Source organism: Streptomyces sp. NPDC054794 (assembly GCF_053611585.1).
The window spans coordinates 395,487-441,980 of sequence record NZ_JBSHAQ010000001.1 but is presented as its reverse complement, the minus strand read 5'-3'; the positions used below and the strand labels follow the sequence as shown (position 1 = coordinate 441,980).

Genomic DNA, 46,494 nt, shown 5'->3' with positions numbered 1-46,494 from the left:
CCCGCCGCGGGGCGGGGCGGGGTTTACTTCCGCGTGGGTGTTGAACTGGGGGGGGGTGGGGGGGGTTTACCCCCCCCCCGGGGGGCCCGGGGGGGGGGGGGGGCGGGCGCCCCCCCACGCCACGTGGGCGGGCAGCCTCCGGGCTTCGAGCGGCAGATGCGGCGCGTCCAGGGACTGCCACTCGCCGCGGACGGACACCGTGCGCCCGGCTCTGGCCCGCCGGCCGGTCTCCACGGTGCCCGCCAGGAGCCGGAGCCAGGCGGCCGCGTCGTACCTGGTGTCGGGGAACAGGTCCAGCAGCGCGCCCTGCACGTCCAGGCCCTGGGGGTGGTCGGCGAGCGGTGCGGTGGCCGCCTCCAGCAGGGCGTCGGGCACGGCCTTGCCGCGGGCGGTGCCCAGCAGGCGGCCCAGAACCCGGGCGTCCTCGTCCGTGTCCAGGCCGACCGCGCGCGCCGACGCCCGCACCCGGCGGGCCAGGTCGACGGGCAGCTCGCCCGGTCAGGACGCCCACGCGGTGAGGACGCGTACGTACTCCTCGTGCGCCTCGGCGGGAATGAGTCCTCCCGTCAGCCGGCGCTGGTGCTCGCTCAACTCCTTGACGGGCAGCGCGTGGTCCCGCTCGGCCTTGCGAGCCAGGGTATAGACCATGGCGGCTGTGCGGCCGGGACAGCCGCACAGCCGGTGGGCCACCGTGTCCCAGAACCACGGCAGATGGGCCGGCGGCAGGGTGCGCGAGCGTCGCTCTCCGCCGCCGGGTCATGGGTCTTGACCCAGAGCGCGTACGTCGTGGACCGGTGGGGTTCCGCGGGCAGGAGGACGTGATGGGGCATGCGTCCGATCTTGGCACGCGCCACCGACAGCCCGTCCGGGCCTGTGGAAAACCCCAACGGGCCGGTGCAGGAGGTCTGTTAGCGTCCAGCGGTGTTCTCCCTCTGTGAACCCCCCTTCTTCACCCGGCTGCGCGACGCGCGGCGGGTGCTCGTCGCCGGCGCGGGCGGCGGTTTCGACGTCTACGCCGGTCTGCCGCTGGCGCTCGCCCTGCGGGAGGCGGGCAAGGAGGTGCATCTGGCGAACCTGTCCTTCGCCGACCTGCACGGTCTGGACCTGGAGGTGTGGGTCGAGCCGGACGTCGCGGCCGTGGGCCCGGACACCCCCCTGCGCGGCGACTACTTTCCCGAGCGCACGCTCGCCCGGTGGCTCCGGGAGCACGATCTGCCGTCCACCGTGTACGCGTTCGTCGGCACGGGTGTCGGGCCGCTCCGAGACGCCTACCGCGCGCTCCTCGCGCACCTGGGCGGTGTCGACGCCGTCGTCCTGGTGGACGGCGGGACCGACATCCTGATGCAGGGCGACGAGCACGGCCTGGGCACGCCGGAGGAGGACATGGCCAGTCTGGCCGCCGTGGCCGGGCTCGACGAGGTGCCGCAGCGGCTGGTGGCGTGCCTCGGCTTCGGAGTGGACGCGTATCACGGCGTCAGCCACGCGCTGGTCCTGGAGAACCTGGCCGCCCTGGAGCGCGAGGGCGCCTACCTGGGCGCGTTCTCGCTGCCCCGGGAGAGCCGCGAGGGTGCGCTGTATCTCGACGCGGTGGCCCATGCCCAGCGGCACACCGCGAGCCGCCCCAGCATCGTGCACGGCTCCGTCGCCGCCGCCGTGCGCGGTGACTTCGGCGACGTCCGGTTCACCGAGCGGACCAGGGACGGCGAACTGTTCGTCAATCCGCTCATGACCTTGTACTTCTGCGTGGACCTGCCCGGTCTCGCCCGTCGCCACCTCTACCTCGACCGGCTGGAGAAGACGGCCCTCCTGCGGCAGATCGGCTCGGCCATCGAGGAGTTCCGCGACACCCTCCCACGTCAGCGTCCGCCCCGGGCCTTCCCGCACTGAGGGCGAAGAACGGGACCCGTCCCTAAGCGGATGGCGGGCGGGTCCCGTTCGCCGCCTCATTGTCGTGGTCCGGACAGGTCGGCGGCATGCGTGAACGGCGGGCACGTGACGTGCGGCGCGCGCACCCCGAGCGCGACACGCGCACCTGGTGTGCGCCCCTTACGCGACCGATTCCGTCCGACGCGCGACCCCCCGGCTGACGTGCCACGATCCCCGGCGGCGATACTGGGGACGCCCACCACTGCCTTCCACATATTGGCTCATGTCGAACTCCGCCACCGACCGATCCATGACCCCCAGCACGGTGTGGCCGGCCCGCGGCCGCCACCTCGGCCCCGACACCGAGGGCGTCCTGCGCCGGCACCTGCGCCGCCTCAGAGAGAACGGGGTCCTCGAAGCCTTCACCGAACCCCCGGCACCCGAGGGAACCCCGCAGCGGGTCTTCGAGGCGCGATGGCGGGTCGCCGGTGACGTCATAGTGCGGGCCCGCCTGACGCTCGTACCCCCGCAGGACCGGGAGGACGGGCGGGAGTGGGTGCTCATGGCCGAGGCGGAACGCCCCTGGAACGAACAGTGGCCCTCCCCCGCCACCATGTTCTGGCCGGACGCCGCCGACGGCGGCGGTGTCGGCGACGACGCCGACACCGCCTGGGACCACCACCACAGCGTGCCGGGGCTGCGCTTCCGTGCGGTCAACCCGCTCCCGTCCGATGACAAGGCCATACGGCGTCTGCTGAGGAACGCCGCGCGCGAGGCCTGGTGCATCAACCTCGTCGTGCACGAGGCCATGACCCCGGACGAGCTCGGCCGGCTGCCCCTCGCCCGGCTGCTGCCACCGAGCCTGCGCCACCGCGTGGTGGAGCACCGGGCCGCGCCCCAGCAGCTCCGGGCCGTCAACTGGGCGATCCGGGAACTCGGCGTCTGGGTGCCGCGCGGCGGTGCCGTGCTCCTGCCCCCGGACCCGGCACCGCCCGGCTACGACGGCCCCGAGTACTCGGTACGCGACGTCTTCCTGGACGGATCCGAGCACACCGAGCTCGTCGACGTGGTGCGGCGTTTCGCCGCCCTGCCCAAGCCGCTGCCGCAGGGCGCCGACGAGGCGCTGACCGACCTGCGCGAGCACTGGACCCTGCTGACCCTGGAGGAGGAGCTGGCCCGCGAACGCAGGCTCGTGGCGATATACGCCGAGGCGCTCGACGCGATGACGAAGTCCCGGGACCTCTACCGGGATGCCGCCGAGCAGGCCCATCAGGCGCTATCCGCCTACCGGGACACCCCCGCCCCGGCGGAGCGTCGGCACGAGGGGGCCGGGGTACCCTCGACCTTCCCGTTCCAGCAGCTGACGCGCACGTTCGAGCGGCTGCGGGGCGGCGCCAAGGGGCTCCGCCACACGTCCGCACCGGGCACCGCCCGGGTCGGGGCCGAGCCGGGCACCGCTCGGGACGGAATCCCTCCCGACAACGCCCGGGACGGGGACGACACCGACGCGGCGGAAGAGGCCTCGTAGCCGTCCGACATCGTGGCCGTCGGCCGTCGTGCCGCCCCGAGGGCGATACGACGGCCCGGACCGGGAAGGCGTAGAGGAAGAACCGGACCGGCGCGCCCGAGGGACTGGAGGCCCCATGGACACCACCACGACCGTGCTGCTGATCGCGGGCGTGCTCGCGGCGGCCCTGCTCGCCCTGGCCGTCGTTCTGCTGGTACGGCTGGTCCGCGCCCGGCGGACCCTGCGACGCGCCGGGCTCCCCACGGGGCCGCGCTGGGTGTTCTGGGGCGCCGTCCTCTATCTGGTGCTGCCCACCGACCTGCTGCCCGACCCGGTGTACCTGGACGACATCGGCGTCCTGCTCATCGCCCTGCGCACCCTGCGCCCCGAACGAGCCGTGTCGGCGGCCCCGACCGACATCCCGACCGACCTGACGAAGTCCTGACCTCGGCTTTCGCGCCTGTCCGGCACGGCTGTCGGGCGCTCCCCGGATTCCCCGGTCCGAGCAGGTGCGTTCGATGGGGCTCCTGACGCATTCTTGCTGTGTCACCCACCCGGGCGGCGTACCGACGAGGTAGGACCGATGACTGGGAGCGGGGAGCACTCGGACCGGATACGCGGACGGCTGGCCGCGCTGCTGGTCGACGCCTCCACCCGGGCCCTCACCGCCTCCGGCGGCCGTGCGGGGGGCGTGTACCTGCGCTGCGCCACGCCCGGGATGCTGCGACTCGCGGTGCTCGTGGGGCTGCCCGGCCGGCTGTTCCGGCCGTGGTGGCGGCTGCACGTCGACCGTCCGTTCCCGGCCGCCGACGCCTTCAGGACGGGCACTCCCGTGGTCCTGCCGAACGCCATGGCGATGGTGCGCCACTATCCGCAGTTCGCGGCCGGCCTGCCCTTCCGGTTCGGGGCGAGCTATGTGCCCGTACCGGGGACGCGGGGCACCCTCGGTGTGCTCACGGTGATGCGTCCGGCGGCCCCGGAGGAGGCGGACGAGCTCCCGGAGCGGGACCGCCTCACCCAGCTCGCCGAGGATCTCGGCGAGCGTCTGCTCGACCTGGCCGACGGGGACGAGCTCGCGGTGGTCTGGGACGACGAGCCCCTGTGCGCACGGCCCCCCGCGGCGAGCCCCGTCGTCGGCCGCGTCGGCCGGTTCACCTGGGATCCGGTGACCTCCACGGTGAGGGCCGACGACCGGCTGCACGACCTGCTGGGCGTGCAGCCCGAGGAGTTCCCCGGCACGGCACAGGCGCTCGCGGACGCCGTCGCCCCCGACGACGCCCCCCACCTGCTGTCCGCGCTGAGCGACACGGCCGCCGGGAAGCCGCCGGCCGCACCTCTGCAGGTGCGGGCCCCGGACGGCACCCCGCGCCTGCTGGAACTGTGGCCCCCGCCCCACACCCCCGAGCCGCCCCTGGTCAGCGGTGTCGTCCTCGACCCCGGCCCGGCGCCCTCCGCCGACGGCGCCGCCGACCAGCTCCCGCAAGGGGTGTTCTGCGTCGACCGGCTGGGACTGATCGTCTACGCCAACCCGGCCGCGGCACGGCTGATGGGCCTGGAGCGCCGGCGGCTCCTCGGCCTGCCCGTCGACGAGGCGCTGCCGTGGCTGGGCCGGCCCCCGTACGACGACCACCTGCGCGGCGCCCTGCTGTCCCTGCGACCCGTGAAATTCCACGCCCGGCACCCGGCCGCCGACCGCGACGAGCCCGGCGAGAGCGACTGGCTGGATCTGTCGTTCCACCCGGGCCCGGACATCCTCACCTGCACCGTCGCGCCCGCGAGCCGCATGGACGTACCCCCCGAGCTGCCCGACGTCCGCCTCACGCCGACCGCCGCTCCCGAAGCCGGCCATTCCGTGTCCGCCGCTCCCTCGATGGCGCCGCTGTACCGGCCCATCGCCCTGGCCATCGCGCTCACCGACGCCGTCACCGCCCGCCAGGTGTCGGCGGTCGTCACCCAGGAGCTGCTGCCCGCGTTCGACGGCCGCCGTCTGGCCATCTACCTGCTGCAGGACCGGCACCTGTACCTGGCCTGGGAGACCGGCTTCCCGCAGGGATTCCTCGCCCCCTTCGACGGCGTAGGCCTCGACGCCCATCTGCCCGGCGTGGAGACCCTCACCACCGGCCGGTCCCTGTTCTTCGACTCCATGCGGCAGCTGGCCAGCGCCTATCCGGGCATTCCGCTGGACGCGATCGAGGGCGCCCGCGCCTTCCTGCCGCTGATCGCCTCCGGGCGGCCGGTCGGCTCCTGCATCCTCGGCTTCGACCGCAACCGGGGTTTCAGCACGGAGGAACGCACGCTCCTGACCGCGCTCGCCGGGCTGATCGCGCACGCGATGGAGAAGGCGCAGCGCTACGACTCCGAGGCCGCCCTCGCCCGCGGCCTGCAGCAGGCCCTGCTCCCCCGGCGGCTGTCCGCGCATCCCCAGGTGGAGACCGCCGGCCGCTATCTGCCCGGCACCCAGGGCATGGACGTGGGCGGGGACTGGTACGACGTCGTCGAGGCCGGGGACGGTCTGGCGCTGGTCATCGGCGACGTCCAGGGGCACGGCGTGCAGGCGGCGGCCACCATGGGCCAGCTGCGCAGCGCCGTGCGTGCCTTCGCGCTCGGCGACCACACCCCCGACGAGGTCATGAGCGGCACGAACCGGCTGCTCATCGACCTCGATCCGGGACAGTTCGCCAGCTGCTGCTACCTGCGGCTCGACCCCGCGACCGGCCGGGCCCAGGTCGCCCGCGCCGGGCATCCGCCGCCGCTGTTGAGCGCCCCGGACGGCCGAACCCGCGTCCTGGACATTCCGGGGGGCGTCGTCCTCGGGGTGGACCCGCTCGCCCACTATCCGGTGGCGCAGCTGCGGCTGGAGTCGGGGGCGATCCTCGCCCTGTACACGGACGGGCTGGTCGAGCGGCCCGGCAGCGACATCGACGAGGGGATCAGCGCGCTGCGGCTGGCCCTGGAACAGGCCCGTACGGCCGCCGGGCGGCGGGGCGCCCGTTCCCTCGCGGGCGTCGCCGACCGGCTCACCTCGACGGCCCGGCACACCGTCGACCGACCCGACGACGTGGCTCTCCTGCTCGCCACCCGGCGCACCGGGTACCCCTCCGGGCAATGAGATCACCACGCATCGGCGCGACCACCGCCGGTCACCTCCTGCGACGCCTCTCGCCTCCAAGGGCCGGGCAGTGTAGACATGGGCACATGGTCCGACTGTTGGGCCGGTCCGAGACTCGGCCGCCCCGTCGTCCCGGGGATCCGCACGCACCGCACGAGCGGCGGCAGCAGGACGGAACCGGGCCGCGCCGCACAAGGGCCGGGAGGCTGTGGTCGGCGGTGAGCGGTCGCAGCGTCGCCGGACAGGTGTTCGTGCTGCAAGTGGTCATCGTGCTCTTGCTCGTCGTGTCGGCGGTGGTGGCTCAGGTGCTGCAGGTGCGCCACGACACCAACCAGGAGGCCCGCAACCGCTCCCTCGCCGTCGCCGAGACCTTCGCCCACGCGCCGGGCACGGTGGCGGCGCTGCGCAGCCCGGATCCGACGGCCGTGCTCCAGCCGAAGGCCGAGGCGGCGCGCAAGGCGTCCGGGGTGGACTTCGTCGTCGTGATGAACACCGACGGGATCCGCTACACGCACCCCAAACCGGACCGGATCGGCAAGAAGTTCGTCGGGACCATCGCCCCCGCGCAGGCGGGGCACACCGTCGTCGAGGAGGTCAACGGGACCCTGGGCCCGCTGGTCCAGGTCGTGGTGCCGGTCAAGGACGCCCAGGGGAACGTCGTGGGACTGGTGTCGTCCGGCATCACCACCGAGCACGTGGGCGGCACCGCCCAACAGCAGTTGCCGCTCCTGCTGGCCGCCGCCGCGGCGGCTCTCGCCCTGGCCACCGCGGGCACGGCGCTGGTGAGCAGACGCCTGTTGCGGCAGACGCACGGCCTCGGCCCGCACGAGATGACACGGATGTACGAGCACCACGACGCGGTGCTGCACTCCGTGCGGGAAGGCGTGCTCATCGTCAGCGGCGAGGGCCGGCTGCTGCTCGCCAACGACGAGGCGCAGCGCCTGCTGGACCTGCCCGAGGACGCGGAGCGGCAGGATGTGCGCCGGCTCGGCCTGGACGACGACACCGCCGACCTGCTGGCCTCGGGCCGCGTCGCCACCGACGAGGTGCACCTGGTCAAGGACCGGCTGCTGGCGATCAACCAGCGGCCCACGGACCTGCGCGGCGGCCCGCCGGGCAGCGTCACCACGCTCCGCGACTCCACGGAACTGCGCGCCCTGTCCGGCCGGGCGGAGGTGGCGCGCGAACGCCTGAACATGCTCTACGACGCCGGTGTCGGCATCGGCACCAGCCTCGACGTGACCCGGACCGCCGAGGAACTGGCGCAGCTGGCCGTGCCCCGGTTCGCGGACTTCCTCACCGTGGACCTGTTCGACGCCGTGCTGCACGGGGAGGAGCCCCAGCCCGGGGACTCGCTGCGCCGCACGGCCGTCGGCGGCATCCGCCTGGACGCCCCGCTCTACCCGTTGGGCGAGCGCATCCGCTTCGTGCCGACGTCCCCGCAGTTCCGCAGTCTGCACACCGGTGTGTCCGTGGTCGAGCCGCGGCTGGGCGAGGCGCCGGGCTGGCTCGCCCAGGACCTCGACCGCACCGAACAGGTGGTCGAGTACGGGATCCACTCCCTGATCACCGTGCCGCTGCGCGCCGGCAGCCTGATCCTGGGCGTGGCCAACTTCTATCGCTCGCAGAAGCCCGAGTCGTTCGACGCCGAGGATCTGGCCCTGGCCGAGGAGCTGGTCGCCCGCGCCGCGGTGTCCATCGACAACGCCCGCCGCTACACCCGCGAGCACGGCATGGCGGTGACCCTGCAGCGCAGCCTGCTGCCGCGGAAGCTGCCCGACCAGAGCGCCCTGGAGATCGCCTACCGCTATCTGCCCGCGCAGGCCGGGGTGGGCGGCGACTGGTTCGACGTACTGCCGCTGTCCGGATCCCGGGTGGCCCTCGTCGTGGGCGACGTGGTGGGGCACGGGCTGCACGCCGCCGCCACCATGGGCCGGCTGCGCACGGCGGTGCACAACTTCTCCTCGCTGGACCTGCGGCCCGACGAGCTCCTCGGTCTCCTCGACGAGCTGGTCGGCCGCATCGACCAGGACGAGACCCCCGCCGACGGCGCCACGGCGGTCACCGGCGCGACCTGCCTGTACGCGATCTACGATCCGGTCTCACGGCGCTGTGCCGTCGCCCGGGCCGGCCATCCGCCGCCCGCCGTGGTCCGCCCCGACGGCAGCGTCGAGTTCCCCGAGGTGCCGGCGGGTCCGCCGCTGGGCCTCGGCGGGCTGCCGTACGAGACGGCCGATCTGGAGCTGAAGGAGGGCAGCCGCCTCGTCCTGTACACCGACGGGCTGATCGAGGACCGGGAGCGGGACATCGACGACGGCCTGGAACTGCTGCGCTCCGCGCTGGCGCGGGCCGCCGACTCGCCCGAGGACACCTGCCGTTCCGTCCTGGAACTGCTCCCGGCCCGGCCCAGCGACGACGTCGCCCTGCTCGTCGCCCGCACCCGCTCGCTCGGCGCCGATCGGGTCGCCGAGTGGCCGGTACCGGCCGATCCGGCGGCCGTCTCGCAGCTCCGGTCCGCGGTGAACCGGCAGCTGGCCGAGTGGGATCTGGAGGAGCTCACGTTCACCACCGAACTGATCCTCAGCGAGCTGGTCACCAACGCCATCCGCTACGGCCGCGAGCCCATCCGGGTCCGGCTGCTGCGCGACCGCAGCCTGATCTGCGAGGTGTCCGACGGCAGCACGACCTCGCCGCACCTGCGGTACGCGGCGACCACCGACGAGGGCGGACGCGGCCTGTTCCTCGTCGCGCAGCTCGCCGAACGCTGGGGCACCCGCTACACCCCGGCGGGCAAGGTCATCTGGGCGGAACAGCCGCTGTCCTGAGCCGGCGGACGGCCGGCGGAAGAAAGCTGTTGAGGATCCGTCCGGGAATCGGTGATGATCTCCGGCATGTTCTCGCGCAGGAAACGCCGCCCGAAGTCCCCCGAACTCCTCGAGGCCTGGGAGTGCCTGGACTCCGGGGACATCCCGGGCGCCCTGCGGCGGTTGCGGGCCGCCGGCGAGGACCAGCCCCTGGGCGAGGTCGCCCTCGTGGTCGGCCGGGCCGCGCGGACCGCGGGCTTCGACGACCTCCAGCAGGCCGCCGCCGCGCTGGCCGAGCGCCCCGAACACGCCCAGGCGCTCTTCGACTTCGGATACGCCTGCGTCGAACGCGGCCTGTCCTACCTGGCGGTGCCCGCCCTGCGCGAGGTGCTGCGCGGCAACCCGGGCCGCCTCGGGGTCGTACGGGAGCTGGTGTCGGCCTACGAGCGCGAGGGCCGTCACCGCGAGGCGGTCGAGGAACTGGCCCGGCACGAGGCCGACTTCACCGACTGGCCGGACCGCTACCTGCTGGTGTTCAACGCGATCATGTCGGGCGACCTCGGCCTGGCCCGGCGCCAGCACACCCTGCTGCCGGACCCCGAGGACGAGATGTGGCTGCCCACCCGGGCCCGGCAGAACCGCATGCTGGAGCGCGCGGCCGCCCTCGACGGGGCGAGCGCCCTGGACCCGACCGATCTGCGGGGCTGGCAGTACGTGCTCGGCGGGACGGTGCTCGGCACGCTCTCCCCGTACGGCTTCGACTCGGGCATGACCGGCCGGTACGCCTGGCTGCAGGACACGCCGGGACAGTGCCTGCGTGGCCTGCTGCGGCTGCGGACGCTGCTGGAGGCCGCCGAGTTGCGGCCGCGGTCGGTGTCGCTGCTCCCCGACCGGGACTCGCGGATCCTCGGCCTGGCCGCCGCCGAGCTGCTGGACCTGCCGACGGAGCCCTTCGCGCGCGGCCGCGAGGACACGCTCGTCGTCGCGTACGACCTGAACGAGGTGGCCGGCGCGGCGGACGGCCCCGAGATCCTCGGGCAGCTCTTCGAGCGCGCCCCCGGGCAGGTGCTGCACGAGCACGCGAGTTCCTGGACCGACGCTCCGGTCGTCACCGCCGACAGCGTCACCCTGCTCCACCAGTCCGTGGTGGCGCCCTGGGGCGAGCAGCTGCGCGGCGCCGCCGACGGCGGAGTCGAGCGGGCACCGGCCGACGACCGCCCCGAGCCGGAGCTCGCCGCCGAGATCACCGGGGCGGAGCCGGACACGGACGAGGGCGACGGCACCGGCCCGGACGACTCGGACGAGGCGTTCGCCGCGTTCGCCGCGACCGTGCGCGGCACCTGGCTGCGCGGCGACCGCGCCCGCCTGACCTCGTCCGGACCGGTGCCCAGCTCCCGCTTCGCCTGACGGCCGCGCGGCGCGCGACGATGTGCGGGGCTAACCGAGGGCGCGGTCCAGGTTGAAGGCGGCGCTGATGAGCGCCAGGTGGGTGAACGCCTGTGGGAAGTTGCCCTGTTGCTCGCCGGTGCGGCCGATCTCCTCGGCGTACAGGCCGAGATGGTTGGCGTAGGTGAGCATCTTCTCGAAGGCCAGCCGGGCCTCCTCCAGCCGTCCGGCGCGCACCAGCGCCTCGACGTACCAGAAGGAGCAGATGGAGAACGTGCCCTCGTCGCCGCGCAGTCCGTCGGGGCTGGCCTGCGGGTCGTACCGGTAGACGAGGGAGTCGGAGACCAGGTCCTCGGTCAGGGCGTCCAGGGTGGACAGCCACTTGGGGTCGGTCGGGGCGACGAACTTCGCCATCGGCATCATCAGCACGGAGGCGTCGAGCACCTCGCTGCCGTCGTGCTGCACGAAGGCGTGGCGCACCGGCGACCAGCCGCGCTCCATGATCCACCGGTAGATGGTGTCGCGGCACTGCCGCCAGCGGCGGTGGTCGGCCGGCAGGCCCCGCCGGGTGGCCACGCGGATGGCCCGCTCGATCGCCACCCAGCACATCAGGCGCGAGTACAGGAAGTCCTTGCGGCCGCCGCGGGTCTCCCACACGCCCTCGTCCGGCTGGTCCCAGTGGTCGACGACCCAGTCCACCAGCTGGCACACGTCGTCCCACTGGTCGCTGGAGATGGGTTCGGCCCACTTGTCGTAGAGGTAGATCGAGTCGATCAGGGCGCCGTAGATGTCGAGCTGGAGCTGGTCGGCGGCGGCGTTGCCGATCCGGACCGGGGCGGATCCCTGGTGGCCCTCCAGGTGGGGGAGCTCGCGTTCGGGCAGGTCGGTGCGGCCGTCGATGCCGTACATGATCTGCAGCGGGCCGGAGGGCGAGCCGTCGCCGGGGCTGATGTGGGTGGCCAGGAACTGCATGAAGGCCCGGGCTTCCCCGGTGAAGCCGAGCCGCAGAAGCGCGTACACGCAGAACGCGGCGTCGCGGATCCACACGTAGCGGTAGTCCCAGTTGCGTTCGCCGCCGAGTTGTTCGGGCAGGCTCGTGGTCGGCGCGGCGACGATGGCGCCGGTCGGGGCGTAGGTGAGCAGCTTCAGGGTGAGGGCGGAGCGGTGCACCATCTCCCGCCACCGGCCGACGTAGCGGGACTGGTGCAGCCAGCGGCGCCAGTAGGCGACCGTGGCCTGGAACTCGTGCTCGGCCTCGGCGTGGGCGCAGCCGCGCGGAATCAGGGCGTCGGCGGCCCGGTCGAGGGCGAACACCGCGGACTCGCCCTCGGTGAGTTTGAAGTCGGCGCGGGCGTCGGTGCCGTCGCACTCCATGGCCACGGTGGAGGTGAGCGAGAGGGAGTACTGCCGGGACTCGAACACGATCATGTCGCCCTGCGTGTTCAGCGAGTGGGGGTCGGCGCCGTAGTTGAAGCGCGGTGCCACCAGGACCCGGAAGGGGACGGTGCCGCGGACGCACAGGACGCGGCGGATCAGCCGGTGCCGGTCGGCCTCGGCGGATTCCGCGGGCCGCAGGGGGTTCCCGGCCACCGGCATGAAGTCCTGGACCTCGCCGACGCCTTCCTCGGTGAAGAACCTGGTGATCAGTACGTTCGTGTCCGGGAAGTAGAACTGCTTGGTCCGGGCCGGTACGGAGGCGGCGAGCTCGAAGCGTCCGCCGCGGTCGGCGTCCAGGATCGCCCCGAAGACGCTGGGGGCGTCGAAGGACGGGCAGCAGTACCAGTCGATGGTGCCGTTGCTTCCGACCAGGGCCACGGTGCGCAGGTCGCCGATCAGTCCGTGCTCGGCGATCGGCAGGTAGCGGGAGTGGCCGGGGGGCTCGGGGGCCTCCTGGTTCCGGGGCATCTCGGTGGTGGTCATCGCGGCAGCCTCCCGGGGCGGGCATGCGGGCTCCTTACAGCTTAGGAGCGAAGCTTTCGCCGCGGCACGGTGAAGTGATCGTCTCCGGGGCCGGCGGCCCCTCCGGATGCAGGGCGGGCTCAGGCGGGGAATGGTGAGAGTGGGCCCGGACTCGCGGCACCCGTTCCGGTGCGGGCACCTGGGCCCGAGGAGGAGGCATCATGTCGACGTCACAACCCGAAGCGTCCCGGCCGTCCGACGACCGCGCCACCCCGGACTCCCTGCTCCACTCCGCCCCCGGCATCGTCGCCCCGGAGGACCTGGTGCTCGCCGCGGGCAGGGACATCACACCGGCCAACCTGGAATGGGCCCGCCGCAAGCTGGACACCGAGGGCCCGCTCGCCGTGGAGAAACTCCTGCCGTAGGCAGCGCGGAACCCGCCCCTGAGCTGCAAGACCGCCCGGGGCGGACGGAAGATCGTGGTCTGCCGGTGCCCGCCCGGGACGGCGGGGGCGGCACCGGCACGGGGGCGCAGGCACGGCGGGGGCGGCACCGGCACGGTCGTACGGCGCTGGCGCGGTCCGGGGGCTCTTCGGTCGGCATGGGTGCTCGGTCGCTCACCGTAATCAAGTGGAACGCTCTCGCCGCCTCCGGTGCCCGTTTCCCCGTCGGCCTTACGGAGGGAGGCGTCGGCTGTCAGACTCCCGAGGGTGCCCGACTTCGATTTCGACATGCTCGTCATAGGATCCGGCCCCGGTGGACAGAAGGCCGCCATCGCCGCCGCCAAACTCGGCCGTCGCGCCGCCGTCGTCGATCGCCCCGACATGGTCGGCGGCGTCTCCATTCACACCGGCACCATCCCGTCCAAGACCCTGCGCGAGGCGGTGCTGTACCTCAGCGGTCTCACCCAGCGCGATCTGTACGGGCAGAGCTACCGCCTGAAGGAGGACATCACCGTCTCCGACCTGACCTCCCGCACCCAGCACGTGGTCGGCCGGGAGGTCGACGTCATCCGCAGCCAGCTGTCCCGCAACCACGTGGCCCTCTACGCCGGCACGGGCCGCTTCGTCGACCCGAACACCGTCGCCCTGCGCGAAGTGAGCGGCCAGGAGCGGCTGCTGACCGCACGCCACATCGTCATCGCCACCGGCACCCGCCCGGCCCGCCCGGACACCGTCGAGTTCGACGGCCGGACGATCATGGACTCGGACAACGTACTCACACTGGAGAAGGTCCCCCGGTCGATGGTGATCGTCGGCGCCGGCGTCATCGGCATGGAGTACGCCAGCATGTTCGCCGCCCTGGGCAGCAAGGTGACGGTCGTCGAGCGGCGCCCGGGCATGCTGGACCTGTGCGACGTCGAGGTCGTCGAGTCGCTCAAGTACCAACTGCGGGACCTCGCCGTCACCTTCCGCTTCGGCGAGACCGTGGCCGCCGTCGAGCGCCATCCCCGCGGCACCCTGACCATCCTGGAGAGTGGCAAGAAGATCCCCGCCGACACCGTCATGTACTCGGCGGGCCGCCAGGGCCTCACCGACGAACTCGACCTGGACAAGGCCGGGCTGACCGCGGACCCGCGCGGCCGGATCAAGGTGGACGAGCACTACCGCACCGAGGTCCCGCACATCTACGCCGTGGGCGATGTGATCGGCTTCCCGGCGCTGGCAGCGACCTCGATGGAGCAGGGCCGCGCGGCCGCGTTCCACGCCTGCGGCGAGCCGGTCGGGCAGATGCACAACCTCCAGCCGATCGGGATCTACACCATCCCGGAGATCAGCTTCGTGGGCCGGACCGAGGACCAGCTCACCGAGGACTGCGTGCCGTTCGAGGTCGGCATCGCCCGTTACCGGGAACTGGCCCGGGGACAGATCATCGGCGACTCCCACGGCATGCTCAAGCTGCTGGTCTCCCCCGAGGACCGCACGCTGCTCGGCGTGCACTGCTTCGGTACGGGCGCCACCGAGCTCATCCACATCGGCCAGTCCGTGATGGGCTGCGGCGGTACGGTCGACTACCTCGTCGACGCCGTCTTCAACTACCCGACGCTCGCCGAGTCGTACAAGGTCGCCGCCCTGGACGCCACCAACAAGCTGCGGCAGATCAACCGCCTCGACTGACCCCGTGCGGCGGCCCTCTCCCGGCCGCCCGGCTCCGCAAACGCCGCGACCGACGCGGCAGTTGCCGGTGCCCGGGCGGCCGGGGAGATTACCGGGCGGTCAATCTTGAAAGATCAATGAGTCCCGCTATCATCACACCCACACACGGTGTGACCGACTGCCGACGCAGGGCTGATCGGTGTGCGCCGATCCTTGCCTTCTCCTGACCGGTCCCTGACCCGAGGCCAACCCTCTACGGGTTCGAGGCGGGTCCCGCACCCCCCACCTCGTACGCCGTCGGGCCTGGCCGCCCGTGCGCGTGCACGATCGAAAGCAGCACAACCATGAGCAAGAACAGGGGCAGAGGGCTGCAGGCCAACGCCCTCGGTATGTTCGACACCGTGGTCATGGCCGTCGCGGGCAGCGCACCGGCGTACTCGCTGGCCGCGACCACCGCGGTGCTGGTCGGCGCGGTGGGACTGGCCAGCCCGGCGGCGCTGCTGTACTGCGCGATACCCATGCTGGGCATCGCGCTGGCGTTCAGCTATCTGGGCCGGATCGACGTGAACGCGGGCGCGAGTTACTCGTGGGTGGGGCGCACGCTGCACCCCTTCCTGGGCTTCGTCAGCGGCTGGGCGCTGGTGGTCTCCGCGACCATCTTCATGGTGGCCGGTTCGTTGCCCGCGGGTTCCATGACGCTCGCGCTCTTCGACGACGAACTCGCCGACGACACCGCCCTGTCGACGGCGGTGGGCGCGGCCTGGTTCCTCATCATGCTGGCCGTGGTCCTCGGCGGCGCCCGGCTCACCGTACGCGCGCAACTGCTGATGTCCGGCGTGGAGCTGGCGATCCTGCTGCTGTTCGCGGTGCTGGCCCTCTTCCACACGGGCGACGCCCGCGCCTTCGACTGGTCCTGGCTGGGCTTGGGGCACTTCGACGGGATGGCCGGCTTCGCCTCGGGCGCGCTCATCGCCGCCTTCTACTACTGGGGTTGGGACGTCACCAGCAACCTCAGCGAGGAGACCCGCAACAGCCGCCGGACGACCGGTCTCGCGGGACTGATCGGCGTGGGCATCGTCTTCCTGCTGTTCGAGGTGTTCACCATCGCGGTGAACGTCATCCTGTCCTCGAAGCAGATCGAGGAGAACGACGCCAACGTGATGGCCGTGCTCGGTGAGGAGGTCTGGCCCGGCTGGGGTGGCAAGCTCTTGATCGTCGCCGTGATGCTGTCCACCATCGCCACCCTGGAGACCACGCTCATCCAGGTCACGCGTTCGCTGTTCGCGATGGGCCGCGACCGTACGATGCCGTCCGCGCTGGGCCGGGTGCACCGCACCTGGAACACGCCCTGGGTCGCCATCGCCGTGGTCGGCGGGGTGGCGCTGGTGATGTTCATCGCCTCCAACGCCCTGGGCACGGTGGGCGACATCCTCTCCGACGCCATCTCGGCGATCGGCCTGCAGATCGCCGTCTACTACGGCCTCGCGGGTCTGGCGGTGGTCGTCGCCTACCGCAAGATGCTGCTGAAGTCGGCCGCCGACTTCGTCCTCGGCGGACTGTGGCCGCTGTTCGGCTCGGTGTTCATGTTCTGGATCTTCGTCGAGTCGCTGGGTGAGCTGAGCGACGCCGCGATCGCGATCGGCATCGGCGGCCTGGCGCTCGGACTGATCCCGATGCTCTGGTACTGGCGGCGGGGCAGCGACTACTACCGGCCCGCCAAGCTCGACGCCACCCGCGCCATCACGGCCGACTACGTCCCCGACGGCCACGTGGCCGAGCGGGCCCGTGCCCACGAGGGTCTCCCCACCGACTTCTGAGGGAGATCCCGATGGCGCGAGACCGCTTCACGCCCGACTTCGACCCCGACTGCGGGGACGGGCCCCTGACCTCGGCCCGCCAGGACATCGTGATCGGCCGCTGGCAGGGTCTGCGGGACCTGCTGCGGGCCACCGGTGCCGACTGGGTCTCCCGGGGGCACCGGATGCGGCTGCTGGCGCAGGCGTGCGCGACGAGTACGACCTCGGAGACCTGGCTGGCCGCCGAGCCCCGCAGCGCCGACGCGCTGGTGCTGCGGGCCGCGACGGAGACGGCCCGGGCCTTCACCCTGGCCATCGCGGCGGGCCGGGGCATACCGATCGACCGGGACCGCATCGACGCGGCGGTGCTGGCCTGTCTGCGGGCCGCCGAGGCCTGGCCGGAGGACCCCACGCCCTGGATCTCCCTGATCTCGGTCGCGCGCCTGTACCCCTCCGGCGTGCGCCGGCAGGAACTGGCGCGCTGGTGGGACGAGTTGCACCGGCGCGACCCCTACAGCGTGGAGGGCCACCTCCAGGTGCTGCACTACTACTCCTCCCGCTGGCACGGCACGCACGGCCTCATGTACGACTTCGCGCGCGACGCGGCGGGCGTGGCCCCGCCGGGCTGCGCACTGCCGGTCCTGGTGCAGTACGCCCGGGTCGAGGAGTTCCGGTACGTCCTCGACGGTGCCCAGGGGCAGCACGCGGCGGTGAGCGTGAGCCAGCACTGGAGCCACGACGGTGCCGTCAGCGACGTACGCCGCACCTGGCAGCGCTGGATCGCCGGCCGCGGCGACGCCCCGCTCGCCCCGGGCGAGCTGCGGGACCTCAACCACCTCACCCACGCGGCCTGCCAGGCGGGCGCCACGGACATCGCCGCGGCGCTGCTGCGGCTGCAGGGCCGCCGGGCGACACGGACCCCGTGGTCGTACACCGGCGATCCGGAGAAGCAGATCACGAAGTGGCGCAAGGACCTGCGGCTGCGCGAGTGAGCGTCCTTACCTTCGACGACCATCATGACCACAGCGGCGTAGTCGGCCGACCGAGAGGCGACCACGACAGGACACGAGCCGGGAACGATCGACACCCTCCGACCGTCTACACTTCAGTGGACCGTCTACATGCATGTAGTCGAACGGAGGGCGCACCGCCATGACCCGCAAGCGGCTCGCGGAACTCGCGGGCAGCGTCGGCCTCGGCGCCTGGACGGCGTTCGGGGTGCTGGCCATGATCGTGGCCGGCGCCCAGGGCTCGGCGGGATTCGTGGACGACGGCCCGCTGAGCTGGTCCCTCGGCCACCGCCCGGAGGTCGCCGTGGCCCTGGCCCGCGGGATCACCGCCACCGGGACGGGCGTCGTCCCGTACGCGCTGGTGCTGCTGGCCGCGCTCCTCGCGGGGCGCACCCGGGCCCAGCGGCTGGTCGCCGTGCTGTGCGGCGTGGCCTGCCTGGCCGCCGGACAGGCCGTGCGGTACGGCGTGATGACGCTGATCGCCCGGCCCCGCCCGCCGGAGTCCCACTGGCGGACGCACGCCTCCGGCTGGGCGTATCCCTCCGGCCACACCACCACGTCGGCCATCACCGCCGGGCTGGTGATCCTCGCGATATGTCTGCGCGCCCCGCGCGGCAAGGCGGGCCTGTGCTGGACCGTCGGCTGCTGGGGGGCGCTGGTCGGGCTGACCCGTGTCTATCTGGGCGTGCACTGGTTCACCGACGTGATCGGCGGCTGGCTGTTCGCCGTCGGCTGGCTCGGCGCCTGGCTGTGCGCGGCGGCCTGGTGGATGCCGAGCCGGTTCGTCCCCTCGGCCACGGGAACACCCGATCCCGACGCGCCGGTCGAGGGGAGCGCGTCCCGGGAGCCCGGTCGGTCGCGTCCCGGGTGACGGACCGGACGTTGCGCGCGTCGCCTCACGGTGCCGCGTGCGGTCCGTCCGGGCGGTTGCGGCGCTGCTCGACCATCTCGCAGCTGAGGTCCTCGACCTCCGCCTGGGGCAGTCGTTCGAAGCCGGCGTCGGTGATGACCGAGATCAGCGGGAAGATCCGGCGGTTGATGTCGGGGCCGCCGGTGGCCGAGTCGTCGTCGGCGGCGTCGTACAGCGCCTGGAGCGCGGCCAGTGCGGCCTCGCGCCGGGACATCCCGGGCCGGTACAGCTTCTTCAGCGCGCCGCGGGCGTACGGGGAACCGGAGCCCTCGGCGTGGAAGTCCGCCTTCTCGTACAGACCGCCGGCGACGTCGAAGCCGAAGATGCGGCCCCGCTCGCCGTCGGCCTCGCGGGCGCGGGTGTCGTAGCCGACGAGCAACGGGACCACGGCCAGGCCCTGCATGGCCTGGCCGAGGTTCTGCCGGATCAGCGCGGCGAGGCGGGTCGCCTTGGCGTCGAGGGTCATGGGAATGCCCTCGATCTTCTCGAAGTGCGTCAGCTCGACCTGGTAGAGCTTGACCATGTCCAGGGCGAGACCGACGGTGCCGGCGAAGGCCACCGCGGTGTGGTCGTCGGCGGGGTACACCTTCTCCAGATCGCGCTGGGCGATGAGGTTGCCCATGGTGGCCCGGCGGTCGCCGGCGATCAGTACGCCGTCGCGGTGGGCGAGGGCGAGGACCGTGGTGCCGTGCGGGAAGCGGTCGGGGGCGGCACGGGTCCCGTCCGGCAACGGGCTTGCGGTGGGCAGCAGTCGCGGCCGGTGCGCGGCCAGGAACTCGGTGAAGGACGAGGTCCCCGGTGTGAAGAACTCCTCCCCCAGTCGGCCGTCGCCGTCGGTTCCCGCCATGGCACTCCCCCTGGTACGTCGTCGGCCGGACAAGCAACTCCTACCTGGCGCGGGCGGCCGGGAAACGCGGCCCGGTCATAGCGCCTTGCGGCGGACCAGCACCCCGAGCACCACCAGGCCCGGCACCAGCGGCAGCCACACGGTCAGCAGGCGGTAGCCGAGCACGGCGGAGGCGGCCGCCGCGGCGGGCGCTCCGGCGGCGGTGAACGCGAGGACGAGCGCCGCGTCGAGGGAGCCGATGCCACCCGGGGTGGGCAGCAGGGCCGCGGCGCTGCTGGCGGCAAGGTACAGGAGCGCCACCCGGGCCGGGGACAGGGGCAGTTCGACCGCCTGGGCGACGGTGATCAGCACCAGGGAGTGCAGCACGGTGAAGGCCGCCGAACCGCCCCACAGCGCCGCCGCGCGCGGCGGACTCGCGTGCACGGCACGGATGTCGGCCAGCACGGTCGCGAGGGCCCGTCGGCACCGCGGCCACAGCCGGCTCCTGACCAGGACGACCACGAGGACGGCCGGCACGAGGACGGCGACCGGCGCGCCGGCGGACAGGTTCGGGATCCGCAGCAGCCCGGGGCAGGCCGGTGCGAGCACCGCGATCAGCACCCCGCGGACGACGCCCCCGGCGGTGGCCTTGACCGCGAGCGCGCTGGCCGAGCGGGCGGCCGGCAGCCCGCAGCGCATCAGGAACCGCAGGTTCACCGCTCCCGCGCCGAGCCCCGCGGGCAGGACGTGGTTGGCGGCGCCGGCCGCGAACTGCGCGGCGACCAGCCGCCCGCCGGGCAGCCGCCGGACGACCGCGCCCTGCTGGGCCACCGCCGAGGCCGCCCAGGTCCCGACCGCCGCCGCGGCGCCCGCCAGCAGCCAGCCCTGGTCGGCGACGGCCAGCCGGACGGCCCCGGTGTGCAGCGCCGGCCAGTGCCGCCGGGCCAGATAGGCCAGGCACACGAGGACGACGAGGCAGACGCCCGCGTGCCAGTAGGCCCGCCTGCGGCCGAGGGCGGCCGCGAGGCCGGGCGGGGTCGTCATGAGCGCGCCAATGGAAGGCAGTCGAGGGAGACGTTCGCGCCGCCGGTCATCATCCACCCTCCTCCACTACAGCCCGTAGGGTCCGCCACCCTACAGCTTGTAGTACCGAGCGCCGGAGTCGGCGAGCGATCCAGGGCCGGAAAAACATGCACAAAATAGCCTGAATTGGATGCTTGCACAGCGCAGGCACACCCATGCGGTCGGCGGCCCTACGCGCTGTAAGGTTGGGCCATGGCTGGCACAGAGTCCCGCGGCAGGGCGGAGCGGCGCAGCGCCGGGGAGTTGGAGAGCGAAGTGCTGGCCACACTCTGGGCGACCGAACACCCGCTGACACCGGCCGAGATCCAGACGGAGATCGCCGGCGGGCTCGCGTACAACACGGTGCACACCATCCTCAAGCGGCTGTACGACAAAGGGCTCGTCCTGCGTGACGCCGCCGGGCGGCGCGGCGCCTACCGGCCCGCGAAGAACGCGGCCGAGCTGACCGCCGCGGCGATGCACGAAGCCCTGGACCGCGGCCCGGACCCGATCGCCGCCCTGCAGCAGTTCGTGTCCGGCCTGAGCCCCGACGAGGAGCGGGCCCTGCGCGACCTGCTCGGCAGAGGCCGTCCATGAGGTTCGACGTCTACAGCCCACTGCTGCTGTCGCTGCTGCTGCCCGCCGTCAGCCCGTTGATCGGCAGGCGGGTGGCCCCGGCCCTCGCCGCCCGCGTCCTGACCTGTGCCGCCGCCCTGACCGCGGCGGCCACCACCTGGTCGCTCGTGCTGCTGACCACCGCGCTGGTCGGGGAGGCCCCGCCGGTGGTGGCGGAGGCCCGGCAGGACGGCCGGCAACCAGTCGATCCGGTGCCCGAGTTCATCGGGATCGCGGCCTGTCTGGCGCTCGTGGTCGTCGCCTGCCGCGTGCACCGGGCCGTGCGTGCCGAACGCGCCACACGGCGCGCGCTGCGCAGGCTGGCCGAGGGGCAGCCGGCGGACACCGAGCTGATCGTCGCCGCGTCCGACGTGGCCCGGGCGTTCGCCATCCCCGGCCGGCCGGGCCGGATCCTGGTCACCTCCGCCATGCTGGGCGCGCTGCGACCGGCGGAACGCCGCATCCTGCTCGCCCATGAACGCGCCCATCTGGCGCACCGGCACGGCCTGCTGGTGACCGCGGCCGCCCTCGCCGCCGCGGCCAACCCGCTGCTCGTACCGGTCCGCCGCACGGTCGCCTTCCTCGTCGAGCGCTGGGCGGACGAGCAGGCCGCGACCGCCGTGGGCGACCGCGCGGCCACCGCCCGCACCCTGGCCCGGGCCGCCCTCACCGCCGGCCGGGCCCGGACCGCGTGCGCGCTGAACTTCACGGACCGCGCCGTCACCCGCCGGATCGCGGCCCTGCAGACGGCCCCGCCCCCGCGTCTGTGGTCCGCCGCCGCGGCCGTCCTCGCCCTCGGCGCGCTGGCGGCCCTGAGCGCCGCGGACGCGACGGACGACCTGGTCGGACTGCTGACCGGCCTGCTGTCCTGACCGGGCGTGCCCTCCTGACCGACCGTGCTGTCACGACCGTCCGGCAGGTCAGCCGGGTCAGCGGCCCTGCGGGCCACGGTGCGGCGGCTGTGCGGGCACCGGACGCGGCACGGGCGGCGGTACCGCCCGGATGGTCGGGCCGTCGGTGCGGACCGTCAGTGGTTCGCCGTGGTGATGGATCGTCAGCGGCGGACCGTCCAGGAGCGTGTACGTGGCCTTGTCGGCGTGGATCTCCACCCGCAGGCAGCGCCCGCGCAGCCGGAGGCTGAAGGCCAGCCGGCTGAGTCGCTCCGGCAGCCGGGGCGCGAACCGCAGCCCGCCGCCGTTCGCGCGCAGTCCGCCGAAGCCCGCCACCAGCGCCATCCAGGTACCCGCCAGCGACGCGATGTGCAGCCCGTCGCGGGTGTTGTGCTCCAGGTCCTCCAGGTCCATCAGCGCGGCCTCGGCCGCGTAGGCGTGGGCGAGCCGCAGATGGCCCGCCTGCGCGGCGACGACGGCCTGGCAGCAGGCCGACAGGGAGGAGTCGCGCACGGTCAACGGCTCGTAGTAGGCGAAGTTGCGGGCGATGTGCTCCTCGTCGAAGAAGGCGCCGCAGGTGTACATGGCGAGCACCAGGTCGGCCTGCTTGACGACCTGCTTGCGGTAGAGGTCGAAGTAGGGGAAGTGCAGCAGCAGCGGGTACTGGTCGGCGCGGGTGCCGGCGAAGTCCCAGCGCTGGTAGCGGGTGAAGCCGGTGTGCTGTTCGTGCACGCCGAGCTCCCGGTTGTACGGGATGTGCATGGCCTCGGCGGCGTCCCGCCAGGCGGCGCTCTCCTCCTCGTCGACGCCGAGCCGCTCCGCCTGCCGGGGATGGCGTTCGACGGCGTCGGCGGCGGCCAGCAGGTTCGCGCGGGCCATCAGGTTCGTGTAGGTGTTGTCGTCGGCGACGGCGCTGTACTCGTCGGGGCCCGTGACACCGTCGATGTGGAAGGCACCGTGGTGGTCGTGGTGCCCGAGGGAACGCCACAGACGGGCCGTCTCCACCAGGAGCTCGACGCCGGTCTCACGCTCGAAGAGTTCGTCCCCCGTGGCGTCCACGTAGCGCACCACGGCGTCGGCTATGTCGGCGTTCACATGGAAGGCGGCGGTGCCGGCCGGCCAGTACGCCGACCCTTCCGAGCCCTCGATGGTGCGCCAGGGGAACGCGGCGCCGCCCAGGCCGAGCTGGGCCGCGCGCTCACGGGCCTCGTCCAGGGTGTTGAAGCGCCAGCGCAGCGCCTCGGCGACGGCCTCGGGCGCGGTGTAGGTGAGGACGGGGAGCACGAACATCTCGGTGTCCCAGAAGGCGTGCCCGTCGTACCCGGAGCCGGTCAGGCCCTTGGCCGGAATCGCCCGCTGCTCGGCGCGGGCGCCCGCCTGCAGCACATGGAAGAGGGCGAAGCGGACGGCCTGCTGGATCTCCTCGTCGCCGTCCACCTCGACGTCCGCGCGCGCCCAGAACTCGTCCAGGTAGGCCCGCTGTTCGGCGAGGAGCCCCTGCCAGCCGTCGTGCGCCGCGGCGGCGAGGGCGGCGTCGACCTGGTCGGCCATCGCGGGCAGCGAGCGGGTGCCGGACCAGCCGTGGGCGACCAGCTTCTCCACCCGCAGCCGCTGCCCCGGCTCCAGGACCGAGGTGACGGTCAGCCGGGCCACGTCCGTGTCGCTCTCGCCGCGCTCCGTGGTCCGTTCCGGGCCGCTGATCACGTGGTCGGCGGCGACGGCCACGCGCAGGCCGCTGCGCCGGGTGCGGTGCACGAGCCGCAGCCGGTGTCCGGCGGCGAAGTGGTCCTCCGGCTCCAGCGGGGACTGGAGCGCCAGCGCCGCCCGCGGGTCGCCGTCGGACTCGGGGAGTTGCTCGTTGGCGACCAGTTCGGACTGGATCACCACCCGGGCCCGGCCGCCGACGGCCTCCACCTCGTAGGCCACGGCGGCCACGGCCCGCTGGGTGAGCGAGACGAGCCGCGTCGAACGCACCCGTACCGTCGAACCGGCCGGCGAGGTCCACTCGCAGGTCCGCTCCAGGACACCGCGCCGCAGGTCCAGGACGCGCTCGTGTGCGACGAGCCGGCCGTAGCGCAGGTCGAAGGGTTCGTCGTCGACCAGGAGCCGCAGGATCTTGCCGTTGGTGACGTTGATGACGGTCTGGCCCGACTCCGGATAGCCGTAGCCGGCCTCGGCGTACGGCAGCGGGTGCCGTTCGTGCACGCCGTTGAGGTAGCTGCCGGGCAGCCCGTGCGGTTCGCCCTCGTCGAGGTTGCCGCGCCAGCCGACATGGCCGTTGGACAGGGCGAACACGGACTCGCTCTGCGCCAGCACGTCGAGGCCGAGTTCCGTCTCGCGCACGGTCCACGGTTCGACGGCGTACGACCGGTGGGTGATCACTGCTTGCCTCCCAGTTCGGCGAGGTCCGCGACGACCACGTCCGCGCCGTGCGCGTACAGCGCGTCGGCCTGTCCGACGCGGTCGATCCCGACGACGTACCCGAAGCGGCCCGCGCGGCCCGCGTCCATGCCGGCCAGCGCGTCCTCGAACACGGCGGCCCGCCCCGCCTCGACGCCCAGGTCGCGGGCGGCGGCCAGGAAGGTGTCGGGGTGCGGCTTGCCCGGCAGCCCGCGTTCGGCGGCGATCAGGCCGTCGACGCGGACGTCGAAGAAGTGCTCGGCGCCCACGGCGCGCAGGACGTCGCGGCAGTTGGCGCTGGAGGAGACGATCGCCGTGCGCAGACCGTGCGCGCGGACGGCCTCCAGGTAGCGCAGGGTGCCCTCGTAGGCCTCGACGCCGCCGGTGCGGATCTTGGCGAGGAGCAGGTCGTTCTTGCGGTTGCCGAGGCCGTGGACGGTGCGGGCGTCGGGCGGGTCGTCGGGGGCGCCCTCGGGCAGGTGGATGCCGCGGGAGGCGAGGAAGGTGCGCACCCCGTCGGCGCGCGGGCGTCCGTCGACGTACTCGTCGTAGTCGGCGACCGCGTCGAACGGGCGGGCGCCTTCGCCCTCGTGCGCGCGCAGGAAGGCGTCGAACGTCTCCTTCCAGGCGGCCGCGTGCACGGCGGCGGTCTTGGTGACGACCCCGTCGAGGTCGAACAGACAGGCCAGGATGGTGTCGGGCAGGCCGAGCTCACTCATACCCTGCACACTTCCCCTCCGGGCGGCATCCAGTGGGTGGCGAACGCCACAACCGCGCCGGGCAACCGGTGACACACTCTGCTGTGTGCCCCTGACATTCGACGATCTGCTCGCGCGCGCCCGCTCCCTCGCCGGGGGCGGCCGGCGCGCGATCCTCGGCATCGCCGGCGGCCCCGGCTCGGGCAAGACGACCCTCGCCGAGCAGCTGGCGCGCGAACTGAACGGCACCGGCACGCCCTGGGTGGCGCACGTCCCGATGGACGGCTTCCACCTCGCCGACGTCGAACTGGACCGGCTGGGCGCGCGGGACCGCAAGGGCGCCCCCGACACCTTCGACGCCGCCGGGTACGCGGCGCTGCTGCGGCGGCTGCGCGAGGAGACCGGCGAGGTGGTGTACGCGCCGGGATTCGAGCGGGTGCTGGAGCAGCCGATCGCGGGGGCGATCCCGGTGCCGCCCACGGCCCGGCTGGTGCTCACGGAGGGCAACTACCTGCTGCTGGAGTCGGGTTCCTGGGCGCGGGTGCGGCCGTGCCTGGACGAGGTGTGGTTCTGCGAGATCGACGAGGAGGAGCGGATCCGGCGGCTCGTCGCCCGGCACGAGGAGTTCGGCAAGGAGCACGAGGCGGCGGTGGCCTGGGTGCTGGGCACGGACCAGCGCAACGCCGACCTGGTCGCGAGGACCCGGCGGCGGGCGGACCTGGTGGTACCCGCCTCGGCGCTGCCCGCCCCGTACGGGACGGAAAATCCCGGGCGGCGCCTTCGCGCGACCGGTTAGCCTGCGCTGGGTGGAACCCGCGTCGGCCGAGGTGCCCTGGTGCGCCCGGTACGAGTTCCGGAGCACCACCTGCTCCCACAAACCGCACTTGTGGGCCGGGGAATCCTGGGACGACGTGCCGGAGTTCGCGGACCCCGCGCTGCGCGCGGCGCTCGACGGCTTCCTCGTCCGCCTCGTGTGGGACGGTGGGGGCGCCGATGAGGTGGTCGTGGTCCCGGAGTCGGGCCTGTTCCCCGCGGATGACGCACCGTGGCGGCCGGACCTGCTGCTCGCCTGCCCGCCGGAAACAGGGCGAGCGCTCGCGAGCGCGTCGACTCGCCCTGTTCCCGCGGCAGATGACGGGCGAGCAGCAGACCGCCGACGACACAGCCGATCGCCTGGTTGCCCGCCCGCTGCGGGTTGAAGAAGGTCGCCTCGGTCAGCCAGCGCCAGTATCCGCGCGCCAGTGCGAGCAGTTCCGTGCGCTGTTCGTCGTCGAGCAGGCCGTCGGCCGCGTCCAGCAGGTCGACCGCCTGGAGCAGCGCCCACACCGTGCTGGGCCAGTCGCCGATGGGGTGGGCCCCGGCCTTGAGGACGTAACGGGCGTACGGGAGGCCCCAGTCGCGGACCCTGAGGTTGGGGTAGCCGGGGTTGTCCTCGGTGTGGACGCGCTCGCGCAGGTGGAAGGCGAGGCCGCGGCGCACGGCGTCCGGCAGCCGCGGATCCCTGCCGCGCCGCCAGGCCAGGGCCGGCAGGGAGGTGACGCCGAGAGAGGTGTCGCCGATGTCGAGGTGGGCGCCGGGGTGTTCGAGGTTGCCCCGCGGCGTCATGCGGGCCAGGGCCTGCCCGGTGACGTCGGCGAGGACGGCGTCGTACGCCCGAGAGGTGTCCGGCAGGTCGTGCAACGGTCCGCGCCGGTACGGGAGGTACACGGGGACACTCACGTGCTCTCAGCCCTTCGCTTCGGTGGTCGCCAGGCCTGCCACCAGTCTCGTCGACGGGGGCTCCCCGAGGGGACGTGACGGTCACGCCGGACGCGGTCGGCGGGTCGCGGGACGCCGCGCGGCCGGTTCGACCGGGTCGAGGTGAACTCCGGCACCCCGCGGGCCGTACCGGTGTGTACGGCGGAGGGTCTGTCGGTACGACTCGTGAAGCGATGACGCGCCTGGTGGCGGGAGCGATGCGACAGTGAAGCCATGACGTGGCTCCTGATCGCTCCCGGCACCGCACGGCGGCCGTCGGCGCAGGGCGGATGATGGCGCGGGAACAACAGCCGGTCCTCGAACCCGAGGTCCGGGACACGGGCGGACGGCCGACGCGGCGGGCGAGCGGGTCCGCGCGCCTGTACGGCGAACTGCGGCGCCACCGGCGGTGGCTGGCGCCGCTGCTCGTGGTGCTGCTGCTCACCCAGATGGCGGTCGCCATGGTGACCACCGCCGTCCAGCAGACGCCCACCGTCGACGAACCCGTGTACGTCGCCACGGCCACCGACTACCTGCGCGAGCACCGCCTGCGCTACAACCCCGAGCACCCGCCGCTGGGCAAGCTCGTGATCATGGCCGGGCTGGCGGTGGCCGATCCGCACTACGACCCCTCGTTCCACGGCAGCCAGGGGCAGGTCGGGCGGCATCTGCTGTACGAGTCCGGCAACGACCCGTGGCGGCTGATGCTGTGGGCCCGCCTGCCGATGATCGCGCTGACGCTGCTGTTCGGGCTGGTCGTCCTGGCGTTCGCGCGCGAGATCGCCGGCACCCTGGCGGGGCTCGTGGCGCTGGCGCTGTACGCCTTCTCGCCCGACGTGATCGCCCAGGGCTCGCTCGCCACACTGGACGTACCGGCGGCCGGGTTCGTGCTGACCTCGGCCTGGCTCGTCCGGCGGGCCCGCCTTGGGCCCCGGCTGTACCTGCCGCTCGCCGGGGTGGCGCTCGGGGCGGCCGTGGCGACCAAGATGAGCGCGCTGCCCGCGATTCCGGTGCTGATGGCGCTGGCCCTGCTCTCGGTGTGGCACGCCCGTCGGCCGGACGGGCGGACCGAGCGCCGCAGGACGCTGCTGCTCGGGCTCGCCGGCGCGGGCGTCGTGGCACTGGCCGCGATCGCCGTCGTATGGGCCACGTATCTCGCGGTCGACCCGCTGCTGCGGTTCACGCCCGCCGAGCCGGTGCCGACCGTGCACGGGCTGCGCGACCGCCTGGCCGGACTGCTGCCGTTCCCGCGGGCCTTCCAGGACGGCATGCGGGTCCAGTTCGGCTTCGAGGACTACCCGTGGCAGGGCTATCTGTTCGGCCGGCTCTACACCGGCTCGCTCTGGTACTACCTCCCGGCCGCCCTGCTGGTGAAGACGCCGCTCGGCATGCTCGCGCTGTGGGTGGCGGGCGCCGTCGCGGTCGTGGCGCTGCGGCGGCTGCGGCCCGCGGCGCCGTACGTGCTGGTGCCGCCGGCCGTGCTGCTGGCCGCGGCGATGACCGGGTCGCGGGACTTCGGTACGCGGTACGCGGTGTTCGTGCCGATGTTCCTCGCGGTCGGCGGCGCCTGCGTGCTCGCCGTGCGGTGGCGGTGGGGCCCGTTGGTCACGGGAGGGCTTCTGTTGTTCGTCGCCATCAGTTCCCTGCGCACGTTCCCGTACTATCTGCCGTACTCCAATGAGGCGTTCGGCGGACCGGAGAAGACCCATCTGCGGCTGCACGACTCCAACGTGGACTGGGGCCAGGACCTGGGCCGGCTGGCCGACCGGCTCCGGCAGCGGTATCCGGGCGAGCGGATCTGGCTCGTCTACAAGGGCAGTGGCGTGCCGTCGTACTACGGCATCCGTGCGCGCGATCCGCGCAAGGTGCCGACGGACACGGTGCACGGGCTGCTGGTCGTGTCGGACTCCTGGGTCGCCAAGGCGCGCGGCGGGCTTGCCGAATTGATCCACACGAGTCGTCCGATCGATGAGGTCGGTCATTCGATCACGATCTATCAGCGGTGACCCGACGCGTTCCCGGTCGGTCACCGTGCGCCCCGCGCTCGGTCCCGCGAGGACCGTGCCTGGTCGCACAGCCCCTGGTCACCACGGTCCGTGAGCTATGTTGAGTCATCGTGGGAGACAAAGGAGGCGCTTCGGTGCCATCGCCGCAGCAGGCACGCGCACAGGCGTCCGCGATCACCTCGGGCAAGGCCGTGCCGGCGTCGGAAGCCGCCCCGACCTCCCAGCTCAGAGAGCTCTTCGACGGGCCGCGACTGTCTCCTGGGCAGCGGCGCATCGCCCAGTACCTGATCGAGAACATCACCGAGGCCGCCTTCCTGTCGATCACCGATCTCGCGGAACGGGTCGGCGTGAGCCAGCCCTCGGTGACCCGGTTCGCCGCCGCGGTCGGCTTCAGCGGCTACCCCGCGCTGCGCGAGCGGCTCCAGTCGATCGCACTCAAGACGCTCTCCGGCGGTCCGGGCACGGCCGAGGAGAACATCAGCAACGAACTGCAGGCGGCGGTCGACGCCGAGATCGCGAACCTGGAGAACCTGCGGCGGGACTTCACCGACCCCGACCGGGTGATCCACGTCGGCCACGAGCTGTCCCGCTCGACCCCGCTGACCGTGCTCGGCCTGCGCATCTCCGGATCGCTCGCCGAGTATTTCGCCTACGCCGCCCGCCGTATCCACCCCGACGTACGGCTGGTGACCCGGGGCGGCAGCGTCGCCTACGACGCGCTGCTGCAGTCCCGCGAGGCCGGCGGCACCTGGGTGCTGGCGTTCGGGATGCCGCGGCACGCACAGGAGACGCTCACCGCGATCCGCGTGGCGCGCGGCGCGGGTCTGAGGGTCGCCCTGGTGACCGACCTGGCGCTCGGACCACTGGCCGACGAGGCCGACATCACCTTCGCCACCGGCACCGGCTCCCGCCTGGTCTTCGACTCCTACGCCGCACCCGGCGTCCTGTCCGCCGCGTTGCTGCAGGCCATGACCGACGCCGACCCCGAGCGCACCCAGGCCCGCCTGGAGGAGTACGAGCAGGTGGCCGAGCAGCACCAGTTCTTCCTGAAGGACTGACCGGCCGCCGAATCGGCGGTTTCCCCTCTTATGGCCCCTCGGCCTCGTAACGGGATCATTCCACGCAGATCGCGCATGAATGTTTTCATACGTCTTGCAAAGCGGACGGCATATATAAATACTGCTCACGGATCGCACCCGGCCCACTCCGGGCACGTTCCGCACCCAAGGACTCACCGCTCGCACCGCCCCGAGAAAGCCGACGGACCGCCCATGCGCACGCAGCCCCTCCAGCCGCGCCGGCTCCTCCGCCCGGGGCTCACACACGGACACCCCCAGCCGCCGTCTCCTACCCGCGTCGGCGCCAGGGGTGTTCCGTCGGGCGCCGCCCGAGCGGCCCCGCCCGGGGCGGCCCCGGTCATCCCCTAGACCGGGGCCGCCCCCACCCGTCGGACCACCCCTTACGACGCCACAGACCCGGAAGCGAAGATCATGACCCTGACGACCACGCGCATCAGCCAGGACTGGCCCTGCCAGGTCAAGTCCCCCGGCAGCTTCGACTGGGAGCGCTCGGCGGCCAAGTGGCTGCGCGAGCTGGTACCGGCCCGCTACGCCAGCTACCCGGCGCTGATCCGCCACCCCGTGCTGCTCGCCCGGCACGCGCAGATCCAGGTCCAGCAGGAGATCCGGATCGCGCGCACCGCCCTGCAGACCGCGCGGGCCGAACTGCCCCTGCTCGGCCTGCCCGAGTCGGTCATCGAGCACACGATCAAGCTGTACGCGGCCGAGGTCCTGCAGTTGCAGCACATCGCGCGCAGCGTCCGGGTGGTCACCGAGGCGCTCGTCGGCCACAGCACCGGACGCTGAGACCACCGCCCGGGACACCTTCCCGGACAGGACCCCGGACACCGCCCCGACCCGAGTCGCCGAGCCGTCCGTACTCGGTTCCGCAGGGGTCTGATCGGACCGGCCGTGGTGTGCAATGCTCAGCGTGTGACGAGTGAGCCCGCGTCCTCCGCGGAGACCGGCGACGTCGCCGACCTGGCGGCCCTGGCCAAAGTCGTGGCGAGGCAGCGCGCCGAGATGGACCGGCTGCGGGACCTCGCGGCGACCTCGGCCGTGCTGGAGCGGGCCAAGGGCGCGCTGATGGCCCTCACCGGCTGCTCCCCGGACGCCGCCCACGAGGAACTCGTCGCGCGCGCCGAGACCGGGCACCGCACCTTGATCGAGGAGTGCTGGCTGACGCTCGGCGCCCTGATGCCGCCGCTGGAGCCCACCGCCGGCGGCGGGGACCTCGCCGACGCGGCGGCCGAGGCCGGCTCCGGACGGCCCGCGGCGACCGCCCCGCAGGACGCCGGCGCGAGCCGGGCCACGGGGGTCGCACCCTGGGACGCCACGGCCACCGGCACCCACGCCGACGCCGACGCGCTCGCCCGCCTGGGCAAGGACCTGGTCCGGGTCGGCTCGCCGGGGGAACTCGCCGACTGCCTGCTGACCCACATCGGGCCGGAAGTGGGCGCGGACGCCGTGATGTTCTACGAGCGCCGGCCCGACGGCGGACTCGAACTGGTCGGACACTCCGGCATCGACGAGACCCTCGCGGCCCAGTGGCGCCAGGTGCCCCCGCTGAGCGGGGTCACTCCGCTGGAAGTCCTGGAGGCACAGGAGCCGCGCTGGCTTGAGGACTTCACCGCGGACCGCCGGCGTCATCTGCTGATCGGGAACCCGCCCGAGCGGTGGCGGTCGCGGGCCTGGCTGCCGGTGCCCACGGGCGACCGGTCCACCCTGGCCTGCGGCGTCCTGCGGCCCTGCGAGGGCCGCTTCACCCCGCGCGAGCGCATACTGCTGCGCGCCGCAGCCCGGCTCTGCGCCGGCCGCCTGCGCGCCTTCGACGCGGTCCAGGACGTCACGGCCGGAGCCCTCCCCACCGCGGTGCAGGCGGTGTTCGACGCGCTGCCGGGCGCGACGGTCCTGCTGACCCCGCTGCGGGGCGCGTCGGGAGAGGTGGAGGACTACCGCATCGACGCCGCCACCCCGGAGGCCGTCGACGTCCTCGGGCGCAGCGGGCGCGAGCTGGTCGGCCTGCGGATACTCGAATGCTATCCGTCCGTCGCGGGCGAGCCGCTGTGGCAGGGGTATCTGGACGCGCTCACCGGCTCGGAGCCGTACGAGGGCGAGCCGTTCGCGTACCAGGAGGACGAGGACGGGGTGCCGCGGACCGCCACGTACTCGGTGCGGGCGACGCGGATGGGCGAGGGGCTGCTGGTCACCTGGATCCGCCACGACCCCTCGGACCGGCAGGAGCAGCGGCTGGCCGATGTGCAGCGGCTGGGCAACCTGGGCTGGGCGAACTGGAATCTGGTCACCGACGAGGTCACGTGGTCGTCCCAGGCGTACGCGCTGCTGGACCGGGACCCGGCACGCGGCCCGGTCCGCCTCGAACAGCTGCCGGACCTGGCGCTGCCCGGGGACGCGCCCGCGCTGTCCCGGGCGATAGCCGAACTCGTCAGCGAGGGGCGGCCGTTCGACGTGCCCTTCCGGACGGCGTCCGGCCCGGGTGTCCGGCATCTGCGGGCCGTCGCGGAGGCGGTCGCGGACGCCGACGGGACGCCCGTCGAGGTGCACGGCTTCGTCCAGGACCTCACCGCGCAGCGCAGCGCGGAGCTCGCGCTGGTCGAGAGCGAGCGGGCGATCCTGCTGCAGCGCGGGGTCCTGCAGGCCGAGCGGGCGATGGCCACCCGGTTGCAGCACGCGCTGCTGCCGCTGCCCAGCAAACCGATCCGGCTCGCCGGGTTGCGGGTCGAAGTCGCCTACCTGCCCGCCCAGTCGGAGATCAATGTCGGCGGCGACTGGTTCAGCGCCGTCGAACTGCCCGACGCGTCCGCGCTGTTCGTGGTCGGCGACGTCGCCGGTCACGGCATCGACGCCGTCGCCACCATGGCCCAGCTCCGGTTCACCGCGAAGGGCATGGTCAGCACGGGGTCCTCGCTGACCGGCGCGCTCGCCCGGCTCAACTCGCTGCTGCTGCACTCCCGGGACAGCAACACCACCGCCACCTTGATCCTGGCCCGGTACGACCCCCGCGCGCACCGGCTGGAGTGGGCCCAGGCGGGCCACCCCGCCCCGCTGCTCCTGCGCCGCGGCGAGGTCCGCTACCTCGACCGCCCCGACGGCATACTGCTCGGCGCGACCGCGTCCCCGGTCTTCGAGTCGGCCGAGTGCGTGCTGGAACCCGGTGACCGGCTGCTGCTGTACACCGACGGGCTGGTCGAACGGCCCGGCGAAGGCCTCGACGGCGGCTTCGCCCGCCTGGCGCAGGCCGCCGTCGACCACGACGCCGACGGGCCCGGCTCCCTGGAGGCGCTGCTCGCCGCCATGCTGGAGGGCGAACGGCGGGACGACGTGTGCGTGGTGGACATTCGGATGCCCGAGGCGGCGGAGTAGCCGCGGCGGTCGAAGGGGCCGGGCCCCGGGGGTTCAGTCGTCGTCGCGGTGCCGCCAGTACCAGCACAGGCCCACGACGAGGGTCAGCAGGAACACGGCGGGCAGCACGAGGCCGGGGATGCGGGAGCCGCTCATCGGTACGCCTTCGGAACGGGGCGGCGGGGAGCCGTACGGTAGCTGCCCATCGTCACCGGCGTCGAGAGCGCTCCCCGGCTGCTTTCCCCAGACCTTGCCGGGCGTTCGAACCCAGGCGGAATCCATCACTCCACGGGGTGACCAGGATCGATGCGGCGGGCGTCGGCGAGCCGCAGCAGCGGGCCCTCGCCCTGCCCGCCCCACTCCACGGGGTCCAGTACGAAACCGACGTGGTCGCCGCCGTCGGCGCGGGAGGCGACGGTGCCGACGAACCAGGCCGCCGCGTCCTCCAGCACGACCGCGCCGCCGGGCCGCTCGGAGCAGCGCGCCCGCGCGAACTTGTCGACTCCGCGGTCCCCGGTCTCCCCGCCGAACAGGGCGGCCAGTGCGAACTGGTCGCGGGTCAGCAGGTGCACGGCGAGGCGGTCGGCGGCCAGGGCCACCCGGTACGTCCGGTTCACCGTGGACAGCCAGACCACGAACCGCACCGGCCGGATGGAGCACTGTGAGGCGAACCCGACCAGACAGCCGGCCCGCTCGCCGTGCGCCGCGGCCGTCACCACGCACATCTCGGGGTCCAGCCGGTCCGTGAACTCGTCCGTGACCGCCATGCCCGCACCGCTCCCGTCCGCGCCGTCCGTCCCTGCGCACCACCTCACCACACGGCGCCGGTGCCCGCCCCCTCTCGTCAGCCGTCACCGACGCTCGTCCGGGACTCCAGGCTCCGGCGGGTGTCGTCTCCGTAGACGCCGGTCTCGTCACCGCTGATGCCGTACCAGAGCTGGTAGCGGGCCACGGCCTCGGTGAGCGTGGCGTCGTAGCGGCCGTCGGTGGGGCCGTCCCGGTAGACGTCCGGGACGCGCAGCAGGCGTTGCTGGAGTTCGACGACCTCGGGGCCGGTGTCGCCCTCGCGGAGGGTGCCGGCACCGTCCGGATCGGCGGTGCCGGCGCCGGCCGTGGGCGCGGAGGCGCTCGGCGTGGTGGAGGCGGTCGCGGCGGGGTCGGTCGTCGCGGTCGGTCCGGTCGTAGCCGGGTCGGTCGTGTCGGGGGCGGTGGTGGCCGCGCCACCGGAACGGCTGACCGTGGCGGCGTCGCCGCGGCCGGGCAGCAGCAGGGCGCTGCTGAAGCCGACCAGCGCGGCCGCGGTCACGGCAACGGCGACACCGGCGCGGCGCAGCCCCGGGCCGAAGCCGAGGGGACCGTCGGCTGCGGCATCCGAGCCGGCGCGACGGGAACCCGTGGGGCGGGAACCGGCTGGACGCGAGCCGGCTCGGCCGCGCCTGCCCGGCGTCACGCGTGGGGCACCGGGGACGGACGGAAGCTCCTGGGTCTCCTCCTCGGCACCCGCGCGCCGCCGGGCCGGGGGGACGGCTTCATGGCCTTCCGCGTCCTGCTGCATCTCCCGCATCAGCTCCGCGAGGCCGTCGAAGCGGCGGGGGCGCAGGACATGAATGGGTTCGAGGACGGGGCCGTGGTCCGGCTGCTCCGGGTCGGACGGTGTCGACACACTCTTCTCCTTCCGCGATCCCCGGGGAGAGATACGAGCCCGACCGCCCTCCGGTTCAGCCGCCGCGCCCGCGCCCGCGCGACCGTCGCACCGGGCCCGGCACCGTCAGGCCGGGCCGGGCTCCGCGCCCAGGAAGCGGTGCAGGGACTGGGTCATCGCGGTGACGAACTCGTCCCGGGTCTCCTCCGGGAGGGCGTCCAGGGACAGGTAGGGGTTGAGGTCCTCCAGCTCGACCAGGAGCAGGGCGCCGTCGGGGGCGCGGCAGGCGTCGACGCGCTGGATGCCGTGGCCGAGGGCGTTCCAGTCGATGAAGCGGCGGGCGAAGTGCAGGTCCTCTGCGGTGGGTTCGTACGGCTCCATCCGCCAGCGCTGCTCCGGGTCCGGGGCGTACAGGGCGTACTGGAAGGCGTGGTCGACGAAGTAGAACGACACCTCGTACGCGAAGTCGACGCACGGCTGGACCAGGACGCTCCCGTCGATGAGGTCGCCCAGCCCCTCGGCGGGGACGAATCGCAGTCCTATCGAGTCGGCGCCGAGCTTGGGCTTGACCACATAGCGCTCGGCCTCCGGGAGGCGGGGCAGGTCCTGCGGGCGGTCGACGGTGGGGATGACCGGGAAGCCCGCCGCGGTCAGGTCGAGGAGGTACCGCTTGCCCGCCATGTCCGCCCGGCCGGTGAGCGGGTTGTACACCCGCGTGCCCCTGGCCAGCGCGCGGGCGCGGAAGGCGTCGTACTCCTCCTGGTACGCCAGGACCGGCCCGCTGTTGCGCACGACGACGGTGTCGAACCCGTCCATCAGCGCGGCCGCGTCGAGCGGATGGCACAGGGCCAGGTCGAAGTGGGCGCGCAGCCGGGAGGTCAGGAAGATGTCCTCGTCGCAGTAGCGGCGCCCACGGGCCGGGTACGCCAGGTCGGTGACGTAGAGGACGCGCGGGCGGGCGGCGGGCATGCGGTTCTCCTCGGGCGGCGGTGGCCGGTGTCATGGGCGGGGCTGCCGGCGTCTCCACCGGGTGCGGAAAGGTTACGTCGGAGTGCCGCGCCCGTCGTCGGCCGGCCGGAGGGCACTCCGTTCCCTTTCGCGTGTGCACTGAGTGCCACACGGTATGGTCCGGGGTGCTACGTTCGCGTTCATGAGCTCCACCAGCGCGGCCGCGGCCGCGAAGCCGCCCATGCGGGACGCCCTGGTCGCGGCCGCCTTCCGGTTGTTCCTCGAACGCGGCTACGAGCAGACCACCGTCGACGACATCGTGGCGCTCGCGGGGGTCGGGCGGCGCTCCTTCTTCCGGTACTTCCCGTCGAAGGAGGACGTGGTCTTCCCCGACCACGAGCGCTGCCTCGCCGACATGACCGCCTTCCTGGCCGCGAGCGGCGCGGAGCACGAGCCGGTGCGGCGGGTGTGCGACGCGGCCCGGCTGGTGCTGCGGATGTACGCCGAGAACCCCACCTTCTCCGTGCAGCGCTACCGGCTCACCAAGAAGGTGCCCGGCCTGCGCGCGTACGAGCTGTCGGTGGTGTGGCGCTACGAGCGGGCGCTCGCCGAGTATCTGCGCGGGCGCTTCGCCGGCCGGCCCGACGGGACGCTGCGGGCCGACGTGATCGCCGCCGCGGTCGTCGCGGCGCACAACAACGCGCTGCGCTCCTGGCTGCGTTCGGACGGCCAGGGCGACGCCGGCACCGAGGTGGACCACGCGCTCGGCCATGTGCAGTCCGTCTTCGGCCGGCCGTCCGACCCCGCCGGGTCCGGCACCCCCGCATCGGACCGGCCCGAGACCCGCCCGCCGGACCGGTCCGTCACCTCTCCGTCGGACCGACCTGGCATCCCTCCGCTTGCCGGGATGCGGCCCGAGCGTCCCGAGGACGTGGTCGTCCTCGCCTTCCGGCGCGGGGCCCCGCTGTGGCGGCTGGTCCAGGAGATCGAGTCCACGCTCGGCCGCGAATGAAAAATTCCGGGTACGGAGTGCCTTTACGAGTGGCACTGAGTGCCATACTCTGACGGCGTGCACCGGGGCACGACAACCGGGCACATGCGTGCACGGCTCGCGCCGCCACGCGGGAAACCGGCCGAGCCCAGGGAGTTGACCAGCGTGTACCACCACACAGCGAGCGCCGCTCACCCCACGAGCGGTTTCGCCACGGGCGTCCTCGCCCCCGCACCCGACAGCGCCAAGGACGCCATCCTGTACCAGCGCTGCGCCTGGTGCGGCACCGCGATGTACCACCGGCTGCTCTGCCCGGTGTGCCAGGGCAGCGAACTGCGCACGGAGCGCAGCGAGGGGGTGGGTACGGTCCGCCACTCCACGGTGGTGCACCGCAACACGCCCGCCGCGCGCAACGTGTCGCTCGTCGAGATGGCCGAGGGGTTCGTCGTACGGGGCCGGGTCATGGGTCCGCCGGTGGGCATCCACAGCGGGGACCGAGTCCGGCTGTCCACGGCCAAGGACCCCGTCCGGGGCGAGCCGGTCTTCCAGCTGCTCGACGAGCCGTACCGGGCCTGGACCTGACGGAGAATGCCGCCCGTGAGCCGTGATGGCGACGAGGCGATCGCGGGCGAGCTGCGCCTCATGGACCCCGCCGTCCGGGCGTCGCGGAAGGAAGGCCCCCGGTCGGAGCCCTCGGACGTCACCGGGGCCGTCCTCGCCCCCGGCCTGGTGCACCTCACCCACGAGACCGCGTTCGGCGGCCCCCACGCCCGTCGCGGTTCGCTCTGGCGCAGGCGCGCCGAAGGGCCCGACGGCCGGCGCCTCTACTACCACCAGGCCACCCCCGTGCCGGGCCGGTCGGCCTAGCCGTTCGTCCTGAAACGACGGCCGCCCCACCGGTCTTGGCCATTCTTCGCGATCTTCCTTCTTCACAGGCAACCCACACCCTCTCCTTCCCGTCCTCCGGGGCGCGAGGGGACCCCTGGGCCGTCCGGGGACGTCCGCACTCGCGGTGCAAGGAGGGTCAACAGTGGTCCGTGCCCGGCGAATATGGGTCACCGCCGCAGCGGTGCTCGCGGTGACGGGAGGTTCGTCAGGACTGGCGCAGGCGCAACAACCGTCCGAGACAAGGCCGCTCGCGGCGGCGACGGACGGAAACCTGCCACCCGGCTGGCACATCGCCGGGAAGGCCGACGCGCCGCGCCTTGAGTGGCGCTCGGACGCGCCCCTCCCCATGGGGGACGCCCGCGTCGAATTCCGTTCCCAGGGTGACCTGTTGGGGATCCCGGTGCCGGGGAAGGACGGGCACACGTTCCGGCTCGCCCTCGGCGACCTCCGGTCGCAGAGCCGCAGCGGCATCGCGGCCAGCCTGAAGAGCCTGGAAGTCTGGTCCGGCGGGCACCGGCTGGACACGTCGGGACGCGACGCCACGGACCACTCCGCGAGCGGTCTCGGCTCCGCCGCGCGGCCGCCCGCGCCGCTCCCCGCCAATGCCGTGGACCCCGGCAAGCCGGGCTCGTACCGCACGGTGACCGGTGAGTACAACCTCAAGTCCGTGCGCCTGCCCGGGTTCTCCGCGCCGGTCGAGATGCGCGCCGTGGTGGTGGCGCCCAAGGGAGCCACGGGCAAGCGGCCGCTCGCGCTGTTCCTGCACGGCCGGCACTCCACCTGCTACGCCGAGCACGGCGACGTGAACGGTGACTGGCCCTGCCCGGCCGGTACGAAGCCGATCCCGAGCCACCGCGGCTATCTGCGCGACCAGAAACTCCTGGCCTCCCAGGGCTACATGACGGTGTCGATCTCGGCCAACGGCATCAACGGCCAGGACTTCGCCGCCGAGGACGGCGGCGCGCAGGCCCGCTCGTCGCTGGTGCGGCTGCACCTGGCCCAGTGGGCCGACTGGGCCGCCCACCCCGCCACGGCACCGGCCGTCGTGCGCGACGCGCCGCCCGCCGACCTGTCCCGCGTCATGCTGATCGGGCACTCCCGCGGCGGCGAGGGCGTGAACCGGGCCGCGCTCGACAGCCTGTACCCGCCGCCCGCCGACCAGGACGGCTACCACGGCCCCGTGCGCTGGCACATCAAGGGCACCGTCCTCATCGGCCCCACCGTCTTCGGTCAGAACCCGGTGCCCGACGTGCCGTCGACGACGATCCTGCCGGGCTGCGACGGCGACGTCTCCGACCTCCAGGGCGAGGTGTACGTCGACGGTACGCGCGGCGTGAGCCGGGGTACCGCCCTGCACAGCGCCGTCTACGTCGTCGGCGCCAACCACAACTTCTTCAACACCGAGTGGACTCCGGGGCAGGCGCAGGCCCCCGCGGACGACGACTTCTGGAACGACCCGCAGCACCCGGACCCGGTGTGCTCGAAGGGCACCGCCGTTCGGCTGACCGCCGACCAGCAGCACAAGGCGGGGTCCACCTACATCGCGGCCGCCGCCCGGCTGTTCGTCGCCGGTGACGACCGGGTGCGTCCGTTGCTCGACGGTTCGGCACGGCGGGCCCCCTCGGCGGACCCCGCGCGCGTGCTCAGCCACGCCGTGGGCGCGAAGCGCGGTGCCGGGTTCCTGCCGGACGGCAAGGTGACCGTGACCGGCGGCCGGCTGTGCTCGGCGGTCGACCCGAGCCCGTCCGTGGCCTGCCTGGGCCGGGGCGCCAAGGGTTCCTCGCCGCACTTCGCGATGTGGGAGACCGATCGTGAGGCCGGCCGGCACGCGGTCGCGCTGCGCTGGACCTCCCCCGGCACGGCGATGCGGATGAAGTCGGCCGGACCGGTCTCCCTGGCCGGTGCCGAGAAGCTGGCGCTGCGCGTGTTCGTTCCGCCCAACTCGTCCGGCACGCAGCTGGACGTGTCCGTCACCGACGCCGCCGGCCACCGGGCCTCCCTCGGCCGGGTCCGCGTCGACGGGCTCCCGGGCAGCGACCGCAACGCGGCCTACTGGGCGCGCGAGGTGCGGGTGCCGCTCACGGCGGCCACCCGGGCCGGCTTCGACCTGCGTCACGTCAAGTCCCTGGAGCTGACGCCGCGTTCCCGCAAGGGGCAGGCCTGGCTCATGGACGCCTGGGGCTGGCGCCCCGGCACCCCGGCGGTGCACGAGGCCGCGCTGCCGCGCGTCGACGTCGGCCGGACCAAGGTCGACGAGGGCAACTCGGGCGTGCGCACGTACCACGTGCCCGTCCAGGTGTCCGGCCACGGCAGCGGACAGGTCCGCGTGTACGTCATCGACCCGGTCACCGGGCGGACGAAGGACCGGCTGGTGACGGTGCGGCCCGGCGGCCACGACATCGACGTGCCGGTCAAGGTGAAGGGCGACACCCGCTACGGCTCCGACCAGCAGTACGACATCCTGGTCAAGGCGGTGAAGGGTGCCGTCGTCGGCTCCTACCGCGGCGGGATCTACGTGCGCAACGACGACCCGGCGCCCAAGGTGAGCGTGACCCCGCTGGCCGACCGGGTGACCGAGGGGAAGCCCCTGAAGTGGCGGGTGTCCCTGTCCGAGAGCGCCGACGTCGACCTCAGCACGTCCTTCGCCGTCGCTGCCCCCACCGGTCCGGAACTGTCCACGAAGGACGTCGACCCGGCCTGGCTGCGGGACATCACGGGCGCGTCGCCGAACCCCGAGCGGCCCCTGTCCAAGGTCGACGGCCTCTGGCTGTGGGTGAACGTCCCGGCGGGCAGGACCAGCGCCGACGTCACCGTGCCGACCGTCACGGACCGGGTCGACGAGCCGACGGAGTCCGTGCGCTTCCGGCAGCTCGACGACGCGGGCGAACCGCAGCCCGGCGGCCTGGAGCTGAACGGCACCGTGCTGAACGCGTCGTAGCGACGGAGCACTGAGGTCGTGAAGACGAAGCCCTGAGGGAGCCACGGCTCCCTCAGGGCTTCAGTGTCACCCGGATGCCGACGGTGCCCTCCAGCCCGCGCCGCAGCCGGCTGCCCCACAGAGTGAGGCGGCCCACGATGCCGTACTTGCGGGCGATGAGGTCGCGGTAGCGGGCGGTGGTGGCCGCGTCCACGAGCTCGGCGGTGGCCGGGCAGGACTCGCCCGTCGGATTGCCCCGCAGGTCGCAGGGGCCGACCAGGACGTCGGCGCGGCGGCGGATCCGCTTGACCTTCCAGGAGTCGGCGGTCGTCCAGACACCGAGGGTGTCCCCGTCCCGCACCACCCAGACCGGGGTGGGGACGGGAGTTCCGTCCTTGCGGAAGCTGGTGACCAGCAGGTACTTGCCGGCTCCGAGCCGGTCCAGCGGCATGTCGTCCATGCGCGGCAGTCTAGGAGGCCGCCCGCTGTCCGAGCAGGTCCAGGAAGCGGCGGGCGAAGAGATACGCGTCCCCGGGCCAGCGCGCCGACAGATAGCCGCCGTCCTCGACGACGAAGGCGTACGTGTCGTCGGTGGCCGTGCCGCGCCGCGTGAGTTCCCTCGGCCCGCGCGCGAACTGCGCGTCCGGCCGGTCGAGGGCGGACCGCACCTCGTCCTCGACGTAGGCCGGATAGGTGCGGTAGTAGCGGCCGAGGCGCCAGCCCGTGCTCAGGTAGGCGGTGCGCTCCATGTACTTGGGCAGACAGGTCGTACGGCGCCCGGCCAGGACGCTGCGGCCGGTCCCCGGGTCCGCCGTGCGGGCCAGGACCAGCACGCCGTGGCAGATCGCGCCGACCGGCCGGCCGAGCGCCCAGAACCGGGCGACCTGGCGGCGCAGTTCCCCGGAGCCCAGGTACTGGCGCATGCCGGGCGCGTGTCCGCCCGGCAGCAGCAGACCGTCGAAGTCCTCCACGGCGAGGTCGGCCCAGGCGGTCGTGGCGGTGAACTCCGGTGCCGCGGTGAGCTGTTCGTACCACCGTTTGGGTTCGTCCGCCGCGCCCAGCTGCCCGAAGAGCACACCGGTGAGCAGCCGTGGGTCGGCCGCGGGCCGGGTTCCGGCACGTTCGGTGGCGAAGACCACCTCGTGCCCGGCCTCGGTGAGCAGCCGCCAGGGCACGGCCACCTCGGTCACGTCGAAGTCGCGGTCGGGGACCGGCATCAGTACGCGCATGGGCCCATGATGACAGCCGGCCCCCGTGTCCATGACAGGGCGGTTCAGCGGAGGGCCGCGGCCATCCGCCGTACTCCCTCCGTGAGCACCTCCGGGGACGTCGCCAGATTCAGGCGTACGTGTCCCGCGCCGCCGGTGCCGAACCGGATCCCTGAGCTGAGCGCGACCCGGCCGCGCTTGAGGAAGACCTCGGCCGGGTCGTCCCCGAGACCGAGGTCGCGGCAGTCGAGCCATTCGAGGTAGGTGGCCTCGGCCGGCCGGTGACGGACGGCGGGCAGCTGGGTGGACAGCAGGTGGGCGAGCAGCCGCCGGTTGTCGTCGAGGCCGGCCAGCAGGGCGTCCAGCCAGCCGCCGGCGTCGGTCAGCGCGGCGGTGTGGGCGATGACGCCGAGGTGGCTCGGGCCGTGGCTGACCTCCTCGGGCAGGCGGGCGAGATCGGCGGCGGCGTCGGGTCCGGCGAGGGCGAGAGCGGCCTTCAGCCCGGCCAGGTTCCAGGCCTTGGACGCCGACATCAGCGACAGGCCGCTCTGGGCGCCGGGCACGCTCAGGTACGGCACGAAACAGACACCTGCGGCGACCACCGGGGCGTGGATCTCGTCGGCCACGACCCGCACGCCGTACCGTCCGGCGACGGCGGCGACGGCGGCCAGTTCCTCGGCGGTGTGCAGCGTTCCGGTGGGGTTGTGCGGGCTGCACAGCAGGTACGCGGCCCGCCCGCCGCCGGCGACGGCGCCCCGGAACGCGGCGTCCAGCACGCCGAGGTCCAGGCGCAGGTCCGCGCCGAGCGGCGCCTGGACCACCCGCCGGTCCATGTGCGCGATGAACTGGTAGAACGGCGGATACACCGGCGAGTTGACGACCACCGGGTCGCCCGGCCCGGTGACCAGCCTGAGCATCTCGACGACGCCCAGCATCACGTCGGGCACGATCGCCGTGCGCTCCACGGTGATCCCGTCCCAGTTCCATCGCTTGGCGGCGAACGCGGCCAGCGCCTCGGCGTAGCCGGTGCCGGCCGGGTAGCCGGTGTCCCCGAGGTCGAGCGCGTCCGTGAGCGCGCGGATCACGGCGGGGGCGAGCGGCACGTCCATCTCGGCGACCCACAGGGGGAGCACGTCATCGGGGTAGGTGCGCCATTTCATGCTCGTACGACGTCGCAGCCGGTCGAGGGTGAGAACGCGGAGGGGATTCGGTTCACCGGTCGTCTCGTGCGGGATGCTGGTCATGAGGCTCAAGATAGGGGGCTGCGGAGTGAGCCGGAATCGGGCGGACGGGGTGCGGGCGGCGGGGCCGGGGGCGGAGGACCGTCGGCTGGAGGTCGCCTGTGACGAGTCGGGGTCGGACGGCGAGAACCTCATGGGCGGGAACACCGACGTGTTCGCGCACGCGAGCGTGCGGCTGCCGCCGGACGTCGCGACCGCGTGCGTACAGGAGATACGGGACCGGATCCGCTCGCCCGCCGAGGAGTACAAGGCCAACCATCTGCTGCGGGAGAAGCACCGGGCGGTGCTGGAGTGGCTGCTGGACCCGGCCGGGCCGATCCACGGGCGCGCCCATGTGCACCTGACCGAGAAGGCGTTCTTCGTGGTGGACCGGGCCGTCGGCGTGCTGCTCGGCGACCCGGCGGACGCCGTGACCCTGTTCCGGGACGGGCCGGGGACCTTCGGGGAGCCGCGGTGGCGGGAGTTCCTGGCGGTCGCCAACCGGCTGCTGCGCGTGCGCGAGGACGGCGAGCCGCCCGTGGACGCGTTCTTCCGGGCCGTGGACGTCCTGTGCGGGACGCGTTCCGCCGCGCCGGCGGCGGCCACCGTGCGACGGCTGGCCGCGGCCCGGCCGCGCGCGGACTCCTACCGGGCCCGGCTGGCGGACGGGCCGACCCTGATTCCCGTGCTCAATCCCCTCTTCCCGGCCATCGTGCGCACGGCCGCCCACTGGAGCGCCGAAGGCGACCGGGTCTCGCTGGTGCACGACCGGCAGAACATGCTGACCCCGGAGCGGATCGCCTGGATCGAGGAGCGGGCGCGGCGCGAGGGCGTCGCCCTCGGCGGGCTGCGGCTGGTGCACTCCCGGCTGGACGCCCGGGTGCAGATCGCCGACTTCCTGGCCGGCATCGCCCGCAAGATCGCCTCCGACGAACTGGGCGGCCACGGGGACCCGGCGCTCACCGCGCTGCTGCGTCCCTACGTGGGCGCGGAGTCGGTCTGGGGCGACGCGGACAGCTGGTCCCGGCTCGCCCGGCTGACGGAAATCCCCGGTCCGGCGGCGGAGATCAACTCGGGCGTCTAAATTGCCTGTTGACCCCGCACCTCCCCCAGGCACCAGGAGCCGACCCGTGACCGACAACCCGGCAGCCACCAACGACGTCGCCGCGTCGCTGCGCGCCCGCATCAACACCAGCCAGCCGCACACGGCCCGTATCTGGAACTACTGGCTCGGCGGCAAGGACAACTACGAGGTCGACCGCGCGGCCGGCGACCAGATCCGGCAACTGCACCCGGGCATCGGCGAGTACGCGCGCGCGGACCGGCTGTTCCTGGGCCGGGCCGTGCGGCACCTGGCCGGCGACCTCGGCATCCGCCAGTTCCTGGACATCGGCACCGGTCTGCCCACCGCCGACAACACCCACGAGGTCGCCCAGCGCGTCGCGCCGGACTCCCGGATCGTGTACGTCGACAACGACCCGCTCGTCCTCGCGCACGCCCGCGCCCTGCTCACCAGCACCCCCGAGGGCAGTACCGACTACCTCGACGAGGACCTCCGCAACGTCGACGCGATCATCGAGCACGCCTCGAAGTCCCTGGACTTCAGCCAACCGGTGGCCCTGATACTGCTCGGCGTCGTCATCTTCATCGGCAATGACGAGGACCCGTACGGTCTGGTGCGGCGGCTGGTGGACCGGCTGCCGTCGGGCAGCCACCTGGTGCTGTCGCACACCATCACCAGCCCGTCGATGCCGGACGTGGACGAGGCGGTCAAGTTCTGGAACGAGCACGGCACGCCCAAGCTCACCCAGCGCACCCCCGAGGACGTCGCCCGGTTCTTCGACGGCCTCGACCTGCTGGAGCCCGGCGTGCTGTCCTGCTCGCGCTGGCGGCCCGAGGACGCCGACGCCGCGCTGCCGGAGGAGGTCGCCATGTTCGGCGGGGTGGCCCGCAAGTCCTGAGGGGACCCGAGAAGATCCGCCCGGCGGTGAACGCCGTCGCCTCGTGCCACGTATGGAGGAAAGGGCGCTCAACCACCGGAGGGCCCCGCGGTGTTGATGCCGCGCGTTCGGGGTTCGGGAGCCATGCATGAGGCACGCACGACGACGGGTCGTCCGGCGAGTGACACAGCTGGCGGCGGTCGGCGGACTCCTGCTGGGAGGCGTCATGGTCACCCAAGCCATGGCGAGCGAGACTCCCGGCACGTCCGCCGTCCCCTTCAGTTCGGCGGCGACGGCGGGAGGCACCGGAACCTCCCTGGTGTCGCGGCTGGGTACGGCGCGTACGGCGGGCAGCTGGATCGGGGCCGACGGCCGTCCGGTCGTCGCGGTCACCGACCGGCAGGCCGCCGAGACGGTGCGACGGGCCGGGGCGGAGCCGAAGCTCGTCCCGCACAGCATGAACGAGCTCAAGGCGGCCACCGCCACGCTGCGCTCGGCGCCCCGGGTGGCGGGCACGGCCTGGGCGGTGGACTACCGCACCAACCAGGTCGTGGTGCAGGCCGACAAGACGGTCTCGGCCGACGACTGGTCGCGGATGTCCCGGACCGCGAGCGGCATCGGCACCTTCGTGCACATGGAGCGCACCCAGGGCAGGTTCACCACACGGCTGAACGGCGCCCAGCCGATCCTTTCGACCGGCGGGCGCTGCTCGGCCGGCTTCAACGTCACCAACGGGCAGGGCGACTTCATCCTCACTGCCGGTCACTGCGGGCCCGCCGGCTCCATCTGGTTCGCCGACAACCAGGGCAACCAGCAGCTCGGCACGACGGTCAACACCAACTTCCCCGGCGCCGACTTCTCGCTCATCCAGTACAACTCCGGGAAGGCCGGCGACGGGGCCGACGTGGTCGCCATCGGCAAGGGCAACGGCGTACGCATCACCGGGGCCGCCGATCCGACGGTCGGGCAGCGGGTGTTCCGCAGCGGCAGCACCAGCGGGCTGCACGACGGCCAGGTGACCGGGCTCAACGCGACCGTGAACTACCCGGAGGGCACCGTCACCGGGCTCATCCAGACCAACGTGTGCGCCGAACCCGGTGACAGCGGGGGGCCGCTCTTCTCCGAGGGCGTCGCGCTGGGCGTGACCTCGGGCGGCAGCGGTGACTGCACCACGGGCGGTACGACGTTCTTCCAGCCGGTGACCAAGGCGATGACCGCGCTCGGCGTCCGGCTGATCGTCTCGGCGCAGAACGGCGCCCAGGGCCAGAACGGCGCCGCCGCTCCCGCGCCGTCCGCCGCGCCCACCAAGGGCGCCGTCGCGCCCAGCGCGGCCTCCCCCGGCTCCTCGGCCCCGGTCACCAGCACGTCGGACGGCGAGACGTTGCTGTCCCGGATCACCGACACGCGGAACGTCGGGCCCGGACTGCTGCTGATCGCGGGCAGTCTGATCGCGCTGGTCGCCACGCGCTACATCCGCTCGGAGCAGGACCGCCGGGCGTACCAGCGGTACTACTCGGCCACCTGGGGTTGATCCACACCCGGCGCGCACTACCCTTGGTGATCGATCAGGCACCTGGCGCTTCGGCCCTGGCGGGCGTTCCACGGCCCTGCGACTTGTGAAAAAATCGCACCATGAGGTCTCCAAAGGGGAGATTATTCGTGAACAGCCCGAACGGCAGGCAAGGTTACGGGGACATACGGA

General features: G+C 73.3%; 39 protein-coding genes and 1 pseudogene (1 of these 40 cut by a window edge). 26 read left to right on the top strand and 14 right to left on the bottom strand.

The window, feature by feature from the left end:
- Positions 1–66: 66 nt before the first annotated feature.
- Both ACWGKT_RS01930 and ACWGKT_RS01925 read right to left on the bottom strand, forming a co-directional pair.
- A complete protein-coding gene (locus tag ACWGKT_RS01930) occupies positions 67–465 on the bottom strand; it encodes a hypothetical protein (protein WP_453272049.1) in 399 nt (132 codons plus the stop codon).
- A 33-nt stretch (positions 466–498) separates the two neighbouring features.
- On the bottom strand, positions 499–648 hold the full coding sequence (locus ACWGKT_RS01925) for a hypothetical protein (protein ID WP_453272048.1): 150 nt from the start codon (positions 646–648) through the stop codon (positions 499–501).
- A gap of 273 nt (positions 649–921) precedes the next feature.
- Between ACWGKT_RS01925 and ACWGKT_RS01920 the strand changes: the two genes are divergently transcribed.
- From ACWGKT_RS01920 to ACWGKT_RS01895, 6 genes are all read left to right on the top strand, one after another.
- On the top strand, positions 922–1,887 hold the full coding sequence (locus ACWGKT_RS01920) for a DUF1152 domain-containing protein (protein ID WP_453272047.1): 966 nt from the start codon (positions 922–924) through the stop codon (positions 1,885–1,887).
- A 289-nt stretch (positions 1,888–2,176) separates the two neighbouring features.
- A complete protein-coding gene (locus tag ACWGKT_RS01915) occupies positions 2,177–3,394 on the top strand; it encodes a hypothetical protein (RefSeq protein ID WP_453272046.1) in 1,218 nt (405 codons plus the stop codon).
- Positions 3,395–3,509: 115 nt separating this feature from the next.
- On the top strand, positions 3,510–3,818 hold the full coding sequence (locus ACWGKT_RS01910; protein WP_453272045.1) for a DUF1232 domain-containing protein: 309 nt from the start codon (positions 3,510–3,512) through the stop codon (positions 3,816–3,818).
- A gap of 138 nt (positions 3,819–3,956) precedes the next feature.
- Entirely contained in the window at positions 3,957–6,482 is a 2,526-nt protein-coding gene (locus ACWGKT_RS01905) for a SpoIIE family protein phosphatase (RefSeq protein ID WP_453272044.1), read from the top strand.
- Positions 6,483–6,568: 86 nt separating this feature from the next.
- Positions 6,569–9,307, top strand: coding sequence for a SpoIIE family protein phosphatase (locus tag ACWGKT_RS01900; RefSeq protein WP_453272043.1), 2,739 nt, complete (start codon positions 6,569–6,571; stop codon positions 9,305–9,307).
- Between the two features lie 66 nt (positions 9,308–9,373).
- Positions 9,374–10,693 (top strand): hypothetical protein, encoded by a 1,320-nt coding sequence (locus ACWGKT_RS01895; protein ID WP_453272042.1) that lies wholly within the window; start codon positions 9,374–9,376, stop codon positions 10,691–10,693.
- A gap of 30 nt (positions 10,694–10,723) precedes the next feature.
- Here the strand turns inward: ACWGKT_RS01895 and ACWGKT_RS01890 are convergent, their stop codons facing one another.
- The gene (locus ACWGKT_RS01890) at positions 10,724–12,592 is read right to left on the bottom strand and encodes a glycoside hydrolase family 15 protein (RefSeq protein ID WP_453272041.1); all 1,869 of its coding nucleotides are present in this window, start codon (positions 12,590–12,592) and stop codon (positions 10,724–10,726) included.
- Between the two features lie 200 nt (positions 12,593–12,792).
- Between ACWGKT_RS01890 and ACWGKT_RS01885 the strand changes: the two genes are divergently transcribed.
- The 5 genes from ACWGKT_RS01885 (at position 12,793) to ACWGKT_RS01865 (ending at position 18,344) form a co-directional block, all read left to right on the top strand.
- A complete protein-coding gene (locus ACWGKT_RS01885) occupies positions 12,793–12,996 on the top strand; it encodes a hypothetical protein (protein ID WP_453272040.1) in 204 nt (67 codons plus the stop codon).
- Between the two features lie 306 nt (positions 12,997–13,302).
- Positions 13,303–14,688, top strand: a complete 1,386-nt coding sequence (sthA, locus tag ACWGKT_RS01880) for a Si-specific NAD(P)(+) transhydrogenase (protein ID WP_453272097.1) — start codon at positions 13,303–13,305, stop codon at positions 14,686–14,688.
- Positions 14,689–15,011: 323 nt separating this feature from the next.
- Positions 15,012–16,484 (top strand): APC family permease, encoded by a 1,473-nt coding sequence (locus ACWGKT_RS01875; protein ID WP_453272039.1) that lies wholly within the window; start codon positions 15,012–15,014, stop codon positions 16,482–16,484.
- Positions 16,485–16,495: 11 nt separating this feature from the next.
- Entirely contained in the window at positions 16,496–17,455 is a 960-nt protein-coding gene (locus tag ACWGKT_RS01870) for a hypothetical protein (RefSeq protein ID WP_453272038.1), read from the top strand.
- 160 nt (positions 17,456–17,615) lie between these two features.
- Positions 17,616–18,344, top strand: coding sequence for a phosphatase PAP2 family protein (locus ACWGKT_RS01865; protein ID WP_453272037.1), 729 nt, complete (start codon positions 17,616–17,618; stop codon positions 18,342–18,344).
- A 25-nt stretch (positions 18,345–18,369) separates the two neighbouring features.
- Here ACWGKT_RS01865 and prcB read toward each other — a convergent pair whose 3' ends face one another.
- Together prcB and ACWGKT_RS01855 are read right to left on the bottom strand one after the other, a co-directional pair.
- Positions 18,370–19,230, bottom strand: a complete 861-nt coding sequence (gene prcB / locus ACWGKT_RS01860; RefSeq protein WP_453272036.1) for a proteasome subunit beta — start codon at positions 19,228–19,230, stop codon at positions 18,370–18,372.
- 75 nt (positions 19,231–19,305) lie between these two features.
- Positions 19,306–20,253, bottom strand: coding sequence for a lysylphosphatidylglycerol synthase transmembrane domain-containing protein (locus ACWGKT_RS01855; protein ID WP_453272035.1), 948 nt, complete (start codon positions 20,251–20,253; stop codon positions 19,306–19,308).
- Between the two features lie 231 nt (positions 20,254–20,484).
- On the opposite strand from ACWGKT_RS01855, the gene ACWGKT_RS01850 reads away from it, so the two are divergent.
- Both ACWGKT_RS01850 and ACWGKT_RS01845 read left to right on the top strand, forming a co-directional pair.
- Complete coding sequence (locus tag ACWGKT_RS01850) at positions 20,485–20,868, top strand: BlaI/MecI/CopY family transcriptional regulator (RefSeq protein WP_453272034.1); 384 nt, start codon at positions 20,485–20,487, stop codon at positions 20,866–20,868.
- Entirely contained in the window at positions 20,865–21,758 is an 894-nt protein-coding gene (locus ACWGKT_RS01845; protein WP_453272033.1) for a M48 family metalloprotease, read from the top strand. The genes ACWGKT_RS01850 and ACWGKT_RS01845 overlap by 4 nt, the downstream gene beginning before the upstream one ends.
- Positions 21,759–21,815: 57 nt before the next feature.
- Here ACWGKT_RS01845 and ACWGKT_RS01840 read toward each other — a convergent pair whose 3' ends face one another.
- On the bottom strand, positions 21,816–24,158 hold the full coding sequence (locus ACWGKT_RS01840) for a glycoside hydrolase family 65 protein (RefSeq protein WP_453272032.1): 2,343 nt from the start codon (positions 24,156–24,158) through the stop codon (positions 21,816–21,818).
- Positions 24,155–24,895, bottom strand: a complete 741-nt coding sequence (locus ACWGKT_RS01835; RefSeq protein ID WP_453272031.1) for an HAD family hydrolase — start codon at positions 24,893–24,895, stop codon at positions 24,155–24,157. Before ACWGKT_RS01835 ends, ACWGKT_RS01840 begins: the two co-directional genes overlap by 4 nt.
- Before the next feature lie 85 nt (positions 24,896–24,980).
- Between ACWGKT_RS01835 and ACWGKT_RS01830 the strand changes: the two genes are divergently transcribed.
- Complete coding sequence (locus ACWGKT_RS01830) at positions 24,981–25,670, top strand: nucleoside/nucleotide kinase family protein (protein ID WP_356140939.1); 690 nt, start codon at positions 24,981–24,983, stop codon at positions 25,668–25,670.
- Positions 25,671–25,936: 266 nt separating this feature from the next.
- On the opposite strand, the pseudogene ACWGKT_RS01825 reads toward ACWGKT_RS01830, so the two are convergent.
- A pseudogene (locus ACWGKT_RS01825) lies at positions 25,937–26,581 on the bottom strand (hypothetical protein); the annotation flags it as partial.
- Between the two features lie 320 nt (positions 26,582–26,901).
- On the opposite strand from ACWGKT_RS01825, the gene ACWGKT_RS01820 reads away from it, so the two are divergent.
- The 4 genes from ACWGKT_RS01820 (at position 26,902) to ACWGKT_RS01805 (ending at position 33,059) form a co-directional block, all read left to right on the top strand.
- Positions 26,902–28,617, top strand: coding sequence for a phospholipid carrier-dependent glycosyltransferase (locus tag ACWGKT_RS01820; RefSeq protein ID WP_453272096.1), 1,716 nt, complete (start codon positions 26,902–26,904; stop codon positions 28,615–28,617).
- Positions 28,618–28,751: 134 nt separating this feature from the next.
- Entirely contained in the window at positions 28,752–29,675 is a 924-nt protein-coding gene (locus tag ACWGKT_RS01815) for a MurR/RpiR family transcriptional regulator (RefSeq protein WP_356140937.1), read from the top strand.
- Positions 29,676–30,107: 432 nt separating this feature from the next.
- Positions 30,108–30,482, top strand: a complete 375-nt coding sequence (locus ACWGKT_RS01810) for a hypothetical protein (RefSeq protein WP_356140935.1) — start codon at positions 30,108–30,110, stop codon at positions 30,480–30,482.
- A gap of 216 nt (positions 30,483–30,698) precedes the next feature.
- Complete coding sequence (locus ACWGKT_RS01805) at positions 30,699–33,059, top strand: SpoIIE family protein phosphatase (RefSeq protein WP_453272095.1); 2,361 nt, start codon at positions 30,699–30,701, stop codon at positions 33,057–33,059.
- A gap of 260 nt (positions 33,060–33,319) precedes the next feature.
- Here the strand turns inward: ACWGKT_RS01805 and ACWGKT_RS01800 are convergent, their stop codons facing one another.
- From ACWGKT_RS01800 to ACWGKT_RS01790, 3 genes are all read right to left on the bottom strand, one after another.
- On the bottom strand, positions 33,320–33,805 hold the full coding sequence (locus ACWGKT_RS01800; protein ID WP_453272030.1) for a flavin reductase family protein: 486 nt from the start codon (positions 33,803–33,805) through the stop codon (positions 33,320–33,322).
- Positions 33,806–33,882: 77 nt separating this feature from the next.
- Entirely contained in the window at positions 33,883–34,701 is an 819-nt protein-coding gene (locus tag ACWGKT_RS01795) for a peptidoglycan-binding domain-containing protein (RefSeq protein WP_453272029.1), read from the bottom strand.
- A gap of 105 nt (positions 34,702–34,806) precedes the next feature.
- The gene (locus ACWGKT_RS01790; RefSeq protein ID WP_453272028.1) at positions 34,807–35,649 is read right to left on the bottom strand and encodes a hypothetical protein; all 843 of its coding nucleotides are present in this window, start codon (positions 35,647–35,649) and stop codon (positions 34,807–34,809) included.
- A 181-nt stretch (positions 35,650–35,830) separates the two neighbouring features.
- Here ACWGKT_RS01790 and ACWGKT_RS01785 point away from each other — a divergent pair, with 181 nt between their 5' ends.
- From ACWGKT_RS01785 to ACWGKT_RS01770, 4 genes are all read left to right on the top strand, one after another.
- Positions 35,831–36,640 (top strand): TetR family transcriptional regulator, encoded by an 810-nt coding sequence (locus ACWGKT_RS01785; protein ID WP_453272027.1) that lies wholly within the window; start codon positions 35,831–35,833, stop codon positions 36,638–36,640.
- Positions 36,641–36,784: 144 nt separating this feature from the next.
- On the top strand, positions 36,785–37,201 hold the full coding sequence (locus ACWGKT_RS01780; protein ID WP_356140926.1) for a Zn-ribbon domain-containing OB-fold protein: 417 nt from the start codon (positions 36,785–36,787) through the stop codon (positions 37,199–37,201).
- A gap of 6 nt (positions 37,202–37,207) precedes the next feature.
- Positions 37,208–37,486, top strand: coding sequence for a DUF4440 domain-containing protein (locus ACWGKT_RS01775; RefSeq protein ID WP_453272026.1), 279 nt, complete (start codon positions 37,208–37,210; stop codon positions 37,484–37,486).
- 163 nt (positions 37,487–37,649) lie between these two features.
- Positions 37,650–40,445, top strand: a complete 2,796-nt coding sequence (locus ACWGKT_RS01770) for an alpha/beta hydrolase family protein (protein WP_453272025.1) — start codon at positions 37,650–37,652, stop codon at positions 40,443–40,445.
- 52 nt (positions 40,446–40,497) lie between these two features.
- Here ACWGKT_RS01770 and ACWGKT_RS01765 read toward each other — a convergent pair whose 3' ends face one another.
- Genes ACWGKT_RS01765 through ACWGKT_RS01755 form a run of 3 tightly spaced genes read right to left on the bottom strand, consistent with a single transcriptional unit; the run spans position 40,498 to position 42,876 of the window.
- Positions 40,498–40,884 (bottom strand): PPOX class F420-dependent oxidoreductase, encoded by a 387-nt coding sequence (locus tag ACWGKT_RS01765; RefSeq protein WP_356140920.1) that lies wholly within the window; start codon positions 40,882–40,884, stop codon positions 40,498–40,500.
- Positions 40,885–40,894: 10 nt separating this feature from the next.
- On the bottom strand, positions 40,895–41,653 hold the full coding sequence (locus tag ACWGKT_RS01760; RefSeq protein WP_453272024.1) for a type 1 glutamine amidotransferase domain-containing protein: 759 nt from the start codon (positions 41,651–41,653) through the stop codon (positions 40,895–40,897).
- 44 nt (positions 41,654–41,697) lie between these two features.
- Positions 41,698–42,876 carry a MalY/PatB family protein gene (locus tag ACWGKT_RS01755; protein ID WP_453272023.1) on the bottom strand — a complete coding sequence of 393 codons (1,179 nt, stop codon included), beginning with the start codon at positions 42,874–42,876 and terminating at the stop codon, positions 41,698–41,700.
- Here ACWGKT_RS01755 and ACWGKT_RS01750 point away from each other — a divergent pair.
- The 4 genes from ACWGKT_RS01750 to ACWGKT_RS01735 all read left to right on the top strand — a co-directional run.
- Complete coding sequence (locus ACWGKT_RS01750) at positions 42,875–43,936, top strand: hypothetical protein (protein WP_453272022.1); 1,062 nt, start codon at positions 42,875–42,877, stop codon at positions 43,934–43,936. The two genes, ACWGKT_RS01755 and ACWGKT_RS01750, sit on opposite strands and share 2 nt — an antisense overlap.
- Before the next feature lie 46 nt (positions 43,937–43,982).
- Positions 43,983–44,813, top strand: coding sequence for an SAM-dependent methyltransferase (locus ACWGKT_RS01745; protein WP_356140912.1), 831 nt, complete (start codon positions 43,983–43,985; stop codon positions 44,811–44,813).
- A gap of 127 nt (positions 44,814–44,940) precedes the next feature.
- Positions 44,941–46,323, top strand: coding sequence for a S1 family peptidase (locus ACWGKT_RS01740; RefSeq protein WP_453272021.1), 1,383 nt, complete (start codon positions 44,941–44,943; stop codon positions 46,321–46,323).
- Between the two features lie 101 nt (positions 46,324–46,424).
- On the top strand, positions 46,425–46,494 hold the start of the coding sequence (locus ACWGKT_RS01735; RefSeq protein ID WP_356140908.1) for a class I SAM-dependent DNA methyltransferase. 644 nt of this gene lie beyond the right edge of the window; 70 of the gene's 714 nt are visible here — the first part of the coding sequence; the start codon lies at positions 46,425–46,427; its stop codon lies off the right edge, out of view.

What these genes read in the sequence shown, in the direction of transcription:
- ACWGKT_RS01925 (WP_453272048.1), bottom strand. Translation starts at nt 648, where the DNA reads ATGGTCTATACCCTGGCTCGCAAGGCCGAGCGGGACCACGCGCTGCCC.
- ACWGKT_RS01915 (WP_453272046.1), top strand. Translation starts at nt 2,177, where the DNA reads ATGACCCCCAGCACGGTGTGGCCGGCCCGCGGCCGCCACCTCGGCCCC.
- ACWGKT_RS01910 (WP_453272045.1), top strand. Translation starts at nt 3,510, where the DNA reads ATGGACACCACCACGACCGTGCTGCTGATCGCGGGCGTGCTCGCGGCG.
- ACWGKT_RS01905 (WP_453272044.1), top strand. Translation starts at nt 3,957, where the DNA reads ATGACTGGGAGCGGGGAGCACTCGGACCGGATACGCGGACGGCTGGCC.
- ACWGKT_RS01900 (WP_453272043.1), top strand. Translation starts at nt 6,569, where the DNA reads ATGGTCCGACTGTTGGGCCGGTCCGAGACTCGGCCGCCCCGTCGTCCC.
- ACWGKT_RS01895 (WP_453272042.1), top strand. Translation starts at nt 9,374, where the DNA reads ATGTTCTCGCGCAGGAAACGCCGCCCGAAGTCCCCCGAACTCCTCGAG.
- ACWGKT_RS01890 (WP_453272041.1), bottom strand. Translation starts at nt 12,592, where the DNA reads ATGACCACCACCGAGATGCCCCGGAACCAGGAGGCCCCCGAGCCCCCC.
- ACWGKT_RS01885 (WP_453272040.1), top strand. Translation starts at nt 12,793, where the DNA reads ATGTCGACGTCACAACCCGAAGCGTCCCGGCCGTCCGACGACCGCGCC.
- sthA (WP_453272097.1), top strand. Translation starts at nt 13,303, where the DNA reads ATGCTCGTCATAGGATCCGGCCCCGGTGGACAGAAGGCCGCCATCGCC.
- ACWGKT_RS01875 (WP_453272039.1), top strand. Translation starts at nt 15,012, where the DNA reads ATGAGCAAGAACAGGGGCAGAGGGCTGCAGGCCAACGCCCTCGGTATG.
- ACWGKT_RS01870 (WP_453272038.1), top strand. Translation starts at nt 16,496, where the DNA reads ATGGCGCGAGACCGCTTCACGCCCGACTTCGACCCCGACTGCGGGGAC.
- ACWGKT_RS01865 (WP_453272037.1), top strand. Translation starts at nt 17,616, where the DNA reads ATGACCCGCAAGCGGCTCGCGGAACTCGCGGGCAGCGTCGGCCTCGGC.
- prcB (WP_453272036.1), bottom strand. Translation starts at nt 19,230, where the DNA reads ATGGCGGGAACCGACGGCGACGGCCGACTGGGGGAGGAGTTCTTCACA.
- ACWGKT_RS01855 (WP_453272035.1), bottom strand. Translation starts at nt 20,253, where the DNA reads ATGACGACCCCGCCCGGCCTCGCGGCCGCCCTCGGCCGCAGGCGGGCC.
- ACWGKT_RS01850 (WP_453272034.1), top strand. Translation starts at nt 20,485, where the DNA reads ATGGCTGGCACAGAGTCCCGCGGCAGGGCGGAGCGGCGCAGCGCCGGG.
- ACWGKT_RS01845 (WP_453272033.1), top strand. Translation starts at nt 20,865, where the DNA reads ATGAGGTTCGACGTCTACAGCCCACTGCTGCTGTCGCTGCTGCTGCCC.
- ACWGKT_RS01835 (WP_453272031.1), bottom strand. Translation starts at nt 24,895, where the DNA reads ATGAGTGAGCTCGGCCTGCCCGACACCATCCTGGCCTGTCTGTTCGAC.
- ACWGKT_RS01820 (WP_453272096.1), top strand. Translation starts at nt 26,902, where the DNA reads ATGATGGCGCGGGAACAACAGCCGGTCCTCGAACCCGAGGTCCGGGAC.
- ACWGKT_RS01810 (WP_356140935.1), top strand. Translation starts at nt 30,108, where the DNA reads ATGACCCTGACGACCACGCGCATCAGCCAGGACTGGCCCTGCCAGGTC.
- ACWGKT_RS01805 (WP_453272095.1), top strand. Translation starts at nt 30,699, where the DNA reads ATGGACCGGCTGCGGGACCTCGCGGCGACCTCGGCCGTGCTGGAGCGG.
- ACWGKT_RS01800 (WP_453272030.1), bottom strand. Translation starts at nt 33,805, where the DNA reads ATGGCGGTCACGGACGAGTTCACGGACCGGCTGGACCCCGAGATGTGC.
- ACWGKT_RS01790 (WP_453272028.1), bottom strand. Translation starts at nt 35,649, where the DNA reads ATGCCCGCCGCCCGCCCGCGCGTCCTCTACGTCACCGACCTGGCGTAC.
- ACWGKT_RS01785 (WP_453272027.1), top strand. Translation starts at nt 35,831, where the DNA reads ATGAGCTCCACCAGCGCGGCCGCGGCCGCGAAGCCGCCCATGCGGGAC.
- ACWGKT_RS01775 (WP_453272026.1), top strand. Translation starts at nt 37,208, where the DNA reads ATGCCGCCCGTGAGCCGTGATGGCGACGAGGCGATCGCGGGCGAGCTG.
- ACWGKT_RS01765 (WP_356140920.1), bottom strand. Translation starts at nt 40,884, where the DNA reads ATGGACGACATGCCGCTGGACCGGCTCGGAGCCGGCAAGTACCTGCTG.
- ACWGKT_RS01760 (WP_453272024.1), bottom strand. Translation starts at nt 41,653, where the DNA reads ATGCGCGTACTGATGCCGGTCCCCGACCGCGACTTCGACGTGACCGAG.
- ACWGKT_RS01750 (WP_453272022.1), top strand. Translation starts at nt 42,875, where the DNA reads ATGAGGCTCAAGATAGGGGGCTGCGGAGTGAGCCGGAATCGGGCGGAC.
- ACWGKT_RS01755 (WP_453272023.1), bottom strand. Translation starts at nt 42,876, where the DNA reads ATGACCAGCATCCCGCACGAGACGACCGGTGAACCGAATCCCCTCCGC.
- ACWGKT_RS01740 (WP_453272021.1), top strand. Translation starts at nt 44,941, where the DNA reads ATGAGGCACGCACGACGACGGGTCGTCCGGCGAGTGACACAGCTGGCG.